This is a genomic window from Candidatus Electronema sp. JC, assembly GCF_048287365.2.
In the GTDB taxonomy this organism is placed as follows: Bacteria; Desulfobacterota; Desulfobulbia; order Desulfobulbales; family Desulfobulbaceae; genus Electronema.
In genome coordinates, this window is record NZ_JBLWEM020000061.1 from 1 (window position 1) to 54,241 (window position 54,241).

At 58.1% G+C, this 54,241-nt stretch carries 60 protein-coding genes and 1 tRNA gene; 31 read left to right on the plus strand and 30 right to left on the minus strand.

Going from position 1 to position 54,241, the window contains the following annotated elements; genetic code table 11:
• Positions 1–121: 121 nt before the first annotated feature.
• On the minus strand, positions 122–250 hold the full coding sequence (locus ACNKH3_RS09775) for a hypothetical protein (protein ID WP_420209094.1): 129 nt from the start codon (positions 248–250) through the stop codon (positions 122–124).
• A gap of 260 nt (positions 251–510) precedes the next feature.
• Here ACNKH3_RS09775 and ACNKH3_RS09780 point away from each other — a divergent pair, with 260 nt between their 5' ends.
• Positions 511–636 carry a PHP domain-containing protein gene (locus ACNKH3_RS09780; RefSeq protein ID WP_420209095.1) on the plus strand — a complete coding sequence of 42 codons (126 nt, stop codon included), beginning with the start codon at positions 511–513 and terminating at the stop codon, positions 634–636.
• 36 nt (positions 637–672) lie between these two features.
• Here ACNKH3_RS09780 and ACNKH3_RS09785 read toward each other — a convergent pair whose 3' ends face one another.
• Together ACNKH3_RS09785 and ACNKH3_RS09790 are read right to left on the minus strand one after the other, a co-directional pair.
• Positions 673–948, minus strand: a complete 276-nt coding sequence (locus ACNKH3_RS09785) for a helix-turn-helix domain-containing protein (RefSeq protein WP_420209096.1) — start codon at positions 946–948, stop codon at positions 673–675.
• Positions 945–1,253: a type II toxin-antitoxin system RelE/ParE family toxin gene (locus ACNKH3_RS09790; RefSeq protein ID WP_420209097.1), complete on the minus strand. Its 309-nt coding sequence runs from the start codon at positions 1,251–1,253 to the stop codon at positions 945–947. The genes ACNKH3_RS09785 and ACNKH3_RS09790 overlap by 4 nt, the downstream gene beginning before the upstream one ends.
• 192 nt (positions 1,254–1,445) lie before the next feature.
• On the opposite strand from ACNKH3_RS09790, the gene ACNKH3_RS09795 reads away from it, so the two are divergent.
• The 6 genes from ACNKH3_RS09795 (at position 1,446) to aroA (ending at position 11,424) form a co-directional block, all read left to right on the plus strand.
• Positions 1,446–3,539 carry a DUF262 domain-containing protein gene (locus ACNKH3_RS09795; protein WP_420209098.1) on the plus strand — a complete coding sequence of 698 codons (2,094 nt, stop codon included), beginning with the start codon at positions 1,446–1,448 and terminating at the stop codon, positions 3,537–3,539.
• A gap of 566 nt (positions 3,540–4,105) precedes the next feature.
• Positions 4,106–4,501: a hypothetical protein gene (locus ACNKH3_RS09800; RefSeq protein ID WP_420209099.1), complete on the plus strand. Its 396-nt coding sequence runs from the start codon at positions 4,106–4,108 to the stop codon at positions 4,499–4,501.
• Positions 4,502–4,514: 13 nt separating this feature from the next.
• Positions 4,515–4,793: a hypothetical protein gene (locus ACNKH3_RS09805; RefSeq protein ID WP_420209100.1), complete on the plus strand. Its 279-nt coding sequence runs from the start codon at positions 4,515–4,517 to the stop codon at positions 4,791–4,793.
• A complete protein-coding gene (locus ACNKH3_RS09810) occupies positions 4,790–5,203 on the plus strand; it encodes a type II toxin-antitoxin system VapC family toxin (protein ID WP_420209101.1) in 414 nt (137 codons plus the stop codon). Before ACNKH3_RS09805 ends, ACNKH3_RS09810 begins: the two co-directional genes overlap by 4 nt.
• Positions 5,204–5,245: 42 nt before the next feature.
• On the plus strand, positions 5,246–10,084 hold the full coding sequence (gene dnaE, locus ACNKH3_RS09815; RefSeq protein ID WP_420209102.1) for a DNA polymerase III subunit alpha: 4,839 nt from the start codon (positions 5,246–5,248) through the stop codon (positions 10,082–10,084).
• A gap of 62 nt (positions 10,085–10,146) precedes the next feature.
• A complete protein-coding gene (aroA, locus tag ACNKH3_RS09820) occupies positions 10,147–11,424 on the plus strand; it encodes a 3-phosphoshikimate 1-carboxyvinyltransferase (RefSeq protein WP_420209103.1) in 1,278 nt (425 codons plus the stop codon).
• Between the two features lie 5 nt (positions 11,425–11,429).
• On the opposite strand, the gene ACNKH3_RS09825 is transcribed toward aroA, so the two are convergent.
• The 3 genes from ACNKH3_RS09825 to ACNKH3_RS09835 are packed head-to-tail and all read right to left on the minus strand — an operon-like array spanning position 11,430 to position 14,799.
• Complete coding sequence (locus tag ACNKH3_RS09825; protein WP_420209104.1) at positions 11,430–12,416, minus strand: Gfo/Idh/MocA family oxidoreductase; 987 nt, start codon at positions 12,414–12,416, stop codon at positions 11,430–11,432.
• Positions 12,417–12,434: 18 nt separating this feature from the next.
• Positions 12,435–13,142 (minus strand): ABC transporter ATP-binding protein, encoded by a 708-nt coding sequence (locus ACNKH3_RS09830; protein ID WP_420209105.1) that lies wholly within the window; start codon positions 13,140–13,142, stop codon positions 12,435–12,437.
• A 10-nt stretch (positions 13,143–13,152) separates the two neighbouring features.
• The gene (locus ACNKH3_RS09835; RefSeq protein ID WP_420209106.1) at positions 13,153–14,799 is read right to left on the minus strand and encodes an AAA family ATPase; all 1,647 of its coding nucleotides are present in this window, start codon (positions 14,797–14,799) and stop codon (positions 13,153–13,155) included.
• A 270-nt stretch (positions 14,800–15,069) separates the two neighbouring features.
• Here ACNKH3_RS09835 and ACNKH3_RS09840 point away from each other — a divergent pair, with 270 nt between their 5' ends.
• Entirely contained in the window at positions 15,070–16,497 is a 1,428-nt protein-coding gene (locus tag ACNKH3_RS09840; RefSeq protein ID WP_420209107.1) for a DUF4139 domain-containing protein, read from the plus strand.
• A gap of 14 nt (positions 16,498–16,511) precedes the next feature.
• Here the strand turns inward: ACNKH3_RS09840 and ACNKH3_RS09845 are convergent, their stop codons facing one another.
• Complete coding sequence (locus ACNKH3_RS09845) at positions 16,512–17,405, minus strand: sulfite exporter TauE/SafE family protein (protein WP_420209108.1); 894 nt, start codon at positions 17,403–17,405, stop codon at positions 16,512–16,514.
• Between the two features lie 9 nt (positions 17,406–17,414).
• Entirely contained in the window at positions 17,415–17,591 is a 177-nt protein-coding gene (locus ACNKH3_RS09850; protein ID WP_420209109.1) for a Trm112 family protein, read from the minus strand.
• Between the two features lie 99 nt (positions 17,592–17,690).
• Between ACNKH3_RS09850 and ACNKH3_RS09855 the strand changes: the two genes are divergently transcribed.
• Positions 17,691–18,716, plus strand: a complete 1,026-nt coding sequence (locus tag ACNKH3_RS09855; protein WP_420209110.1) for a molybdopterin-binding protein — start codon at positions 17,691–17,693, stop codon at positions 18,714–18,716.
• A gap of 8 nt (positions 18,717–18,724) precedes the next feature.
• On the opposite strand, the gene ACNKH3_RS09860 is transcribed toward ACNKH3_RS09855, so the two are convergent.
• Positions 18,725–18,856, minus strand: a complete 132-nt coding sequence (locus ACNKH3_RS09860; RefSeq protein WP_420209111.1) for a hypothetical protein — start codon at positions 18,854–18,856, stop codon at positions 18,725–18,727.
• A gap of 138 nt (positions 18,857–18,994) precedes the next feature.
• Here ACNKH3_RS09860 and metW point away from each other — a divergent pair, with 138 nt between their 5' ends.
• Positions 18,995–19,654, plus strand: a complete 660-nt coding sequence (metW, locus tag ACNKH3_RS09865) for a methionine biosynthesis protein MetW (protein ID WP_420209112.1) — start codon at positions 18,995–18,997, stop codon at positions 19,652–19,654.
• Here the strand turns inward: metW and ACNKH3_RS09870 are convergent.
• Both ACNKH3_RS09870 and ACNKH3_RS09875 read right to left on the minus strand, forming a co-directional pair.
• Positions 19,651–21,135 carry a methylenetetrahydrofolate reductase C-terminal domain-containing protein gene (locus tag ACNKH3_RS09870; RefSeq protein ID WP_420209113.1) on the minus strand — a complete coding sequence of 495 codons (1,485 nt, stop codon included), beginning with the start codon at positions 21,133–21,135 and terminating at the stop codon, positions 19,651–19,653. The genes metW and ACNKH3_RS09870 overlap by 4 nt on opposite strands.
• 101 nt (positions 21,136–21,236) lie before the next feature.
• A tRNA-Ala gene (locus ACNKH3_RS09875) sits at positions 21,237–21,312 on the minus strand.
• 201 nt (positions 21,313–21,513) lie between these two features.
• On the opposite strand from ACNKH3_RS09875, the gene rpmB reads away from it, so the two are divergent.
• From rpmB to ACNKH3_RS09915, 8 genes are all read left to right on the plus strand, one after another.
• A complete protein-coding gene (gene rpmB, locus ACNKH3_RS09880) occupies positions 21,514–21,708 on the plus strand; it encodes a 50S ribosomal protein L28 (RefSeq protein ID WP_420209114.1) in 195 nt (64 codons plus the stop codon).
• 103 nt (positions 21,709–21,811) lie between these two features.
• On the plus strand, positions 21,812–22,063 hold the full coding sequence (locus tag ACNKH3_RS09885) for a hypothetical protein (protein ID WP_420209115.1): 252 nt from the start codon (positions 21,812–21,814) through the stop codon (positions 22,061–22,063).
• Positions 22,064–22,220: 157 nt separating this feature from the next.
• Entirely contained in the window at positions 22,221–23,297 is a 1,077-nt protein-coding gene (locus tag ACNKH3_RS09890; protein ID WP_420209116.1) for a M23 family metallopeptidase, read from the plus strand.
• Between the two features lie 21 nt (positions 23,298–23,318).
• Entirely contained in the window at positions 23,319–23,801 is a 483-nt protein-coding gene (locus ACNKH3_RS09895) for a bactofilin family protein (protein WP_420209117.1), read from the plus strand.
• Positions 23,802–23,948: 147 nt separating this feature from the next.
• On the plus strand, positions 23,949–25,013 hold the full coding sequence (locus ACNKH3_RS09900; protein ID WP_417916952.1) for a type IV pilus twitching motility protein PilT: 1,065 nt from the start codon (positions 23,949–23,951) through the stop codon (positions 25,011–25,013).
• A gap of 21 nt (positions 25,014–25,034) precedes the next feature.
• Complete coding sequence (locus ACNKH3_RS09905) at positions 25,035–26,957, plus strand: VWA domain-containing protein (RefSeq protein WP_420209118.1); 1,923 nt, start codon at positions 25,035–25,037, stop codon at positions 26,955–26,957.
• Positions 26,954–28,711 carry a BatD family protein gene (locus tag ACNKH3_RS09910; protein ID WP_420209119.1) on the plus strand — a complete coding sequence of 586 codons (1,758 nt, stop codon included), beginning with the start codon at positions 26,954–26,956 and terminating at the stop codon, positions 28,709–28,711. The genes ACNKH3_RS09905 and ACNKH3_RS09910 overlap by 4 nt, the downstream gene beginning before the upstream one ends.
• Positions 28,708–29,412 (plus strand): hypothetical protein, encoded by a 705-nt coding sequence (locus ACNKH3_RS09915; protein ID WP_420209120.1) that lies wholly within the window; start codon positions 28,708–28,710, stop codon positions 29,410–29,412. Before ACNKH3_RS09910 ends, ACNKH3_RS09915 begins: the two co-directional genes overlap by 4 nt.
• On the opposite strand, the gene waaF is transcribed toward ACNKH3_RS09915, so the two are convergent.
• Together waaF and ACNKH3_RS09925 are read right to left on the minus strand one after the other, a co-directional pair.
• Positions 29,363–30,397, minus strand: a complete 1,035-nt coding sequence (gene waaF / locus ACNKH3_RS09920; RefSeq protein WP_417916186.1) for a lipopolysaccharide heptosyltransferase II — start codon at positions 30,395–30,397, stop codon at positions 29,363–29,365. The two genes, ACNKH3_RS09915 and waaF, sit on opposite strands and share 50 nt — an antisense overlap.
• Positions 30,398–30,575: 178 nt before the next feature.
• On the minus strand, positions 30,576–31,181 hold the full coding sequence (locus ACNKH3_RS09925) for a fibronectin type III domain-containing protein (protein ID WP_417916185.1): 606 nt from the start codon (positions 31,179–31,181) through the stop codon (positions 30,576–30,578).
• A 638-nt stretch (positions 31,182–31,819) separates the two neighbouring features.
• Here ACNKH3_RS09925 and ACNKH3_RS09930 point away from each other — a divergent pair.
• The 3 genes from ACNKH3_RS09930 to ACNKH3_RS09940 are packed head-to-tail and all read left to right on the plus strand — an operon-like array spanning position 31,820 to position 34,237.
• Positions 31,820–32,746 (plus strand): hypothetical protein, encoded by a 927-nt coding sequence (locus ACNKH3_RS09930; protein WP_417916184.1) that lies wholly within the window; start codon positions 31,820–31,822, stop codon positions 32,744–32,746.
• Positions 32,747–32,761: 15 nt separating this feature from the next.
• The gene (locus ACNKH3_RS09935) at positions 32,762–33,532 is read left to right on the plus strand and encodes a hypothetical protein (protein ID WP_417916183.1); all 771 of its coding nucleotides are present in this window, start codon (positions 32,762–32,764) and stop codon (positions 33,530–33,532) included.
• Positions 33,533–33,553: 21 nt separating this feature from the next.
• A complete protein-coding gene (locus ACNKH3_RS09940) occupies positions 33,554–34,237 on the plus strand; it encodes a hypothetical protein (RefSeq protein WP_417916182.1) in 684 nt (227 codons plus the stop codon).
• A 95-nt stretch (positions 34,238–34,332) separates the two neighbouring features.
• Here ACNKH3_RS09940 and ACNKH3_RS09945 read toward each other — a convergent pair whose 3' ends face one another.
• Positions 34,333–34,488: a hypothetical protein gene (locus ACNKH3_RS09945; protein ID WP_420209121.1), complete on the minus strand. Its 156-nt coding sequence runs from the start codon at positions 34,486–34,488 to the stop codon at positions 34,333–34,335.
• Positions 34,489–34,599: 111 nt separating this feature from the next.
• Between ACNKH3_RS09945 and ACNKH3_RS09950 the strand changes: the two genes are divergently transcribed.
• Positions 34,600–34,815, plus strand: coding sequence for a hypothetical protein (locus ACNKH3_RS09950; RefSeq protein ID WP_417916181.1), 216 nt, complete (start codon positions 34,600–34,602; stop codon positions 34,813–34,815).
• A complete protein-coding gene (locus tag ACNKH3_RS09955; RefSeq protein ID WP_417916180.1) occupies positions 34,805–35,206 on the plus strand; it encodes a type II toxin-antitoxin system VapC family toxin in 402 nt (133 codons plus the stop codon). The genes ACNKH3_RS09950 and ACNKH3_RS09955 overlap by 11 nt, the downstream gene beginning before the upstream one ends.
• On the opposite strand, the gene vapC is transcribed toward ACNKH3_RS09955, so the two are convergent.
• Positions 35,200–35,607 (minus strand): type II toxin-antitoxin system tRNA(fMet)-specific endonuclease VapC, encoded by a 408-nt coding sequence (gene vapC / locus ACNKH3_RS09960; protein WP_417916179.1) that lies wholly within the window; start codon positions 35,605–35,607, stop codon positions 35,200–35,202. The genes ACNKH3_RS09955 and vapC overlap by 7 nt on opposite strands.
• A complete protein-coding gene (vapB, locus tag ACNKH3_RS09965) occupies positions 35,607–35,843 on the minus strand; it encodes a type II toxin-antitoxin system VapB family antitoxin (RefSeq protein ID WP_417916178.1) in 237 nt (78 codons plus the stop codon). Before vapB ends, vapC begins: the two co-directional genes overlap by 1 nt.
• 216 nt (positions 35,844–36,059) lie before the next feature.
• Between vapB and ACNKH3_RS09970 the strand changes: the two genes are divergently transcribed.
• Both ACNKH3_RS09970 and ACNKH3_RS09975 read left to right on the plus strand, forming a co-directional pair.
• Positions 36,060–36,302 carry a hypothetical protein gene (locus ACNKH3_RS09970; RefSeq protein WP_417916177.1) on the plus strand — a complete coding sequence of 81 codons (243 nt, stop codon included), beginning with the start codon at positions 36,060–36,062 and terminating at the stop codon, positions 36,300–36,302.
• Positions 36,283–36,654, plus strand: coding sequence for a helix-turn-helix transcriptional regulator (locus ACNKH3_RS09975; RefSeq protein ID WP_417916176.1), 372 nt, complete (start codon positions 36,283–36,285; stop codon positions 36,652–36,654). Before ACNKH3_RS09970 ends, ACNKH3_RS09975 begins: the two co-directional genes overlap by 20 nt.
• 294 nt (positions 36,655–36,948) lie before the next feature.
• On the opposite strand, the gene ACNKH3_RS09980 is transcribed toward ACNKH3_RS09975, so the two are convergent.
• From ACNKH3_RS09980 to ACNKH3_RS10005, 6 genes are all read right to left on the minus strand, one after another.
• Positions 36,949–37,209 (minus strand): UPF0175 family protein, encoded by a 261-nt coding sequence (locus ACNKH3_RS09980; RefSeq protein WP_417916175.1) that lies wholly within the window; start codon positions 37,207–37,209, stop codon positions 36,949–36,951.
• An 86-nt stretch (positions 37,210–37,295) separates the two neighbouring features.
• A complete protein-coding gene (locus ACNKH3_RS09985) occupies positions 37,296–38,420 on the minus strand; it encodes a S1C family serine protease (protein ID WP_420209122.1) in 1,125 nt (374 codons plus the stop codon).
• Between the two features lie 6 nt (positions 38,421–38,426).
• The gene (gene mgtE, locus ACNKH3_RS09990; RefSeq protein WP_420209123.1) at positions 38,427–39,809 is read right to left on the minus strand and encodes a magnesium transporter; all 1,383 of its coding nucleotides are present in this window, start codon (positions 39,807–39,809) and stop codon (positions 38,427–38,429) included.
• Positions 39,810–39,851: 42 nt separating this feature from the next.
• On the minus strand, positions 39,852–40,949 hold the full coding sequence (gene ychF / locus ACNKH3_RS09995) for a redox-regulated ATPase YchF (protein ID WP_417917232.1): 1,098 nt from the start codon (positions 40,947–40,949) through the stop codon (positions 39,852–39,854).
• Between the two features lie 372 nt (positions 40,950–41,321).
• Positions 41,322–43,931 (minus strand): pentapeptide repeat-containing protein, encoded by a 2,610-nt coding sequence (locus ACNKH3_RS10000; protein ID WP_420209124.1) that lies wholly within the window; start codon positions 43,929–43,931, stop codon positions 41,322–41,324.
• Positions 43,928–44,860 carry a D-alanine--D-alanine ligase family protein gene (locus tag ACNKH3_RS10005; RefSeq protein ID WP_417917231.1) on the minus strand — a complete coding sequence of 311 codons (933 nt, stop codon included), beginning with the start codon at positions 44,858–44,860 and terminating at the stop codon, positions 43,928–43,930. Before ACNKH3_RS10005 ends, ACNKH3_RS10000 begins: the two co-directional genes overlap by 4 nt.
• Before the next feature lie 196 nt (positions 44,861–45,056).
• On the opposite strand from ACNKH3_RS10005, the gene cimA reads away from it, so the two are divergent.
• The 3 genes from cimA to ACNKH3_RS10020 all read left to right on the plus strand — a co-directional run bounded on the left by cimA (position 45,057) and on the right by ACNKH3_RS10020 (position 47,510).
• The gene (cimA, locus tag ACNKH3_RS10010) at positions 45,057–46,646 is read left to right on the plus strand and encodes a citramalate synthase (protein WP_420209125.1); all 1,590 of its coding nucleotides are present in this window, start codon (positions 45,057–45,059) and stop codon (positions 46,644–46,646) included.
• Positions 46,647–46,671: 25 nt separating this feature from the next.
• Positions 46,672–46,842 (plus strand): hypothetical protein, encoded by a 171-nt coding sequence (locus ACNKH3_RS10015; RefSeq protein ID WP_420209126.1) that lies wholly within the window; start codon positions 46,672–46,674, stop codon positions 46,840–46,842.
• 89 nt (positions 46,843–46,931) lie between these two features.
• Positions 46,932–47,510, plus strand: coding sequence for a Uma2 family endonuclease (locus ACNKH3_RS10020; RefSeq protein WP_420209127.1), 579 nt, complete (start codon positions 46,932–46,934; stop codon positions 47,508–47,510).
• A gap of 66 nt (positions 47,511–47,576) precedes the next feature.
• On the opposite strand, the gene ACNKH3_RS10025 is transcribed toward ACNKH3_RS10020, so the two are convergent.
• The 8 genes from ACNKH3_RS10025 to ACNKH3_RS10060 all read right to left on the minus strand — a co-directional run bounded on the left by ACNKH3_RS10025 (position 47,577) and on the right by ACNKH3_RS10060 (position 50,337).
• Positions 47,577–47,789 (minus strand): DUF86 domain-containing protein, encoded by a 213-nt coding sequence (locus ACNKH3_RS10025; RefSeq protein WP_420209128.1) that lies wholly within the window; start codon positions 47,787–47,789, stop codon positions 47,577–47,579.
• Positions 47,761–47,934, minus strand: a complete 174-nt coding sequence (locus ACNKH3_RS10030) for a DUF86 domain-containing protein (RefSeq protein WP_420209129.1) — start codon at positions 47,932–47,934, stop codon at positions 47,761–47,763. The genes ACNKH3_RS10025 and ACNKH3_RS10030 overlap by 29 nt, the downstream gene beginning before the upstream one ends.
• Positions 47,927–48,229: a nucleotidyltransferase family protein gene (locus ACNKH3_RS10035; protein WP_420209130.1), complete on the minus strand. Its 303-nt coding sequence runs from the start codon at positions 48,227–48,229 to the stop codon at positions 47,927–47,929. Before ACNKH3_RS10035 ends, ACNKH3_RS10030 begins: the two co-directional genes overlap by 8 nt.
• Positions 48,230–48,250: 21 nt before the next feature.
• Positions 48,251–48,520, minus strand: coding sequence for a hypothetical protein (locus ACNKH3_RS10040; protein WP_420209131.1), 270 nt, complete (start codon positions 48,518–48,520; stop codon positions 48,251–48,253).
• Positions 48,517–48,735, minus strand: coding sequence for a hypothetical protein (locus ACNKH3_RS10045; RefSeq protein WP_420209132.1), 219 nt, complete (start codon positions 48,733–48,735; stop codon positions 48,517–48,519). Before ACNKH3_RS10045 ends, ACNKH3_RS10040 begins: the two co-directional genes overlap by 4 nt.
• A 237-nt stretch (positions 48,736–48,972) precedes the next feature.
• On the minus strand, positions 48,973–49,512 hold the full coding sequence (locus tag ACNKH3_RS10050; protein WP_420209133.1) for a hypothetical protein: 540 nt from the start codon (positions 49,510–49,512) through the stop codon (positions 48,973–48,975).
• 99 nt (positions 49,513–49,611) lie between these two features.
• Positions 49,612–49,992, minus strand: coding sequence for a hypothetical protein (locus ACNKH3_RS10055; protein ID WP_420209134.1), 381 nt, complete (start codon positions 49,990–49,992; stop codon positions 49,612–49,614).
• 69 nt (positions 49,993–50,061) lie between these two features.
• Positions 50,062–50,337: a hypothetical protein gene (locus ACNKH3_RS10060; protein WP_420209135.1), complete on the minus strand. Its 276-nt coding sequence runs from the start codon at positions 50,335–50,337 to the stop codon at positions 50,062–50,064.
• A 260-nt stretch (positions 50,338–50,597) separates the two neighbouring features.
• On the opposite strand from ACNKH3_RS10060, the gene argS reads away from it, so the two are divergent.
• The 3 genes from argS to ACNKH3_RS10075 are packed head-to-tail and all read left to right on the plus strand — an operon-like array spanning position 50,598 to position 54,237.
• Positions 50,598–52,253, plus strand: a complete 1,656-nt coding sequence (gene argS / locus ACNKH3_RS10065; protein ID WP_420209136.1) for an arginine--tRNA ligase — start codon at positions 50,598–50,600, stop codon at positions 52,251–52,253.
• Positions 52,253–52,456, plus strand: coding sequence for a hypothetical protein (locus ACNKH3_RS10070; protein WP_420209137.1), 204 nt, complete (start codon positions 52,253–52,255; stop codon positions 52,454–52,456). The genes argS and ACNKH3_RS10070 overlap by 1 nt, the downstream gene beginning before the upstream one ends.
• The gene (locus ACNKH3_RS10075) at positions 52,453–54,237 is read left to right on the plus strand and encodes an alpha-amylase family glycosyl hydrolase (protein ID WP_420209138.1); all 1,785 of its coding nucleotides are present in this window, start codon (positions 52,453–52,455) and stop codon (positions 54,235–54,237) included. The genes ACNKH3_RS10070 and ACNKH3_RS10075 overlap by 4 nt, the downstream gene beginning before the upstream one ends.
• Positions 54,238–54,241: the final 4 nt, after the last annotated feature.

Genomic DNA, 54,241 nt, shown 5'->3' on the forward strand with positions numbered 1-54,241 from the left:
GCGGACAATCCCTCCTTTGAAAGCCAAGCGGTGAAGGCGTACCCGAAAGTCCGCTTTTCGCTATTATATTGTTTTTAATGATAAATTCAATATATTTTTCAGGTGCGACCCGCCTTGTCACTCATAAATCACCATTACCCAAATTTTTTTTTTTTTTTGCAGACGTGCAAGAAAGCGCATCGAAACTGTCGGCTCGCAGCTGACAGGCCGCTCCAACGCCGATCACATCCGAGCGCACGATCTTTGGCATTTTCAACATCGGCTGATCCGTAAAATTTTGGCGCATACTGTCTGTGTTTTCGTTAAGTTATCTTGCAATCGACCTCCGCTTGATTTGGATGGGTTGGTTGCTGCATAAGAGTTGCACATTAGGTAGAGGGATTCCTCTATAATCAGCCCGTACTTTCCTTCACATGCCCCCCTTCACCCACTTGCACGTCCACACGCAGCATTTCATGCTCGACAGCCCATCCGCATCAGCGACCTGATTGAAAAAAAAGAAAATACAGCATGAACGCCATAGTTGTCACTGACCACGGGGCCATGTACGGCGCGCTGGAGTTCTACACCAAGGCGAAGAAGGCTGGGCTGCGAGCTGTACATCGTCGAGACCGACCCACCTTCTCTTGGCGATGAACGAGGACGGCTGCCGCAATCTGATGAAGCTGGCAGTCAAACCAGCACAACCTGAATACGCCGCCCAACGGCCTTGGCAAATTTTTCCAGCGTGGAAAGGCGGATGTCCTTTGCATGATTTTCCATTCTGGAAATGACGGACTTGGTTGTCTTGAGTTCGTTCGCAATTTGCTCTTGCGTCCGCCCAGCCTCTTTTCGCGCCTGTTTGAGGAGAATCCCTATCTGGAAGGTTTCCGCACGCTCTTCATAGTTTTCCCAGAATTCAGAATGATTCCGCATCCGTTTTGCTTTGTATTTTTGAAAATCGCTCATTGCAGTCCCTTTCGTGAAAAATAGTCCTTCTTGCGCTGCTCTGCTGTCTTGATTTCCTTTTGAGGAGTCTTCTGGCTCTTTTTGGTGAAGGCGTGATTGAGGACAATAAGCTGTTCGCCGTCAAAGAAACCTAAGAGACAGAAAATGTCATTGCCTTGCTGAATTCTGATCTCCCAGATGTCATCAGCGGCCTCCAGCTTTTTCAGAAATTTGCTGGGGACAAGCTCGAATTTCTTCACTATGTCGAGGACAAAGAAGACCTTTTCAGCCTGTTTGCCTGAAAGAGAGTCGAGGTATTCTTCCACAGGGCATTTGCCCGTTTCTGTTCGATAAAAAATTATTTCCCGCAGGGTGTCAGGTTAGCATGTTTGCGAATATTTGTCAACGGAGATCAGGCGGCTCTGGCGATGAACGAGGACGGCAGCCGCAACCTGTGAAGAGCTGGCCTGCCGCTTGGCCGCAGCGTAATCTTGACATGAGCTGACGGTGGTGGTTAAATGCACAAATGCGATTTTGTTGTTCGTCGCAATTCGATGATTTATATCAGCATTCCACAGAGGAGTATTTCAACAATGAAGGCAAGTGAAACAAAGTTCAGTAAAATCATTGAGGGCACTAATCAATATTTGATACCTCATTTTCAACGCCCATATACATGGAAGCAAAAAAATTGGGATACTCTTTGGAAAGATATTGAAATGCTGCTGAGCGAGGATGTTGTATCAACAGCATCCAGTGAGCATTTTATGGGAGCTATCGTAACGGCACCTGCGCATTCAGTGCCTGAGGGAGTCACAAAGTACCTATTAATTGATGGCCAGCAACGCGTAACAACATTACTGCTTCTCCTGACAGCTATTCGAGATCGTGCAAAGCAAATTGATGATTCTAAACTATCAAATCGTATTCACGAGCTGTATCTCACCAATCGCTACCAAGACGATCTTGATCAATACAAGTTGCTCCCAACTCAAGGTGATGAGTCAAAACACAATGATCGTGCCTCATTTATAAAAATTATTCTTGGCGAGGACAGCTCAACGGCAGGCGGTGCGTTGCATAACGCCTATCAATATTTCACACGCTTACTTCGGGATTTCTCAGCTGAAAAATTGAATACACTCGCCACCGCTATTTTAAGCCATATCTTTCTGGTTAGCATTACTCTTGAGCAAGATGATAATCATTACGCTATCTTTGAGAGCTTGAATGCGAAAGGAGAACCTCTTTCTCAGAGCGATCTTGTCAGAAACTTTTTCTTTATGAGAATAGATGATGCGTATCATGATTCCATTTATAAAGAAAAGTGGAGGCCTATGGAATGCTTGATTGAACGAGAGAATATGGAGATGTATCTCCGACATTTCCTTATTAAAGATGGTGCTATGGTTAAGGAAGCTGATGTCTATTATACGTTCAAGAAAAAAATTGAAGGCAACGGTCAAGCCGAATCGCTGCTTGATGAACTTGTCAAGTTTTCAAAATGTTATGTCAAATTTCTTGATGCCGAGCAGGAAAAATCTATTCAGGTGCGGGCGCGACTCGTGCGACTTCAGCGTTTGCGTGCTACAGTTTGTTATCCTTTCCTGCTTAATATCTTTGATGATCGTGCTACAAATCGCATTAGCGATCAAGAAGTAGTTGATATTTTAGATGTTATTGAGAATTTTATTGTGCGCAGATATGTGTGCGGAACAATTCGTGCGGAATTAAATGAAGTATTCACAGCACTATACAGGCAAGTCAGTCAGTTTTCAAAAATATTAGATGGCATCCGGGATGTCTTGGGCTCACGAAACTATCCGTCTGACCAAGAATTTTGCGAGAACCTCAAAACAAGGAAACTGTACTCTATAGGTGGCAGAGATACACGAGATCGTGCCAAACTCATTCTTGAGCAACTGGAAGCATATCTGGGAAATAAAGAGCCAGTCATAACGGACAAATTGACAATTGAGCATATTATGCCGCAGAAGCTCACCGCTTGGTGGAAGGAGCACTTGGGAAACGCTGCTGAAGAAACACACGAGATATATCTACATACCATTGGTAATCTTACACTGACTGGATACAACAGTGAACTTTCCAATGCAGAATTTTCCCGCAAGGTCATGTCGTTCAGGCAAAGCAACTTAGCACTCAACCGAGATATTGCAAATCTGGATTGCTGGACTCGCGATGAGATTGACGGGCGTGCAAAAACATTAGCCAATTATGCGCTCAAGGTCTGGCCAGACTTTGCCCCGAATATTTCCACTCGTCGGCAACCTTCATTTCGTGGTACCAGACCAAAGCAGCTGCTTGTGTTCGGAGAAACATTCGCTTGTAAGACTTGGCAAGACGTTCTTCGTATTACAATCACACAAATTTCAAAAAATGGTGATGAAACAACTCTTGAACAACTCATAAAAGAATTCCCACGTCATGTACGACGTTCTGCAACTGGTCTCAGGTCACCAAAGAGTATCAGTGATGATCTGTTTTATGAAAGTCATGGAACCGCAGATTCTATATATCGCCTCTGCTCACAAATTATTCAAGCTATTGGATATTCTTTTAATGAATGGCGCGTTGAAACAGAAGAAAGCTAATAACTCAATGGGCGAAACTAATTCATCATTTATTTTACATGCAGTATTCTATGTTTGACGGCGTAATCCGCATCGCGCGGCGTAAATACCGTTGATAGCGCAGGTGCTCCGCTTGGATCAAGCCTCTGCAAGCGAAAATACCGCTTGCTTTCTCCTTTCGCAGAGGTATACATTCGCTTGAATGCCTGTCTCGTGCAAAGCGAGAAAATATTCAGCCAAAACATGCAAAAAAGATGCTTCGCCGCCAGTCAACTTTCTGAAGATAACCTTTGTTCCTCGCGAGAGGAGGATTTTGTTAAACAAGAGTGCGTTCTATTCTGCCGAAAGTTTGCTTGAGTTTGAATCAAGCCTGCTCTATTCAAATTTAAGTTCTGTTTATTTAAACAGAATGTCTATTCATTTTAAATAGAACCTATTTCATTTAAACACAAGTAAGTTTTATTTTGAACAAAACCTGTTTCACTTAAACAAGAGGTCAGTCGCTTTTTAATCAAACGTCTTCTTTTCAACAAAGCGTCATGCCTTTCTTGAAAAGACATCAGATGCGCAACTAACAGGAGGCTGTGATGATCGGAGGAAACATAGCAAATCTGCTGCAAGAAGCAAGCAAGATCAAAGAGGCGATGGAGAAAATCGGCGAGGGGCTACCGGCAGGCATCTCAATTGCGGAGTTGGAGGCGAAGATCAATGCGCTGAAAACATCGACAAAAGCAGTGGACGCGATTAACGCCGAGCGGACGCAGATGGTCAATGTCAAGGCCGATGATGTCAAGACGCTGAATGAGTATCTCATAATCATCCGCTTGGCGATCAAGTCGCTGTGCGGGTTGAATTCATCGGAATACGAGATGGTTGGCGGCACAAGGGCCAGCGAACGGGGGGTGCCTTCTCCGTTTGCCTGTCAGCATTCGCCAGAGGTTGCAGCATGTTCAAGCAGCCCATTGTCGGTCATAAGCTTATGAAGGGGAGGTTGGAATGAATCCATCAATCGTCGCTAGGCGCAAGCTCATTGACGTGATCAACAATCTGCCGTCAGAAGTTCTGCCGGAACTGGCCAACTATTTATCCTATATTCAATTTAAAATTGCGCGGCCTGTGCAAAAGGAAAAATCGACATCTGGAAGCAGTTTTCTGCTTTCAATCGCCGGGCTTGGTGAGGCGGAAGAAAATTTGTCGCAATGCGATGAAGATATTCTGCAACAAGAGATTGACCCTGTTCGCGGCTGGGGACTTGACCGAAAAAGGAAACCGTGACTGCGCTGCTTGACACCAGTTTCCTGCTGGCAATGACAAACAGCAAAGACCACAATCACGCCCGTGTTCTTGATGTCGCCGCCAAGATCAGCGATAATCTGATTGTGCCGGTCACAGTGCTGCCTGAAGTCAGCTATCTGATCGGGTCGCGCTTGGGCCATAAAGCAATGCGGCAGTTTCTTGGCAATTTAGCCGCAAGCGATGTCGCTGTTGAGATGGTGACGAAAGACGATTTAAAACGGGTGACAGCAATATTGACCGAATATGCTGACAGCCGGTTAGATTTTGTTGATGCCACCATCGTTGCCCTTGCTGAACGGCTGAACATCACCCGCATTCTTACGCTTGACCGCCGTGATTTCACCATCATTCGGCCAAAACACCATCCGTATTTTGAGATTCTGCCGTAGATTCTATTCTGCGGCAGTGTCTTCCCTTCCTTGAGATAGAAAATGCCTTCCCCGTTCACCCACCTGCACGTCCACACGCAGTACTCCATGCTTGACGGTGCCATCCGCATCGGCGACCTGATTGAAAAGACGAAAGAATACGGCATGAACGCCGTGGCTGTCACCGACCACGGGGCCATGTACGGCGCGCTGGAGTTCTACACCAAAGCCAAGAAGGCCGGGCTGCGGCCCATCATCGGCTGCGAGCTGTACATCGCCGAGACCGACCACCTCATCCACGACAAGAGCGCGGGCCACAACTTCCACCTCGTCCTGCTGGCGATGAACGAGGACGGCTACCGCAACCTGATGAAGCTGGCTTCGGTGGCGCAGACCGCGGGCTTTTACTACAAGCCGCGTATTGACCGCAAGTTGCTGGCCGCGCACCACGAAGGATTGATCGCCCTTTCCGCCTGTCTGCATGGCGAGGTGCCTTGGCTGATCAGCCACAGCGGCATGGACGCGGCCCGGCAGAAGGCTCTGGAATTGCAGCAGCTCTTCGGCGACCGCCTCTACTTCGAGGTGCAGGAAAACGGCATCCCGGAGCAGACAAAGGTCAACACAGGCTTGCAGGAATTAGGCCATGATCTCGGCATCAAGCTGGTGGCCACCAACGACTGTCACTATCTCAACAAGGACGAAGCCTACGCCCACGAGGTGCTGCTCTGCATTCAGACCAGCAAGGTGATCAGCGATCCGGGCCGCTTCAAGTTCTCGACCGACGAGCTGTACTTCAAGCCACCGGAGGTGATGGCCCGCCAGTTTAGCTGGTGCCCGGAGGCCCTGAGCAATACGATGGAAGTGGCGGAACGCTGCGACCTCAAGCTGAAGTTCGGCGAGAACCACTTCCCCATTTTCCCGGTGCCTGCGGGCGAGTCGCTGGAAAGCCTCTTTGAGCACGCCTGCCGCGACGGGCTGGAGCAGCGGCTGGCTCTGCTGCGCGAGTTGCAGGAGGTCAGCCCGGAGCTGGAAGCGCAGTACCGCGAACGGCTGGAGATGGAGATCAAGGTCATCCAGAAGATGGGCTTCGCGGGCTATTTCCTTATTGTTGCGGATTTTATCAATTGGGCCAAGAGCAAGGGCATCCCTGTAGGCCCAGGTCGTGGTTCGGGGGCGGGCAGTCTCGCCGCCTACTGCATGGCGATCACCGACATTGACCCTATCCCCTACGGCCTGCTCTTCGAGCGCTTCCTCAACGTCGAGCGGGTCTCCATGCCCGACTTTGATGTGGACTTCTGCAAAGACCGGCGGGATGAGGTGATTGACTACGTCCGCCAACGTTATGGCGGCGATGCGCACGTGGCCCAGATAGTCGCCTACGGTTCGATGAAGGCGCGGGCCGTGCTGCGTGACGTGGGCCGGGTGCTGGAGATTCCTCTGCCGCAGGTTGACCGGATCGCCAAGCTGGTGCCGGAAGAGCTGAAGATCACCCTGAAGAAGGCGATTGACCAAGAGCCGCGCCTGCGCGACGCGATGCGGGAGGAGAGCATCCAGAAGCTGCTCAAGGTGGCGCAGACGCTGGAGGGGCTGGCCCGGCACAAGTCAACGCACGCCGCCGGGGTGGTGATCTCGCCCAAGCCGATGGTGGAGTATCTGCCCGTCTGCATTGGCCCGGACAAGGAGATCCTCACCCAATATGACATGAAATACACCGAGATGACCGGACTGATCAAGTTCGACTTCCTCGGATTGAAGACCCTGACCGTCATTGACCGCGCCCTGAAGCTGATCAAGCAGGACATCGGCCTTGAGGTGCAGCTCAGTAAAATCCCGACTGACGACCAGAAGACCTACGACCTGCTCTGCGCGGGCAGCAGCTTGGGCGTGTTCCAGCTCGAAAGCGACGGGATGCGCGAGCTGCTGATCAAGATGGCCCCGGAGCAGTTCACCGACCTCATCGCCCTTGTCGCGCTCTACCGGCCTGGCCCGCTCGACTCCGGCATGGTCGATCAGTTTGTCGAGACCAAGCATGGCCGCCGTCCTGCCGAGTACCCGCTGCCGCAGATCAAGGAGGTGCTGCGGGAGACCTACGGGGTCATCGTCTATCAAGAGCAGGTGATGAAAATCTCCAACATCCTCGCCTCCTACAGCCTCGGCGACGCGGACATCCTCCGCCGGGCTATGGGCAAGAAGATACCGGAGGAGATGGAGAAGGAGCGCGGCAAGTTCATGGCTGGAGCCAAGGTCAACGGCATCCCGGAGGAGCGGGCGGCGTATGTCTTTGACCTGATGGCGAAGTTTGCGGGGTATGGTTTTAACAAGTGCGTCGTGGGAGCCACCCGGCTGCTTGACGCAGAGACCGGCGAGTTGCTCACAGTTGAAGAGCTGCATCAGCAGCCGCGCCGCTTCATGGTGCACGCGCTTGGCGAGGACGGCAAGCTGCGTCCGCGCAAGGTGCTTGATGTCTTTGAGAATGGGATCAAGCCGGTCTTTGAGCTGCGGACAGCGCAGGGGCATCGCATTACGGCCACCGCCAATCATCCTTTCCGTACCCTTGACGGCTGGACACTGCTGGGCGATCTCAAGCCCGGCGACCGGATTGCCGCGCCACGCCGCTTGATTGTGCAGGGAGGTAAATGCTGGCCGCGTCATGAGCTGATTACGCTTGCTGGTCTGCTCGCCGAGGGGAACGTCTGCCACCCGTCCTCGCTCTACTTCTTCGGCAACGATGCAGTGCTGGTGCAGGACTTCGCCGCAGCCGCAGAGCAGTTCCCGGAGAGCAAGGCGCGGGTGTATCAGCGCAGCAACGGACGCTTCGAGGTCTGCGTGAACACGGGCCGCGACATGCGCTTCGGCAAGAAAGAGCGGAACGCAGAGGAGGAAGCTGCCCCGCCTGTCCGCTCCGGCGCATGGCACTGGGCTGAACAGCTTGGCATCTTAGGCAAGAAGGCCGTCGAGAAGGCTGTTCCGTCTGAGGTCTTCCTTCTGGCTGACGCGGACATCGAACTGTTCCTCGGCAGGCTCTGGGCAGGCGACGGCTTCATTGCTAATCACAACCAGTTCACGCCGTTCTATGCCACCTCGTCCTTCCAGCTCGCCTACGACGTGCAGACGCTGCTTCTGCGGCTGGGCATCCCAAGTGGTGTCCACGAGAAGCAGTTCCGTTACCGAGGGGAAATACGTCCGGGCTACACAGTGCATCTGGTTGGGGAAGGTTCGGCAGAGACCTTCCTCAGGCGTGTTGTCCCTCATGCGCTGGGGCGGGAACATCAGGCAGAGCAGCTCCGCCATCACCTTGAAGGAAAGCAGCCCGGCCTGACCTCGAAAGACACCGTTCCTGTAGAGGTGCGCACGTGGGTGGATGAGGTGCGCAGGGCCGCAGGTCTGACGTGGCGCGAGCTGGAGCAACGTTCCGGCGTGTGCATGAAGGAGTTCATGGGCAAAGGCTCTGCCGGGAAGCGCGGCTTCCGCCGCTCAACACTTGCCCGGCTGGCGAGCTTCTTCGCCTCAAGCCGCCTTGCTGAGATCGCCGAGTCCGACATCTTCTGGGACAGCGTGGTGTTCATTGAACCGCGCGGCGAGCAGCAGACTTACGATCTCACGGTAGAGGAAGACCACAACTTCGTGGCGGACGGCCTCATTGTCCACAACTCACACTCCGCCGCCTACGCCCTCGTTGCCTACCACACCGCCTACCTCAAGGCGCATTACCCGGCCCAGTTCCTTGCCGCGCTCCTCTCCTGCGACGTGGACAACACCGACAAGGTGGTGAGGTACATCAATGAATGCAGGCAGATGAGCATTGAGGTGCTGCCGCCGGACATCAACGAGTCCTACCATGACTTCACGGTTATCAAAGACCGCATCCGCTTTGGCTTGGCAGCGGTGAAGGGCGTGGGCGGCGCGGCCTTGGACTCGGTGATCGAGGAGCGGCGCAAGGCACCGTACACATCCTTGGCCGACTTCTGCGGGCGGGTGGATTCGAGCCGGGTCAACCGCAAGGTGCTGGAGAACCTGATCAAGGCCGGGGCCTTTGACTCCATGCGGGCCAAGCGGGCGCAGCTGATGGAGGTCTTGGATAAGACCATTGAGCAGGCCAAGACTGTGCAGCGCGACCGGATGAGCGGCCAGATGAGCCTTTTCGGCATGGGCGGGGGCGCGGCCAAGAGCGGGGCAGGCGCGGCGGCGGAGATCAAGCTGCCGGACGTGGAGGAGTGGGCACCGCTGGTTAAGCTCGGCTATGAGAAGGAGACGGTCGGCTTCTTCCTCACCGGCCACCCGCTCGACGGCGTGATAGACCATATCCGCTTGGTGGCCGACTCCGACCTTGCGGCGATGGAGAGCTGGAAAGACGGCCAGATCGTGCGGGTCGGCGGCCTGATCCAACGCTTCAAGGAGCACCGCTCAAAGAAGGGCGACCGCATGGCCTTCACGGTGCTGGAGGACATGACGGCCAGCGTCGAAGTGGTCGTCTTCCCGGAGACCTTTGCCAAGTGTTCGCACCTGCTTGGCAGCGAGCAGCCGCTGATCGTGCAGGGCAGCGTGCAGGTCAGCGAGCGCGGCGCGAACATCATCGCGGACAGCGTCCTGCCCCTGAATGAGGCGCTGGAACAGCTCATGGAGAAGGCGGTCATCCGGCTGCGGTCAGATCGGGTTGGGCGGCCTCAGCTCACCGCGCTGAAGGATTTGCTCTACCAGTTCCACGGCACCCTACCAATCAAGATCACCCTCCACTTCGACGGGCGCGGCGAGGCGGACATTGAGCCGCATCCTGACATGGCTGTCCGGCCTTGCGCGGACTTCTTCCAGCAGCTCAGGCAGCAGTTTGGCAAAGATTGTCTCATTGTGCAGACAAAGAAGGCCGAGGCGCGGAAGCGGAAGAGCGAAGGTCGAGAGCGGTGAGCGGTCGTCACCCTTGAACAAAACATTGACATCTAATGTGCAACTCTTTACACAGAAAAAAAATGATCAAAACCAGCCTCGTTCACTCCCTTGACGCAGTCGTCCGCGTTCCTGGCTCCAAGAGCCTCACTCAGCGCGCCCTGATCGCCGCCGCCTTGGCTGAGGGAGAATCTGTCCTGCTTGGCCCCTTGGCCAGCGAGGACACCCATTACACCATGACTGCCCTGCGCCAGATGGGCATCGCCATTGACGACAGCGATCCGGCGGCATGGCAGGTGCGCGGCTGCGGCGGCGCAATCCAAACTCCGGCGGAGGACATCTTCCTCGGCAACAACGGCACCGCCACCCGCTTTCTCACCTCGGTGGCCGCGTTGGGGCAAGGCCGCTTCCGCATCAGCGGCGGCGAGCGCATGGCGCAGCGGCCCATCGCCCCGCTCATGCAGGCCTTGCAGGGCTGGCAGGTGCGGATTGCCAGCGAGGCCGGCACCGGCTGCCCGCCGCTGCGCATTGACGCGGACGGACTTGCAGGCGGCCCAACCGTGCTGCCGGAGGGCAAGTCCAGCCAGTATCTCTCCTCGCTGCTGCTGGTCGCGCCCTATGCCAAGCAATCTGCCGAGCTGACCGTGCAGGGCGAGGTGCTGTCCAAGCCCTATGTGGAGATGACCTTGGCGGTGATGCGGGACTTCGGCATTCAGGTGGAAGCCGCGCCCTCACTGGCGCAGTTCCGCATTCCGCAGGGCTGCTATCAAGGAGCGCGCTATGCGGTGGAGGGCGACGCGTCCGGCGCGTCCTATTTCTGGGCCGCCGCAGCAGTGACAGGCGGAAGGGTGACAGTGGCCAACGTGCCCTCACCTTCTTTGCAGGGGGATGCGAACTTAGTGCGGCTGCTGGAGAAGATGGGCTGCGCAGTCAGCGCGGCGCAGGGCGGGATCACTGTGCAGGGGCCGCAGCTACTGCGCGGCATTGAGGCGGACATGGGTGACATGCCGGATGTCGCGCCGACGCTGGCGGTCGTGGCCGCCTTTGCTCAGGGAACCACGGTGATCAGCAACATCGCTCATTTGCGGATCAAGGAATGCGACCGCTTGGCGGTGATGGTGAGCGAGCTGCGCAAGCTGGGCGTGGAGGCCGAAGAAGAGCACGACCGGATGATCATCCACGGCAAGGGCGGCGCGGGCCTGCATGGCGCGGAGATCGCCACCTATGAGGACCACCGCATTGCCATGTGCTTTGCCGTGGCCGGGCTGCGTGTGCCGGGCGTGCGGATTCACGGCGAAGACTGCGTGGTCAAGTCCTTCCCTGACTTCTGGCAGCGGTGGCGGACGATGACGGCAGCCTGAGCGTGTCAGAGGCTGCTGCTGAAGCCGAAATTTCCTTCCGCGCTGAGAAGATGGGCGAAGCGGTCTTGGTTCTCGCGGATCTGCCGGATGACATCCAAGGCGATTGCCAAGGCCCGGCGGCCCTCGCGGCCTGAGACGGTGGGCTGCCGCCGCAGCCGGACGTTGCCGGCAAACTCGCGCAGTTCCAGCTCCAGCACGTCCTGCTCTTGAAAGGCGTGCTTGGCAATCTCTGGCAGAGGAAAGCCGCCGCCCTCCTGCTTGAGCCGCACCTCCATCACCTCTTTTTTGCCGAAATCCACGGCCAAGTAGCGGCCCGGCTGGAAGATCCGCATCTTGCGCACGCTGTCCAAGGAAATCCGGCTCACCGTGATGTTGGCGGTGCAGCCGTTCTCAAAGACAATGCGGGCGTTGGCGATGTCAGTGAGCTGCGTGACCACCGGCGCGCCCACCGTGTGAATGCTCTGAATCGGCGAATTGACCATCGACAGGATGATGTCAATGTCGTGAATCATCAGATCAAGAATCACGTCCACGTCCGTGCCCCGGTTTTTGAAAACCGAGAGCCGGTGCGCCTCAATGAAGAGCGGGTTTTTCAGCAAAGGCTGCACAGCTAAAACCGCCGGATTGAAGCGTTCCAGATGACCGACCTGCAAGATGAGCTGTTTCTCCTCGGCCAGCCGGATGAGCGCGTCCGCCTCGGCCAGCGTGACGGTCATCGGCTTTTCCAGCAGGATGTCAACGCCCCGCTCTAAGCAATCCAGAGCCACGCGGTGGTGATGCACGGTCGGTACGACGATGGAGACCGCGTCCGTCCGCTCCAGCAGCTCTTTATAATCGGTGAACGCTACTGTGCCGCATTCCTTGGCCACAGCCTCGGCCCGCGCCGGATCGACATCCGCCACTCCGATCAGCTCAACGCCATCCATCGCCGCGTATTTCTGCGCATGGAAGCGGCCCAGATAGCCGACTCCGATCACTCCGACCCGTATCATCTTGTCCTGTTTCATGCTTCAAATGCCGAGATAGGCTGTTTGCACTGCTTTGCTGCTGAGGAGGTTCGCCGCCGTGTCATGCAGGGTGATCCTGCCGTTTTCGAGCACATAGCCCCGGTCGGCGGTTTTCAGGGCTAAGCTGGCGTTCTGCTCGACCAAGAAAATGGCGGTGCCGTCTTCCTTGTTGATCTTGCGGATGATGTCAAAAATCTGTTTGGTGATCAGCGGCGCGAGGCCCATGGACGGCTCGTCCAAGAGGAGAAGCTGAGGCCGGGCCATCAGGGCGCGGCAGATGGCCAGCATCTGCTGCTCGCCGCCGGACAGGTTGCCGCCGGGCTGGCGGCGGCGTTGGGCGAGAATGGGAAAGAGGGCGTAACAATGCTCCATGTCCTGCCGGATCTGCGCCTTGTCGCGGCGGAGATAGGCCCCCAGCTCCAGATTCTCAGCCACGCTCAGGGCGGAAAATATCCGCCGTCCCTCCGGCACCTGGCTGATGCCAAGGGTGACGATCTTGTCCGGCGGCAGTCGCTGAACAGGCTGCCCCTTGAACAGAATCTCGCCGCTGCGGGGCGGCGTGATGCCGCAGACCGACATCAGCGTGGTGGATTTGCCCGCGCCGTTGGCCCCGATCAGGGTGATGATCTCGCCTGCGCCGATCCGCAGGCTGAGGTCATGCAGGACGTGGATCTTGCCGTGAAAGGTGTTGATGCCGCGCAGTTCGAGCATGGTCCGCCGCTCAGTTGCCCACTTTGCCCAAGGCTTCCGCCACAGGCAGGGCGGCGGGATGATGCTGCTTGCGCAAAAAGAGCGGCATCTGGCTCACGGCGGCCTGCGCCGCCTCCAAACTGTCGTAGCTGCCGTAGAAAATGAAGGTCGGCGAGGCTGGGCTGGGCCTGCGCAGCAGTTTGAGCTGGCGGCGGTGCTCAAGATATTCATCGCGGACTATCATTTCTTTGGCCGTTTCCCGCGAGGCCAAGGTGGCGAGCTGGATGGTGTAGCGGCCCGCGCTGCGGCTGTTGCGCAGCAGACCTCCTGCGGCCAGCAGCTCCTGATAGAGCTGATCCGCATTGACTGCGGCCCGTTCCGGCGCTGGCACTGGTGAGGACGGAACCGGCTCCGTCTTTTTCACTGCAGGCCGGGTTTTTCTCATGCCCGGACTGAGCCGCACAATTTCAGGCGGCAGCCGGGCAGAAGGAGGTGCTGCTGCGGATTCGGCCTCTGGACGGCTGGTTTCCGACGGTTCTTCTGGCGGCGGCGTGTTCAAGGACTCCTCTTCCGGCAGCGGCGCGGCGGCTTCCGCTGGTTCAGACGGCATGACAGCCTCCTCCTCCGTCATTGCAGCGGCAGGCTCTTCCGGCTCAGACGGCAGCTCAGGCTTTGAGTTCAGCTGAAGCTGCTCCGGGAGCAGCTCATCCGGTTTGACCGCCGGGGTTCCGGCGGCAACGAAGCGTTCCGCCGCCTCCTGTCCGCTGCGCCGCAGCTCGCCGCTGTAGCGGAAGAGCAAGGCGGCAAAGAGCAGCAGCACGGCGGCAGTCAGCAGCTTCCACGTTCTGCTGGAGAGAGCGGCCTTTTTTCTGTCCGTCCTGCTGGAAGCGCCGTTCTCCAAGGCGGTCACGTCCGCCGCCAGAACCGGGAAATAACGGTCGGCGGCGCAGACCCGCTGCAAGGCGGTGTCAGCCAGCAGATGCGTGGCGCGGAGATTGCCCTTCGTCAGCTCAGAAATCTTGCGCACGGCCTCGCCGCTGAAGGCCTTGCCGCTGTCGGCTGCGGACAGCCCGGCGGTTTTCAGGCGGAAGCTGAGGTAGGCGGCCAGCTCCTCCTCAGTCAGCGGTGCAAGCTGGTGGCTGGGCGGCATCTCGATGTCCGCGCAGTAGGCTTGCAGCTGGCTGATGCGCTCGTTGAGTGCCGGGCGGCCTGCAAGAACAACTTGGAGCGTCTGCTGCTCCGCCGCTGTGAAGACCGTGCGCAGCAGCCGCTCCAAGGCGGCGGGAAACATCAGCTCCGCCTGATCGATCAGGAGCAGGAACTTTTTCCCCTGCGCCTGGCATTGCTCCAGCAGGCGGCCCAGCCAAGCCGACATGTCCGCCTGCGGCGGCTGGCCCAGCTCTTGGCAGGCAGCCCGGAGCAGCTCGTCAAAAGAGCCTGCCGGGCTGGCGAGATAGACTGTTTGATATTCAGCAGGCAGGAGATGCGCCAGCAGCAGGCAGAACAGGCTTTTGCCGCTGCCCTCCGCGCCGGTCAGGCGGACGACCGGGCTGCCGTTCTGAAGCTCGGTGTAAATCCGCCGGAGCAGCGCGGTGCGGTCCGCTTCCGGGAAAAAAACATCCGTGTCCGGCTCCCCGGCAAAGGGCGGCTTGGCAAGGCCGAAATATTCAAGGTGCATGTTCGCTCAATGTTTTCCGATAGAAGCTGCGTCCTGCAAGGATGCGGCCGGGCTGCTGACAGACGTTGCTGTCTGATTGACACCTGCGGAAGGCTGACTCTGCCGGGGACATCTGCCTGTTATTATCAGACAGGAGCGCGGTTCTGTAAACATCTTTCTCTGGCTGGAGCAGTTTTTTCTGTTGCTTTCCAAGGGAACGCGGTATCATGCCGGAACGGATGCGATGTCCCGCTTTTCCTTTGTTTCTCAACCGATATTGAGAGGTGCGCCATGCTGAAACTTGCTTCCCTGCTTCCCCTGCTGATGGTTCCTGCCGCAGTGTCCGCCGCTGACGGCAAGACGGCTGAAACCGTCTCCGTCTTGGAAGATCAGACCGCTGTGGCTGTGACCATCTACAATCAGGACTTGGCCTTGGTGCGCGACAGCCGCAGCATCACGCTTGCGCCGGGCCAGCAGACGCTCGCCTTCCGCGAGGTCAGCGCCAAGATCAGGCCGGAGACAGCCCTGCTCGCCGCGCCCAGCATTCACGTCTTGGAGCAGAATTTTGAGTATGACCTGCTCACGCCGGAATCGCTGCTTGATAAATACGTGGGCCGAACGGTCAAGCTGATCAAAACGCACCCGACCAGCGGCGAAGAGGCGGCGGAAGATGCCACAGTTCTCAGCGCGGGCAGCGGCACAGTGCTCAAGGTTGGCGACCGCATTGAGGCTGGCGTGCCGGGCCGTTTGGTCTTCCCGGATGTGCCGGAGAACCTCCGCGACCGCCCGACGCTGACCATGCTGGTAGACAGCAAGGACGGCGGCAAGCAGGACGCTGTCCTCAGCTATCTGACCGGCGGGCTGTCGTGGAAGGCGGATTATGTGGCCGAGCTGGGAACGGACGATGCCAGCATCAACCTGAGCGGCTGGGTGACGCTGAACAACCAGAGCGGCGCAAGTTATCAGAATGCCAAGCTCCAGTTAGTGGCGGGTGACGTGAACCGTGCGCCGGAGCCGATGCAGCCAAGGATGATGCGGGCGTTGGCCGCGCCGATGGCGGAAATGTCGATGGACGCAGGCATGGCCGAAGAATCCATGTTCGAGTATCATCTCTACACTCTGGGCCGCCCGACCACCATCAAGGAGAAGCAGAGCAAGCAGGTCGCCCTGCTGCAAGCGGACGGCGTGAAGGTGAAGAAAGAGTTTGTCCTGCGCGGCGCGAACTATTATTATGGCAGTCAGGCAGGCGAGCTGGGCCGCAAGATGAAGGTCGGGGTCTTCTTGGAGCTGAAGAACGCCAAGGAGAACGGCGCGGGCCAGCCCTTGCCTGCGGGCGTGATGCGGGTGTACAAGAAGGACAGCTCCGGCAGCCTGCAGTTTGTCGGTGAAGACCGCATTGATCACACCCCGGAGAACGAGACTGTCCGCCTCAAGCTCGGTGAAGCCTTTGATGTGACTGCGAACAAGAAGCAGACCGACTTCAAAAAGGCGGCGTGGAGCAGCGGCACCGCTTATGAAAGCGCCTACGAGATTGAGCTGAAGAACGCCAAGGACGAGGCCGTGACCGTGAAGGTGACTGAGCCGGTGCCCGGCGACTGGCAGATGCTCGAAGAGTCCACGCCGCACAAGAAGGAAGCCGCAAACACGGCGGCCTGGGAGATCAAGGTGGAGCCGAAGGCCAGCTCTGTGCTGACGTGGCGGGTGCGGGTGAAATATTAGGCCGCCGCTGCTTGTCAGGCGGCCAGATAGCCGCAGGCTGTGAGCAGGACGGCGGCGGCGAGCAGCAGCTTGATCAGCTTGGCGGGCATGTATTTCTGGCAGCGCGCGCCGAGATACATGCCGCAGAAGCCGCCGATGCCGAAGAGCAGGCCGAGCTGCCAGTCCGGGGCCACCGACACGCCGGGGTAAAAGCGGGCGAGCAGCTGATAGACCAGCACGCCCGCTGCGGAGGTGATGAAGGTGCCCATCAGGGCCGCGCCAGCCACGGCATGAACCGGCAGCTGGAAGAAGGTGATCATAAAGGGGGCGATGATCGCGCCGCCGCCGATGCCGTAGATGCCGCCGATAATCCCGACCAGCAGGCAGAGCAGGAATATCTTCGGCACTGAGAAGCTGTGCTGCCGCCCGGCAAAGGAGAATTCCGCCCGCTGCAAGGAGAAGCTGGAGTCAGCCACGGCGAATTCCACTGCGCCTGCCGTCGGCGCCGCCTGCTTGCGGCGGCGGAAGTCGGCCAGCAGCCTGCTGCCGACAAAGAGCAGCACCAGTCCGGCGAATAATTTGAAGGTCTTCGGATCAGGCAGATATTCCAGCCGCAGCCAAGCGCCGATCACCACGCCCGGCAAGGTGCCTATGACCACCGCTGCCGTCAGCGGCCAGACCATCCGCCGCTCGCGGGCGTACCGCCACACCCCGCTGGGAATGGCGACGATGTTGAAGAGCTGGTTGGTGCCGCTGACCGAAGGCGAGGTGTAGCCCAGCACGCTCATCTGGAAGGGCAGGAGAAGAAAAGCCCCTGACAGTCCGCCCATCGAGGCGAAGAAGGAGACGGCAAAGGCGGTCAGCGGCGGCACGAAAACCGAAGTCGTCACCCCGGAAATCGGGAAAGTGACTGTCAAAAAATCGCTCATGACTGCGGATCAGGGTTCAGGCGGCAGCGGCTTGGCCTCGTCAATGAGCATTATCGGGATATTGTCGCGAATTGCATAGACAAGGCGGCAGGCGGCGCAGACAAGGCCATCTTTGGCTGCGGTGAGCTGCACTGGCCCTTTGCACTTGGGGCAGGCGATAATGTCGAGGAGTTCCTGGCTGATCATGGTCTGTTGCAGGTTGAGTTGAGGAAGACAAGGCCGCTCTCAGTGTACCAGAAAGCGGAGCCGCTGCCAGCAGCAAAACAAAAAAGGGAAAACGGACAAATGAAGCGGCAAATACCGGTTGCGCAGGCTGTGGGCATGGTCCTGCCCCATGACATCACTGAAATCGTGCCGGGCAAGTGCAAAGGCCGGGCTTTCAAGAAAGGGCACATCATTCGCCCGGAAGACGTGGAGCGGCTGCGCTCTTTGGGCAAGGAGCATGTCTATGTGCTGGAGCTGTCGGCGGAAGAAATCCACGAGAACGAGGCCGCCTTGCTGATGGCCGCTGCTGCCGCTGGGAGCGGCACGGAATATTCCGACGATGTGCATGAGGGCAAAGTGGGCATCAAGGCCGCGCACGACGGCCTGCTGAAGATTGACAAGGAAGCCCTGCTCCGCTTCAATCTCCTCGGCGAGGTGATGTGCGCGACCTTGCACGACAACACGCCGGTGAAGCAAGGCGAGCAGGTGGCGGCCCTGCGCCTGATTCCTTTGGTCGGCGAGCGGTTACTGGTGGAGCAGGCAGCGGCAATTGCCGCCGAAGGCGCGAAGCTGGTGCGCGTGCTGCCGCTGGCGCAGGTCAAAGTCGGGCTGGTGATCACCGGCAGCGAGGTCTTTTATGGCCGGATTGAGGACAAATTTGAGGCCGTGCTGCGCGGCAAGCTGGCCGCGCTCGGTTCGGAAGTGGTTCGGGTCGGCTTTGCCCCGGACGACGCAGCCCTGATCGCGGCGGAAATCCGCCTCTGCCTGGAAGCGGGCGCGGAATTGGTCATTACTTCTGGCGGCATGTCGGTTGATCCCGACGATGTGACCCGCGCTGGCATCCGCGAGGCCGGGGCCGAGGATATCATCTATGGCACGCCGGTGCTGCCCGGCGCGATGTTCCTTTGCGGCAGAATCGGCCAGGCAGCGGTGCTCGGCCTGCCCGCCTGCGGCATGTTCCACCAGATCACGGTCTTTGATCTGGTGCTGCCGCGCATTCTCGCCGGAGAACGCCTCAGCCGCGAGGACTTCGCGGCCATGGGCCACGGCGGCCTCTGCCGCAACTGCGCCATCTGCCATTACCCGGTCTGTAATTTCGGCAAATAGCCGCTTCTTCAGGCGGCAAACAGCTCGTCCGGCACTGCGGCGGTGAAGACCTTGCTCATCCACTGCCGCAGCTGCTCCGCAGAGGCCGCCCGCACCCGCGCGCAGGTCTCCTCCGGCAGCGGCCCAAATTTTTCCTGCAAAATGAAAAATGGGCGCAAGCAAAGGCCCTCAGAAGAAAACTCAGCTGTTCAACAGATGAGATTTTTCAGCAACCATGCTTGCAGTTAATTTATTGTGCTACTGCTATAGATACCAGAACAATTTGAAGGAGCATTGCCATGCGTGAGGCGAGTGAAATGCGCTTTGACCTGCAAGTCATTTCCTCTTGGATTGAACCGGGCAGCCGCGTGCTCGATCTTGGCTGCGGGCGCGGCGACCTGCTCCTGCATTTGCAGCATGGGAAGCAGGTGCGCGGCGTGGGCATCGAGCTGGATGAGGACAAGGCGGCCTTCTGCATCAGCCAGGGTTTGTCTGTGCTGCACGGCGACTTTATCGAGGAGGTTTCCGACTACCCGGAAAACCACTTCGACTACATTGTCCTCAGTCAGACCCTACAGCAGGTTTACGATCCTGAAAAACTGCTGCAAGTGCTGCTGACAGTGGGCAGCAAAGTGATCGTCAGCTTCCCCAACTTCAGCCATTGGCGCGTGCGTCTTCAGCTGCTCCTCACAGGGGCCGCGCCGCGCAACGAGCAGTTTCCCTACGAGTGGCACAACACGCCGAACATCCGCATCATCACCCTCAAGGACTTCCGCATCTTTGTCCGCAGGATCCACGGAGTCATCCTCAGGAAAGTGGCGATCAGCAGCCACCACCACGAGACCAAGGGGGCGGTTGTCAGCCGCTTGCCCAACTGGCGCAGCACCTACGGCATCTTCATGATCGCGGGGGGAAACAGGACTGCTGGACAGGAGGGGCGCACGGAGGAGGAGGATTAATTTCCTTGGCGCAGCCTGCCGGTGAACCAGTTGACCCAGAAGGAAGTTTTCTCCAAAGCCCAGTCTTTGGGCGGCAGCGGCGGCAGGGCGGCCAGACTGCTGACTGTGGTCTGCGGATCAAGCCGCTCATAGACCCGCACCCAGAAGCAGCGGCGGTCGGGATGCACCTCGCAGAAGCCGAAGCGGCTGCCGCCGCAAGGGCCGTTCACCAGCCGTTTGGGGCAGCCTGCCTGCGGGCAGAGAAAAGCTGACCGCGCCAGCGTGCAGTCACCGCACATCCGGCAGCTGAAGAGCAGCCGTTTCACCGCCCGCTCCAGCAGAGTCAGGGCCGCTGTCCGCCGCCGCCCCTGCGCGCAGAAGCGGCAAAAATGGGCGAAGAGCCTGCCGGTCAGCAGCTGCTGGTCAAACATCAGGCGGTGGCTGAGGGCGCGGATGCGGACTGCGCCGGGCTTCCGACCTGGCTGGATCGGCCTTTCCTCCAGCCGTCCCGCTTCCCTTCGGCAGAACGTCCATGCCCCTTGGAGCGGAAAATCCACCGCCAAGTCCGGCAGCTCCGCTGCCGCATCAAAGACTTCCACCTGATCCAGCACAGTGCGGAGATCGCTGCAGCTGAGGCCGTTGCCGCCGAGATGCACGCCCTGAAAGCCCATGCGCCTGAGCCGGACGATCATGGCCGCCGCCCGCTCCAGCCGCACTTGACTGCGGCCCTGCGCCGCCTCCTGCTCCATGCGGGCCAGCAGCTCCGGCGGCAGCAGCACGCCCGGCACCTTGCCTGCGGCCATCGCCCGCGCCACCGGCAGCGAGGGGATGAAGACATTGGCCAGCACCGGCTGGCTGAGGCCGCGCCGCCGGACAAAGGTGATCAGCTCCTCGAAGCGGCCCAGCTCAAAGCCGAGCTGGCTGATGATGAAATCCGCGCCTGCCGCCGCTTTCCGCAGCAGCTGCGCGTACTGCCAGACCTGCTCGGCCTCGGTGGCCTTGAAGGGCGAAACCACGCAGCCTTTGAAGAGGCGGCGCTGCGGCTGCTCAAGACTGAGGGCGCAGCCGGGATGACGGCCTGTCTCCATGTCGCGCATCAGCTGTAGGGTCTGGATGCTGTCGAGATCGAAAACAGGCCGCGCCTGGCCGTAATAGCCCGGCTTGGGAAAATCGCCGCCCATCACCAAGAGCGAGCGCAGCCCCAGCCGCTGGTAGAGGTAGAGATGGCTGACGATCTGGCTGCGGTTTTTATCTTTGAGGGAGAAGTGAATCAGCGGCTCAATGCCGAGCTGGAGCAGCTCCGCGCCGATGGCCGCCGGAGCCAAGGCCGCGCTGCCGCCTGGATTGTCGGTGATGGACAGAGCGCTGATTCTGCCATCGGCCTTGACTTCACGGGCCAAATCCAGCAGCCGCTCCACTTTTTTGCCGCAGCAGCCTTGGCCCGGCACCAGCTCATAGGTGATGACGAATTCATGCGGACTGCCAAGGGCTGATCTGAGCATGGCTGCGCGGAGATGACGGAAAGAAGAAAATGAAGTGCTGCGGAAGAATTGCTGATGCGGGAAGACTGCGGAAAAGGCGCGGAATGAACGATGCAGGATTTTGGTGGAGCTAAGCGGGATCGAACCGCTGACCTCTTGAATGCCATTCAAGCGCTCTCCCAGCTGAGCTATAGCCCCTCCAAACGGGGGATATATTAACGCGGGCGGGACAGGCTGTCAAGAGGGAATTTGCATCCGCGATGCCGCAGCGTCGGCGGCGGTGAAAAACTGCCTGCCTCTGACCGCCCTTGGCGGAAAAGAGCTTGCATTTTCTGCCGGGGAGTTGTATCAATAACAGCTTCAACATTTCACGCCAACCCCCTGCAAGGAGAATATATCATGTCTTATCAATGTCAAATCTGCGGCAAAGGCCCAGTCACCGGCAACATCGTCAGCCATGCGCACAACAAGAGCAGACGGCGCTGGCTGCCCAACCTGCAATCTGTCCGCTCGGTCAGCTCCAGCGGCCGCACAGAGCGCATCCGGGTCTGCACCCGCTGCCTCCGCTCCGGAGCGGTGGTGAAACCGGCCTGAGCCGCGCTGGCGCAGTCTGGCTGAAGGGGGCGCGGAGAGCAGGCTTTCCGGCCCTTTTTTATTTTTGATGATCTGATTGCGGCGCAAGCCTGAGGAGGCGGCAGTGAGCGAGGAAATTCGTTTTTTGCCTTTTGACGAGGCATCCCGGCTGGTCGGGGCGATTCAGGAGGAAGAGGATGTCGAGGACCCGGACCGCCGTGTTTTCATGGTTTATTCCAAAGACGACCGCGAGCTGTGCTGGTTCGACTTTGAGGAGGTGGTCAGCGAGGTCAAGCCGGTCAAGGGCGACAAAGGCCGGGAGCAGGTGACTGAGCACATCCTGCACCGCATTCCTGACTGGGTGCTGGAGCTGTGATCTTGAGGCCGCAGCAGCGGCCTTCGGCTCTTTCCGCTGCCCCGCCGCCGACTGCGGCGGACGCTATTTTCTGTTCCCTCCCCCTGTTTTCTGCTATACTGCCAAAAACAGCCCGGCAGCCGCGCCGCCGCAGGCAGAACGCAGCCCGCACGTCTTTATGATTTTCAAAGCCTATTCCTCCATTCCCGAACGGCTTCATATCGTCATCACCGGCGAACGCGGCAGGCCCTTCTCCCTTGTCATCGAGCGTGACCGCGCCGCCGCAGTGTTCGGCGGCCTGCTCGCTCTGCTTGTCCTGCTGACCGCAGGCACCTGGCTGGGCGCGCAGTTCTTTCAGGAGCGGAACGCCTTGGAAGACACCGCAGCCAGCCAGGCCGAGGAGCTGGACCTGCTCCACGCCAATTTCGACGGCAAACTGAAGAACGAGCTGGGCATCCGGGAAAAGAAGTGGCGGCAGCTCATGGCCACGTATGAGGCGATGGTCACGCAGCTCAAGGCGGAGAAAAATGAGGCGGTCAGTCAAGCCGAAGCGCAGCTCGCCGCCCTTGTCAAATCCAGCTCGGCCAAAACCGCCGCCTTGCAGGCCGAGCTGGAGCGCGAGAAGCTGGCCAAGCGCAAGCTGCTGGAGCAGACCGCAGGCCGTCTCGACGAGCGCAGCCGGATGATCGAGACCATGATGAGCCGGATCGGCGTGGAACTCAAAGTCGGCAAAAAAAGCGGTTCCAGCGGCGGCCCCTTCCTTGCCGCCTCGTTTGACGAGAAGGCCAGCCGGAAGCTGCTGGAGCGCAGCGACCGCTACATTGAGGCCATTCAGAGGATGCCGCTGGGACGGCCTGCGCGGGGACGGATCACCAGCGGTTTCGGCAGCCGCACTGACCCCTTCAACGGTCAGCCCGCTTTCCATGCCGGAATTGACTTCCGGGGCCGCGTCGGCGATCCGATCACCGCCACCGCCGTCGGCGTGGTCAAGGAGGTCGGCTGGGACGCGGGCGGCTACGGCAACTACGTCATCATCCGGCACGGCAGCGGCTATCAGACCTTATTCGCCCACCTGAGCAAAACCTTGGTCAAAAAAGGCGGCGCGGTCAGTCAGGGCGACAAAATCGGGCTGCTCGGCAGCAGCGGCCGGTCCACCGGACCGCATCTGCATTACGAGGTTCACTACAAAGGCAAGGCGGTTGATCCGGAAAAATATCTTTCCGTCGCCGATCTTACATTCACAATGCCTATGTGACAGGCGGCGAGGAGAAAAAATATGGGCTTGTTCGGCAGCAAGGAAGAAAAAATCAGCAGCAAACCAGAACCCGCCGCCGCGCCGCTGGCGCCGCCGCCGGAGAAAAAAAACATGAGAAACGATAAAGATCCGATTGAAAGCGTGCTGGCCAAGGAAATGGTCATCAAAGGCGAGGTGGCCTTCAAGGGCAAAGCCCGCTTTGACGGCACAATCGAGGGCAACATCAGCGGCGAGTACCTGATTCTCAGCGAAACCGCCAAGGTGGTCGGCAACATCGAGGCGGCCACGCTGATCTGTCACGGCAGGGTCGAGGGCAACATCACTGCCGACATCGTCACCGTCCACGCCACCTCAGCGATTCACGGCATCCTCAAATCCGAGAGCCTGACTGTCGAGTCCGGGGCCGCGCTCGACGGCGAAGTGCACGCCAGCACGCGCAAGCAGTCCAACCCGGAACGCTCCAAAGTGCTGCTCAATCCGCCGCCGGACATGACCAAGAAGTAGCCGGAGCTGCCTGACAAAGGCTGCGCGAGGCGGAAGCGGCCCGGCAGGCCGCGCTCCGCCTTTTCTTTTGCCGCCGTCCCTGGCGGGTTCCCTTCCGCCGCAGCCTGTGGTACAGTATGCGCATGACTTCCACTTTGGAGCGTTCTCATGGCGATATTAGACAAGGTGTTCAAGGCGGCGGTTGATCTCAAGGCCTCCGACATCCACGTGCTGCCGGGCGAGCCGTTCATGGTCCGGCGTTTGGGCAAGATGATCCGGCTGAAAAGCCAGCCGCTCACCGACGCGAGCTGCCGCAAGGTGATCATGGAGATACTCACGCCGGAGCAGCAGCGCGTGCTCCGCGAGGAGATGCAGCTCGACTTCGCCCACTCGATTGAGGGGCTGGGCCGCTTCCGGGGCAGCGCGATGCTGCACAACAACGGCATGAGCTGCATCTTCCGGGTCATACCGGGCAAGATTCCCACCTTCAAGGAATTGGGCATCCCGGAAGAGGTGATGGGCCGCATTCTGGAGAACCACCAGGGCATCATCCTTGTCACCGGCGCGACCGGCCACGGCAAGACCACCACGCTGGCGGCGATGGTCGACCACATCAACAGCCACCATTCCCACCACATTCTCACGGTTGAAGACCCGATTGAGTTCATCCACCCGCTGAAAAAAGGGGCGGTGAATCAGCGCCAGCTCGGCCGCGACACCCTTGCCTACGCCAACGCCCTCAAAGGCGCCCTGCGCCAAGACCCGGACGTGATCGTCATCGGCGAGCTGCGCGATCTGGACACAATTTCGCTGGCCATTTCCGCCTCCGAGACCGGCCATTTGGTCATCGGCACGCTCTCCACCTCCAGCGCGCCGAAGACCATCGACCGGATCATCGACTCCTACCCGGCAGGCGAGCAGAACCAAGTCCGGGCGATGTTGAGCGAGTCGCTGAAGGCGGTCTTCACCCAGCGGCTCCTGCCCGGCGCGGACGGCGCGACCATGCATCTCGCGGTCGAAATCATGATCGGCAATCTGTCCATCGCCAATCTGATCAAGGACAACAAGACCTTCCAGATCCGCTCGACCATGCAGATGGGCAAGACCTCCGGCATGAAGCTGATGGACGACTCGATCATCGAACTGCTTCAGGCGGGCAAGATCACCTACCAGACCGCTTGGGCGAATGTTGACAAAAAAGAGCTGCTCAAGCCCTTCGCGCCTAAAGCTTGATCCGCTTGGTTTTCTGCCGTAATGCCCTCCTTCGCTCAACCTTTCTGGCTTCTTGTCGGCCTGCCGGTCTGCGGCGCGGCAGTTCTTTTTTTCGCACTGCGGACACGCCGCCGGAAACAGGAGCTGGCCAAGTTCGCCGCCCCGCATCTGCTGCCGCTGCTCACCGCCAACGTCTCGCAGGCCCGGCGGCGGCTGAAGCAGGCCCTTTTCGTGCTGGGGCTGGCCTGCCTCTGCGCCGCCCTTGCCCGGCCTCAGTGGGGCAGCCGCTGGGTCGAGCTGCGGCGCAAAGGCGTTGACCTGCTCATCGCTGTTGACGTGTCCAAATCCATGCTCGCTCCGGACATGAAGCCCAGCCGCCTTGAGCGGGCCAAACTGGCTGTGCGCGATTTCACCGCCAGACTGGAAGGCGGCGACCGGATCGGCCTGATGCCCTTCGCGGGCACCGCCTTCCTCCGTTTTCCGCTGACCACGGATTACGATGCCTTCAACACCGCCCTTGACTCCCTGAGCACAGAAACAGTTCCTAATGGCGGCACCAGTATCGGCCAAGTCATTGAGGACGCAGTCCGGTTTCTGGCAGGCGAGAGCAATCACAAAATTCTCATCCTGCTCACCGACGGCGAGGATTTGGACAAGAACGCGTTGCCAGCGGCGGCTCTTGCGGCGCGGGAAAAAATGCTTATTTACACGGTGGGAGTCGGCACGCCGCAGGGCGAGCTGATTCCGCTGCCGACCGGCGGTTTTGTTCAAGATGCGAGCGGGGCTTTTGTCACCTCACGGCTGGACGAGCAGACCCTGACCGCCGTGGCCGAAGCGACCGGCGGCAGCTACACGCCGCTGGGCAGCATGGGCGAGGGTTTGGACAGCGTTTATGAGCGCAAGCTGGCCTTGCTGCCCAAGAACGAGCAGGCTCCGCGCAAAAAGAGACTGCCGGTGGAACGTTTTCAATGGCCGCTGGCAGCGGCGGTGCTGCTCTTCAGCGCGGATTTTCTGCTTATAGGCCGCCGCCGCAGGCTGCGCCTGCCCCTGATTTTCACTGCCGGACGGCGGAAGAAAAAACAGCAGGAGGCAGCGGCTGCGCTGCTGCTCTGCCTTTTCGCCGCCTTGCCTGCGCGGGCTGATCAAGGCGGCGACCTTTACCGGTCAGGCAGGCACGCTGAGGCGGCGGCATGGTATCAGCAGGAGCTGGCCAAGGACAGCGGCAATCCTGTGCTGCATTTCAACTTGGGTGCCAGCCTCCATCAGCAGGGACGGCATGACGAGGCGGCGGCGGCCTTCACCAAGGCGTTGCGCAGCGACGATGTGGAGCTGCAAGGCAAGAGCTATTTCAATCGCGGCCTCAGTCTGCATCATGCGGGCGCGAAAGAGGAGCAGGCAGGCGCGCTGCCGCAGGCGGTCGAGCGGCTGAAGCAGTCCGAGCAGTCGTTCGCCGCTGCCGCCAGATTGCTGCCGGATGCCGCGAAAAAGGAGAAAGCGGCCCGCAGCCAGCGCATCGTCAAGGCCAAACGGGAGCAATTGGAGAAGCGGCTTCAGGAGCAGAAGCAGCAGAAACCGGACAGCGGCGGCGAAGAGCGGCAGCAAAAAGAACAAAATCAAGACGGCAGCGGAGACAAAAAGCCGCCGTCCTCTGGCGATGGAAAAGAGCAGCAGAACAAGCCGGACAACAAACAGCAGGAAGGCCAGCCGCCAGACGCGCCGCAGCCAGACGCAGGTGACAAAAAGACCGATGGCCAAGCTGGCAAGAAGCAGCCGCAGGTGCCGTCAGAACAAGGCGGGACTGCGCCGCCGCCTGCCGGGGAGCAGAACAGCAAGGAGGAGAGAATCATGGGCGGAATGACTCAGGAGGAGGCGCGCATTTTGCTCGACAGCCTCAAGGGCGAGCAGGGCGAACTGAATTTCATCCCGCAGGAGGCTGCCGATCCGACCGGCGGAAGGGATTGGTGAGGGCCTCGGCCAGCGCAGCGGCGCGGCTTTGCCTGCTCTGCTGCCTGTTCTGCTGGACAGCGGCGGTTTGGGCGGCGGAGATTGAGGTCACGGCGGAACTCCTCCCGGCAGCATTTGCCGTGGATCAGGAGGCGGAGCTGCGGATCACTGTCACCGGCAGCAGTTCCGCCGAGCCGGAGCTGCCCGCCGCTGCGGGGCTGCGTTTCCATTTTTTAGGCCAAAGCAGTCAGACCACTTGGATCAACAGTGTCAGATCGACCTCCGTGACCTTCAGCTTTGCCGTGCAGGCGGACCAGCCGGGCGAGCACACCATCGGCCCGGTCAAGGTCACGGCGGACGGCGTGACCAGAAGCACTCAGCCGCTGCGCTGCACAGTCGGCCCGGCGCAGGGCGGCGGTGCGGCGCAACAGGCGGACGAGGACATCGGCTTCCTGCGGATTCTGCCGGAGCAGGAACGCTTCTACGCCGGACAGTTAGTGCCGTTCACAGTCAAAGCCTATTTCCGGCCCGGCAGACGGCTGCATCTCAAAACAGATCCCCAGCTGACCGGAGAGAATTTTCTGCTGCACAGTTTGGACAAGGAGCCGACGCAGCAGCAGGAGGCGCATGAGGGCGAACTGTTCATCGTCCTCACCTGGCAGGGCGCGCTGTCAGCGGTCAAAGACGGGCCTGCCGCGCTGTCGGCGCAGGTCGAGGCCGATCTGCTGGTGCCGGAGCCTCGTTCCGGCGGCAGCCTGTTTGACGATCCTTTTTTCGGCAATTTTTTTGACCGCCACACCCGCCGGGAGATGAAATTCACCAGCCCGGAGCAGGCTGTGACCGTGCTGCCCCTGCCGTTGAAGAACCGGCCCGCCGATTTCAAAGGCGCGGTCGGCCTCTTCAGTCTGGCGGTGGCGGCCTCGCCCGCCGAGGTGCGGCTGGGCGATCCGGTCACGCTGAAAATGAAGATCGCGGGCAAGGGCAACTTTGACCGGGTGCAGACTCCGGATCTGAGCGACAGCGCGGGTTGGAAAGTCTATCCGGCCTCGGCCCGCCTGCGCGAGCTGCCCGGCGGCAAGGGCGAGAAGAGCTTTGAGCAGGCGGTTGTGCCGGTCAGCCCCGGACTGACCGCTGTGCCGCCGCTGCGTTTCTCCTTTTTCGATCCGGCTGCCGGGGATTACGTCACCCTGACCAGCGAGCCGGTGCCTTTGCGCCTTCAGCAGGCTGACAAGCCGAACGAGCTGCCGCCGCCCGTCCAGCCCCCGCCGCTGAAGCGGAAATCCCCTGCCGCGCCAAAGCTGAACAAGCACGTGGTGCTGGCCGACGAGCTGGTTTGGCAGATTGAGCCGCTCTACAGCCGGAGCTGGTTTCGGCTGCTGCTGGCCGGAGCAGGCGGCTGTCTGGCTGCCGGGCTGCTGCTCGACCTGCGCCGTCGGCATGAGGAGAGCTGTCCCGGCCTTGTCCTTCGCAGGCAGGCGGAACGGCGGCTGGCCCGGCTTTTCCGGGAGATGCGGCAAGCCGCCGCCGCGTCGGAGCAGGAGCGGTTCCGCCGGAGCTGCCAAGAGGCGGTGCGGGTCTGGGCGGGCGCGGCTTGGGGACGTGCGCCGGAAGCGATAACCGCCGCTGATTTACAGGAGCGGCTGCCTGCGGACTCGCCCCTGCTGGCGCTTTTCGCCCGGCTGGAGCGAAGCGGCTACGCTGGCGAGCCGCTGGATCGGGCCGAGATAGAAGCCATGCTGCGCACCGCCCGGCAGGAGCTGGCCAAGCTGGCATGAGATATTTTCAGCGCATTCTTGCGGGAGCGGCTTTGGCCCTGCTGCTGGCCGGGCCTGCCGCTGCTCATCTGAGTCAGGCTGCTCCGGCGCAGGAGAGTTCCGCCGAGCAGCTGGCCAATCTCGCGGAACACCACGCCGCTGCCGGAGAGACCGGGCTGGCCGTGCTGCATTATGAGCGCGCCCTGCTGCTGGCTCCCGGACGAGCGGAGCTGCGGGCCGGTCTGCGTCAGCTCCGCCACGACAAGGGCCTGCTGCGCAACCAGCCGCTGCCGGAGCGGCTGGCCGGGCTGCTGGGTGCGGATCAGTGGCTGCTGCTCTCCGGCGCGGCCTTCGCCCTCCTCAGCCTGACCACGCTGGCTGCCGGACTGCTGGGCCGGAAACGCCTGCCGTGGGCCTGCCGCTGCAACGCCGCCCTGCTTGCCGCCGCGCTGCTGCCGCTGCCTGCGGCTTGGCTGCGCTATCAGCACTGGCAGGACGGGGTCGTGCTGGCTGAGGCCAGTCTGCTGCTCTCCCCATTTGCCGGGGCAGAGCCGGTCGGCAATGTCAAAGAGGGCGAGCTGGTCCGCCCGGCCAAGGAGCATGGCGGCTATGTGCTGGTGCAGGCCGAGAGCGGCGGACGCGGCTGGCTGAAGCAGGACGGTTTCCAGCAGATCACCGGGCCAGTAGCTGCAAAGCCGCCTGCGCCGTCTCCTCCACGCTGACCAATTCCATGCAGCGGAGATGCCCCTGCGGGCAATGGGTTTTCAGGCAGGGGCTGCACGGCAGCGGGTGGCGGATGACCGCCGCCCGCTGGGAGAACGGGCCGGTGGCGATGTGGTCGGTGGAGCCGAAGACCGCTGCCAAGGGCGTGTTCAGGGCGGCGGCCACGTGCATCAGGCCGGAGTCGTTGGTGACAAAGACATCGCAGCGGGCGATGCAGGCCGCCGCTTCGGCCAGCGAGGTTCTGCCTGTCAGATCCAGTGCCTGCCCCTGCACGGCGGCAGATATCTCCGCCGCCGCCGCCTGATCGGCCTTGGTGCCGAAGACCACGATCAGCCCGCCTGTCGCCGCCGCCAGCCGGGCGGCCAGCTCGGCGTATTTCGCGCTGGGCCAGCGTTTGGCCGGGCCGTAGGCCGCGCCCGGATTGAGGCCGATGACCGGTCTCGGCCTGCCGCCGCCCTGTCCCAGCAGCTTCGCCGCTGTCCCCGCCGCCGCCGGACTGAGAAACAGCTCCAGCTTGTCCGGGCCGCGCCGCAGCCCCAATCCTGCCAGCATTTCCTGATAATATGCAACCTGATGCCTGCTGCCGATGTCCGGGGCTTTCCGCACGCCGTGCGTCAGCAGCAGGCCCCGTCCGTCAGTGGTGTAGCCCGCCCGCGCCGGAATGCGCGCCAGCCAGGTGATCAGCGCGGCTTCAAAGGCGTTTTGCAGGAGAATGGCAAGATCAAAATGCTCCGCCCCCAGCTCGGCGGCAAGACGGAGCCTGCCCCGCAGCCCGCGATGCCGCCCTTGTTTGTCATAGAGAACGATGCGGTCAAGATGCGGGCAGGCGGCGAAGACATCCGCCACCCACGGCAGGGCCAGCAGGGTGATGCGGGCTTCAGGAAAGTTTCTGCGGATGGTGCGCAGCGCGGGCGTGGTCATCACCGCGTCGCCGATCCAGTTGGTGGAGCGGACGAGGACATTGCGAGGGGCGCAGGGAAACATGAGTTCTTCCGTGTATTAAAAAAATGGCGCAGGAGCCTGCATGTACCAGCCCGGCATGTGACACCATGCTGTCACATGCCGGGCCGTCGCTGGCTTGCGTCAGATCGCCTCCAGCGTCACGGTCACTTCCACCTGCCGTTCATCGCGGAGCAGGGTCAGGGAAACAGCCGTCCGCCGCTCAGAGCACCGCCGCCACCGTGTTGCTCGGCCCGCTTTCGCCCGCCTTGTTGACCGCAATCACGCGGTACTCCCACTCTTTGCCGCGCTCCTGACTGTTGAGGGTGATTTCAGCTTCCAAGGCTGTGCCGACCATCGCCCATTCGCCGCCCGCAGCTTTGCGCCGCTCGACCCGGTAAAAGGCCGCCTTGCCGCCGTCCGGGGATTTCTTCCAGTCCAAAGTCAGCCAGCCCGGCCCTTCTTTGGCTGCCTCAAAGGAGCGCGGCTGGCCCGGAGCTTGCAGCGGGGTCGGCTCCGCCCTGCCGCTCCAGCCCAAAGCGGCCAGTTTGGCATCATTGCCGCTCACCGCGTCTTCCGCATAGCTGAGAACGCTTTTTGCCGCCGAAACCATCTCATCAATCCCGCCCTGCTTGGCCTCGGTGGCCTGTTGAGCTGCGGCTTGAGTTGCAACTTGGCTGTCTTCCAGAGCGGTCACGTTGTCCAAGAAGGCTTGCAGCTGCGCCGGGGTGAACGGCGGATTGGGAAAGTCGGGGTTGCCAGTCAAACCGGCGATAATATTCTGCACCAACGTCCTGATGTCCGCTTCTCGCTTGGGAAAACGTGCCATGATTGCCTCCTGCGCTGTTTTTGCTGGATGTATTTCAAGCTGCAACGCCGTGTTTGCAGCCGCAAATGCCTTTGGGAATGCTTGCAGTGCCGTGCTTCACACTTGCTCCGGCTCGCGGAACACTTGAAATGTCACGTTGAATGCGTTCCGAAAGGCTCGGCAAGCGTGACATGCCGCGCCGCATGTTTGCTTTGCCTCACGGAAAGCGTGACACGTCACGTTGCAAGCGTGAAATGCCGCATGTGACGTGTGCCCTGCGCCGGGGAAAGCGTTCCGCGCCATAAGTGAAGCGTGACGTGCCGCATGGAATGCTTTCTCCACCGCGCAGGAAGCAGCACAGGGCGCATTATCAACATGCCATGCCGCATGACAGGCTGCGCCTGCGCTGCGGCAAGTTTGCAGCGAGGGGTTTGCGCCCGTCTTTATAACTGCGCAGCATGAGCGTGAAACTGCCTGAACACGCATGGTAAAAAGCGTGGCGTTTTTTGTCAACAGGAAAGATGGGCGGAACAGGAGGCGACCTTGGATTATTTTCCAACCGGGCGAAGTATTTTCTTGACAAGTACCACGGGGGGGGGTAACATCTCACCTTAATCTAACGAATTTTACGCTCATAAAAGTTCAACGAGGAGCAAGCCATGAAGCTGACGAAAAGAGTGATGATAGTCCCGGTTGCCAGCTTATTGCTGCTGAGTGGGTGTGCCAAACCTTCTGCCTATAAAGACCCAATCAGCAAGTTTCAGACGGCAACGGCTGTTGTCACTGAAGGCACCAGAAATGAATATTATGCTGTCAACAAGAGGGAGCGCGATGCCCTTATTGACAGACACATTGCGGAAGGAAAAAAGATTGACCTTCTGCTCCTGAATGAGACCCGCCTCATAGAGGATAATGATTTTTCCGCCCGCATGGATGCGCTGTATGCTTTGAAAAAACACGGTGAGCTGCTCTTTAAACTGGCAAACAGTGCTGCGCCCGATGAAGCTAAACAAGCTGTGAACTCACTTGATGATGCGCTGCTGAAGCTGTCATCTTCTCTTAAACAAGCACCTTCCAGCGATTTTAAAACAAAAGCCGGAGCCTTTGCAACTATTGCCGGTGAAGTGACCAATCTTGTGCTGAATGCCAAGGTTGAAGAAGCACTGAAAAAAGCAATCCTTCTGTCCGAGAAGGATGTGTCGTCATTAATAGCATTACTCAAAGATGATATGGCTGCAATCCGCGCACGCCAGAAGTCCACGCTGTCTCAGGCCCGTGTGCTGGCAACGGATGAATACAATCAAGAGCTGAAGAAGACTGATAAGGAGGGGAAGCCTGCTTATGATCCAAATAAGCTGAAAGCGGCTGCGGAAAAAATAAAAGAAGCTGAAGACGTTTGGGAGAACTTAGCGTTTTTGCCAGGGCCTGGTTTCAAGGAGATGAACGACGCGCACCAGAAATTAGTCAGCTATGCCAAAAAAGATCGCAAATCTCCTGAAGATTTAGCTGAACTTGTGGCGGCAATGGAGGCATTCTCGGAACAAGCGAAGATAATCGCTGATGCAATCAAAGATATTCAGCAGTAAAAGGAGGTTCAAATCATGTCTGATGTAATCACCCAGCAAGACGCTATTCGGATCACGGGCACGATAATCGCCAAATTGGATGAGCTTCGTTCCAGTGTTGATAGTGGCACCGCTGAAAGGAAGCAGTTGGATGTCACTCGTGATGCTCTTGATGCCTGTCAACGCAAAATAGTTGAGGGCATAATAGATGCCAATACTGAAAAGTTCAAAAGTCATGCAGCATCGCTGCAAGAAATCAACGATGAACTGCTCACGACGATTGGCGATGTGACCAAGATTGCTGAGACATTGCAGAATCTGGTCAAATTTGTTGAGGTGGTTGGCGAGATTGCCAGCCTCGTTTCCAGCGTGGCGGCTCCTTCCCCTGCTCCTCTTTTTGCTGCCGCCATGAAGGCAAAATCGGCTGCATCTTCAGCGAAATTTGCGTATATTAAAGCAGGAACAGATGAAATGCCGACAGAATTTTTCACCGAGGATAAAACATCCCTTCTCCCTGTTGAGGAGGTTCTGCACGGAGTTGAACTGACACCAGAGAAGCTGATTATTACTGTTGCAACCGGAGGCTGCACAGGGGAAGACAGCTTCTATGTTGATGTCAACAAAGGGTTCACAGGCCAGCCGCCATACTTGGTGACTGTCTATCGAATTAAGTCTGACAACTGCAAAGGTGCCTTTGAACCAATGCAGGTTGCTTTTTCACGAGAGAAACTGGGATTGGACGGCCTTGTTGAGTTCGTTCTCCGCAACAAGATAGGCAACACATCCCAGCATCGGCTGGATATATAACTATCACCACAAGAGGGCTGCATGAAAACAAACACTGCTTGCTTGAATCTGATTGACGCTGACCTTGACAACGCAGGCGGCAACACCACGCTGCATGTCCTCGCCTGCGCCCCCACATTGGGCTGGCGGGATGTTTCGCTGTCCAGCATGGTGTACGCCCTGCCGCCGGTGGACGGCATCCAAGTGTCCGTCATGCCGCCGGTCGATGGCATCCAAGATTTCATTCTGCATGGCCAAGCCCCTTCGCCTTCCTGCTCTGTCGCCACCGCCATTGAAACCTTCCAGCTTTCTGCTCCGGTTCCTCAAGCAGAGTGGCTGCAAGGCATTCGGATCAGCACCAGATGCGGCGAATCCTTGCAATCCTTGCTGACCATCAGAACGCCGACACTGAAACAGAAACCCATTGGCGATGATTTTATCACTATTGAGTCTGCTGGCCTGAAAGGCGACAAGCTGATCATTGACGTGCGCTACGGCGGGGGCTGCGCACCTCATACATTCCAACTGGACTGGGATGGCATGTTCCTTAAATCAAAGCCAATGCAGGTTGTGCTACGTCTGTCCCACAATGCCAACGACGATCCCTGCAAGGCCATACTCAGTGAGCGGCTCCAGTTTGACCTGTCAGCGATCATTAAAAATCCAAGCCAATACGTTCTGCGCGTCACCAGCGGACTGACTGAAGTTGTCGCGCATCGCCCCTGATCCTTTCTTTGCCCAGCAAGAGCAAAGCTGATTTAAGGGCGGGGGCAATACCCCTGCCCTTTGCTGTCTAAAGTAGCCTACTGCGAACCGCTTGACTATTTCCTTACCGTCTTGCTCATCGCTTGGTTCAGCGGCATCCAGTGGGTGCTTATGTGCTGGGTGATGGCAAAGGCGGGGAAGTGAAAGTGAAAGGCAGCCTTCTCCAAGAAGAAGATGCAGGACGAAAAACCTTTGCCTCTGCGACCAGCCATGCTACAATGGAGGCATGACCGCCGCAGGTTGGGATCCGCAAGGCAAAGCCAACCTGCCTTGTGTCAGGGTTCGTTCCTCACTCCGATCTGCGTTCTGTGCCGACAGCCACTATGGAAATCCTTGAACTCACAACCACCGTCAACGCTTCAGGCCGCATCTGCCTCGACATTCCCACCCGGCTTGCTCCGGGAGAGGTGCAGGTTGTGCTGGTGCTGAATCCTACGGCTATCCCTCGCCAGCAGTATGATTTCTCTGATCTGGCCGGGCGGCTGACATGGAAAGGCGATGCGGCGGCAATGCAGAGGAGCCTGCGGGATGAGTGGTGAACGCTGTCTGTTAGACACCAACGCCATAGTTGCCCTGCTGCAAGGCGATGTCCGGCTTATCCAACTCCTCCGGCAGGCTGAATGGATTGGCATTTCAGTGATCAGCCGGATTGAGTTCCTTGCCTTCTCCGGCCTGACCGAAGCAGACCACCAGCTTTTTCAGCACTTCCTTCAGCGCGTGGAGGTGCTTGGCCTTGCTGCCGAGGATGCGGCCTTGATTGAGAAGATCATCGCAGTGCGTCAACAGCATCGCTTGAAACTGCCAGATGCGGTCATTGCGGCAATGGCGATGCAGAAGGGTGCGGCTTTAGTCACGGCTGACCGTGAATTTGCAAAGATAACTGCTTTAACCGTTATCAACTGGAATGACAGGGATTCAGTTGTTCACTGAGATGCTGCCCAGTTTTCAAGGCGAAGCCCTTGCACTCGGATGAACTCTTTGAGATTGTTCGTCACCAGAATCAGGCCCAGCGATCTGGCATGACCGGCGATCATCATGTCATACGGGCCAATGGGCTGACCAGCGCGGCGCAGCTCTGCCCGCACCTGACCGAAATGACTGGCGGCCCTGTTATCGAACGGCAGCACCTCAAGCCGCGCGGCCATCGCTTCCATATCCGCAAGATTGCGCTCCGGCTGCTGCGAGCATTCCGCGCCGTAGATCAGCTCGCCAAGCGTTACCGAGGAAATGCACATCTGCCCCTGATGCTGCTTGAAATGCTGCCTGACCTGCTCTGGGCGATTCTTCATGGTGTAAATCACCATGTTGGTGTCAAGCATGTATTTCAGCATCACAGCATCTCCCGCTCCTGATCCTCCGGCTGCTCGCGCTGCTCCATAAAATCGCTGGAGCAGCCCTGCGCGTCAAACCAATCATCCCACGACTGATCAGCCGGAGCGATAATCAGTCTGCCGCCGACAGCGATGATTTCCACTTCTTTGATGGAATCAGGAAAAGCAACAGCTTTCGGCAGACGGACAGCCTGACTTCTGTTGCTGGTGAAGATTTTGGTGCGGGCGCAAATCATTAGACTTCCTCCTTGTGAGCATTGCGGGTTCAGCTTCACTTTGCAGTATAGCGCATGATAGGGATATGTCAACTGGATATGCCTCCGCACCCCATCCAGTGGGTGCTCGTATGCTGGGTTATGGCCAAGGCGGGGAAGTGACTGTCCCTTTCGCATTCGCACCCCATTCCTCACGTTCGGCTTGCCTTGTAATCAAAAATTGCATACAGTGAATGTATGCCCTGCAAAGTCCTCGTCAAAAAGAGCGTCCTGAAGAACATCGCCAAGCTGGCAGTGCTGATTGACGACCTGAAAGACGGCGGCCCTGTGGCGCACCGCTGGCCGAACTACAGCAAGCTCTCCGAAGACAGATACCACTGCCACCTTGCCCGCAAATGGGTGGCCTGCTGGCGCATGGAAGAAGGAACCATAGAGATTGAGGTGTATTATGCAGGCTCTCGTGAAAACGCCCCGTACTGACATCCGCATCCAAGGAGAGATTCCGCCCCGCCTGCTTGACGTGCTGCGGAGCGAATACGGCAGCAGGCTGAAACTCTCGGAAGATGATGATGAATGCGTCGAGGTGACGGAAACCAAATGGTACAAGGAAACGAAAGCCGCCGCCTCTCCCGGCGATGTCATGCGCATCTACCGGGAGAATCAGCAAATGACGCAGGCCCAGCTTGGCGAACGGCTGGGCGGTGTTCCAAGGCAGCTTGTCTCCAATATGGAGCGCGGCAGGCGGGCGATAAGTCTGGCGACGGCCAAGAAACTCGCTGTCATCTTCGATGTTCCGGTTGCCCGCTTTCTTGATCTGAGGACAGACAACTGAGCGGCAAACGGTTTTTCCTCAGTCATAGCCGGTTCAGCGGCATCCAGCAGGTGCTTATATTTTCCGTAATCCATCAATGGAGTCAGGGCGTTCATTCCTGTGACAGAACGCACCCTTTTCTTGAAGAAGCTGCGCATCCTTCCGTAGAAACTGACCGTTCTGTCCAGCGTGATCTCCTCCCAGACCGCATTTGGAATAGCTGCATCATCAAACAGCACATGCAGCAGCTCAAGCTGATCAAGCACAGCCAGCGAAAAGATTGCTCCAGAGTCGGCAATGACCAGTCCATTCTTCTTACTGGAGCTTGCCGATGTCATCCATCACCTCATCCGCTGTCAAGTTCGACACTGGAACATTGTCTTCCGCCAGCGCAGTCTCAAAATGCAACCGTGAGAGTCCGGCAATCTGCGCTGCCTTGCCAACAGTGAGCTTCTGCGCTTTGTAGAGCTGAACCGCCAAGGCGAGCTTGATGCGCTGGACAAGCTGATTCTCGGTCTCATTCAAGGCAAGCAGAATGTCGGCAGGAAAGTCCAAAGATATTCGTTGCGTGTTCATGATGGTGTCATAGAGAAGAGATCAGATCGAACTGCCTAGTGCAGCGGTCGGCCAGACCGTCGGCCCCCGGAAATTTGTTCATACTGTCACATCGCCTCCAGCGTCACAGTCACTTCCACCTGCCGTTCATCGCGGAGCAGGGTCAGCGTGACGGCCTCTCCGGCCTGATGTTTCTCCAGCTCGTCGCGGAGCTGGTTCCAGTCAGTCACTGGCCTGCCGTTGACCGCGACGATGAGGTCGCCGAGGATCAGGCCGCCGCGCACCTGGCTGGTGCCGCGCAGGCCCGCTTTCTCCGCCGAGGAGCCTGGCTCGGCCTTGAGCACCAGCACCCCCTCCAAGCCCAGCTCCTCGACCACCCGCTGATTGACAACGCTGATGCCGAGGCCGGGCCGCACCAGCCTGCCGTGACGGATGATCTGCGGCACCACGCGGTTGACCTCGTGGACAGGCACGGCGAAACCCACCCCGGAGCTGCCGCCGGACGGGCTGTAAATGGCCGTGTTCACGCCGATCAGCCGGGCCGCGCTGTCCAAGAGCGGGCCGCCGGAATTGCCGGGATTGATGGCCGCGTCGGTCTGAATGACGTTGTGGATGGTGCGGTTGGTCACGGATTTGATCTCCCGGCCTAAGGCGCTGACCACGCCGGTGGTCAGGGTCTGATCAAGGCCGAAGGGATTGCCGATGGCGAAGACCTTCTGGCCGACCTGCAAGTTCTCGGACTCGCCGACCATGATCGGACGCAGCTTCTCCGCAGGCGCGGCGATTTGCAGCACGGCCAGATCGCGGTCAGGGGCCGCGCCGATCAAGGCCGCCTTCCACGTCGAATGATCAGCCAGCGTGACCTCAATTCGGCTGGCATCGGAGATCACGTGGTAGTTGGTGACAATCCGGCCCTGCTGGTCCCAGATGAAGCCGGACCCGGTGCCCTGCGGGATCTCGTAGATGTTGAGGCTGAACAGACCGCGCCGCACCTCAATGGAGGTGATGAAGACCACCGAAGGCGAGGCGGTCTTGAAAACCTCGATGGTGTTTTGTTCGTCCGCGCCAAGATCGCTCCTCGGCGTGACCGGGCGGGATTCGGCGGTGCGATCAAGCCGCCCGACCTCGGCGGGACGGAAGGTGTGCCAAGCCAGATACAGGACGGCCAAGGCCAGCAGCAGGCCGACCGGGCCTCGGCCAGCTCGGCCATCAGTGCCGCGTAAAAAGCGCATGATCGATCAGAGATGAAGCAGGTATTTGGCCACCGAGAAATACAGAGTGATGCCGAGCACGTCGATGGAGGTGGTGATGAACGGGCCAGTGGCGATGGCCGCATCCACCTGAAAGCGTTTGAGCAGGATGGGCACGGCAGTGCCGAGGCTGGCGGCCATGATCATGACTGCGCAGACCGAGATGCCGACCACTGCGCCGAGATAGGCCGGGCTGCTGTACTGAAAGGAGGCGGCGAGGCCGAGCAGCGTGCCGAAGAGCAGGCCGAGCACCACGCCGACCACGCCCTCGCGGCCCACGATCTGGGCGAACTGGGCCATGCTCACCCGGCCTGTGGCCATGCCCCGGACAATGATCGTGCTGGACTGAGTGGCGATGTTGCCGCCCATGCCCGCGATGATCGGCATGAAGGAGGCCAGCGCCAGCACCTGCTGCAATTCTTTGCCAAAGCTGTTGATGATGAACATCGCCGCCACGCCGCCGATCCACGAAGCGAAGAGCCACGGGGCGCGGAGCATGATCTTCTGGTGCAGGGGCTTGAGCAGGATTTCATTGTCCTTGCCCGCGCCTGCCATTTGCAGGAAGTCCTCGGTGGCCTCCTCGCGGATGACATCAATCACGTCGTCCACGGTGACAATACCCACCAGCTTGTACGAGGCATCTACAACCGGAACAGCGAGCAGGTTGTATTGCGAGACCATGTGCGCCACCTCGCTCTGGCTGGTGTCGGTGGTCACGGAGATCACGCTGGCGTTCATGATGTTCTTGAGCTGGCGGTGGGCGGGATGCAGAAGCAGCTCGCGCAGGGAAAGCACGCCAGCCAGCTGGCCGTCGCCGTAGGTGATGTAGAGGTAGAAGACCATCTCCTTGTCCTCGCTCCGCTTCTGCACCCGCCGGATTGCCTCCTCCACGGTCAGCTCCTCGTCCAGATACATGAAGTCCGGCGACATGATCCCGCCTGCGGTGGAGGGGTCGTACTTGAGCAGCTCCTCCACCTCGTCGCGGTCGTCGCCCTTCATGCAGGTCTGGACAGCGGCGGCCAGCTCGTCCGGGATCGCCTCCAGCAGGTCTGCCGCGTCGTCCGGGGCCATTTTCCCGACCACCTCGGCCAGATAGACCGGGGTGAGATCCGCCACCAGCTCCAACAGGATGGAGTCGTCCAGCTCGCTGAAGAACTCGGCCACCAGCTCGGTGCCCGCGATGATCTCGAAGATGAACTTGCGCTCCGCCGGAGTCAGCGAGCGGAAGACCCAGGCCAGATCCGCCGGGTGGGTCTTCAGCACCAGCCGGAGGATGTTTTCTGTCGCGCTCCGGCGGTGCAGGCGGCGCAGGGTGTCCAAGAGCACCTTGCCCTCAAAGCCGATCATTTCGCGTTTCGCTGTTTTTTCCATATCCCTCGCCCTTTTTCCGGCGCGCCGCGCCCCGGCCTTTACTCAGACATTGAAACGGAACAAGATGCAGTCGCCGTCTTTGACCACATAATCTTTGCCCTCCGAGCGCAGCAGGCCCTTGTCGCGGGCCGCCGCTTCGGAGCCGCAGGCCACGTAGTCGTCATAAGCGATCACTTCCGCCCGGATGAAGCCGCGCTCGAAATCAGTATGAATTTTGCCCGCCGCGCCGGGAGCGGCAGTGCCTTTGGTGATCGTCCACGCCCGTGTCTCCTTCTCGCCCACCGTGAAGTAGGTGATCAGGCCAAGCAGCTCATAACCGGCGCGGATCAGGCGGTGCAGGCCCGGCTCCTCCAAGCCCATGTCGGCAAGGAATTCCTTCTGTTCTGCCGCATCTAACTGGCTCAGTTCCTGTTCAATCGCCCCGGCGATCATAATCACCGAAGCCCCTTCCTGCGCCGCCAAAGCCTTCAGCTTCTCCACGTGCGCATTGCCTGCGGCGATGTCCGCCTCGCTGACATTGGCCACGTAGAGCACCGGCTTGGCGGTGAGCAGGCAGAGTTCCCGCAGCAACTCCTGCTGCGGCTCGCTTCCCGCTGCGACAGTGCGGGCAGGCAGGCCCTTGTCCAACGCGGCCTGGAGCTGCTCAAGGAACGCTGCTTCCTCGATAAACTTCCTGTCGCCGGACTTGGCCTGGCTCTGCGTCTTCTTCAGCCGCTTGCTCACGCTGTCCAGATCGGCCAGCACTAATTCCATCGAGATCACTTCCACGTCACGGATCGGATCCACCGAGCCGTCCACATGGACGATGTTCTCGTCCTCAAAGCAGCGGACGACATGCAGCACTGCGTCCACCTGCCGGATATGGCCGAGAAACTGATTGCCCAGCCCTTCGCCCTGCGAGGCTCCCTTGACCAGCCCGGCGATATCGACGAACTCCATCTGCGCGGGCACGGTCTTGCGCGTCTTGGCCAAGGCGGAGAGGATGTCCAACCGCTTGTCCGGCACCGGCACCACGCCGACGTTCGGCTCGATGGTGCAGAAAGGATAATTTTCCGCCGCGATGGCCGCTGCGGTCAAGGCATTGAAGATAGTCGATTTTCCCACGTTGGGCAGGCCGACAATGCCGCACTGAAAACCCATGATCGCCTCATTCTGAATGATTCTTGCTGCAACCTTTGCTGTCAGGAAGAATAAAACATGTCCGGCGGTTTTACGGAAGCACTTTCTGCGGAAAAGGGGCGGACGGGACTGCCCGGCGCAGCTTGGCAGGCCGATGGAGCGGCGGCGGCGGATTTCAGGATTAAAAGGCATGGTTGCATAGCACGGTGCAGGGACACGGCAATGCACTTATGCAAGGTTCGTCTATGCACTTATGCGAGGTTCATCTATGTGCTTATGCGAGACCCATCTATGTACATAGTTCTGATTCCCCCATGTGCATAGATGAAAAAGTTTCATGCACGGTTGCCGGGTTTCCTGCCGTGGCATGTAGGGGCGAAAAATTTTTCGCCCCTACCGTTCCTTGTTTTCCAAAATGGTGCCGGTGAGAATAGCACCATCTAAGTCCGCTCCCTCAAAATTGGCCCCTTCAAGATTTGCGTCTTGCAAATTAGCCAAACGAAGGTTTGCATACTTGAGATTCGCTTTTTTAAGGCTTGCACGTTGCAAATTGGCTCTCCAGATATCCGCATTTTCAAGATTTACTCCGTTCAAATTTGCATGTATAAGAATCGAATAAGCTAACTGTGTATCTTTAAAAGATGACATAAAAAAATTTTCCCCATAAAAATTCTGCATCCTAAGATTATAGACAGATAAATCTAAAAATCCTAACCAAGATACACTACCATACATTCCTTTCAACCGCGAAATCCAATCTCCGAAGGCTTCATTTGATTCCAGCTCTAACCTTGAAACCTGCTTGGTCAGCTCGGCAATATGAAAATGCACGGCCAGTAAAGCCTCTTCCGTATTACGAGCCAAACGTAAATGCTCCTTAAAGCCTTTGCCCTTAAACTCGTCAGGGAAAGGCAAACCTTGGTTGATGGTGTAACTGAGCAGCTCGCGCACCATAGCCTGCAAGGCCAGCAGCTCCTCCTGCTTCATCGCCCGGAACTCATTGCTGATAAAGCGCAGCAGGTCTTCATCCATCCACGTGACGGCGCAAAAGGCAGTCCACTGCTGCAAAGCCGTCTTTTCCGACCAGCCGTCATCCGGGTCTTCCTGCCGCCGTCTGCGTTGCTTCTCCATCTGCCGCAACAGGCGGACAATGCGCAGGGCAGTCAGGTATTCGCCGAAGCTCTTATGGGTGAATTCAAAGGTCGGATCGCCGTCCTGGCGGATGTCGCTTTGCCGGAAGTAGAAGGCGGTGAGCAGACGAGTCACGCCCGCTTTTGCCCCTTCTTGGAACTGCTCTAAATAGCGTTCAATGCCGCCTGCCTTGAGCTTTTCCCGAATCCCGGCAACCGTGGCTGTGCGCCCGTCCCCATGCCAGACCGCCAGAGCGATTTCCTCCAAGACCCGGATAAAGTCTTTCTCATCCAGCCCGCCCGCGCAAGTGCTTACCCGGCCTCCCTCTTCGTACTGGCGGCAATAGACTTTATTGATTAGATGAGCATAAATTTCATTCAGCGTGGTCTCATCGGTAAACGTGAATTTCTCACTGTCATAGCTGAGAGCGACCAGATAGTTGAGGAGCGGCTGGGCAGTGATCTCATCCAGATGCTTCCGCGCCAAATCCGCAGGCAGGCCCGCATAGCCTTTGCCCGCAGCCGCGCCGTACTGCCGCCACCATCGCTGCCGCTGATCTTCAATCAGCAGGCCGTCCGGGTCGTGGTATTGCTGCCGCTCCTTTTCTGCGACAAAATACGGCAGCACATGAGTTATCTGCTTGTGCTTCCGCAGTTTAGTTTCCACCGACTGCACCGCAATAGTCCGCCCGGCGATAATGACCTGCCGATGCTTGCCATAGCTGTTGCCTTCATGAATGCAACGCAGCACTTCATCGACAAAATTATTTGCTGTCTCCGAGGCCGCCTTTCCTTGCAGAGCCAGTTCGTCCAAGCCGTCAAAGATGAGCAGCAGACGGTCTTTGCCAGTCTTGGCATCAAGCGGATTTTCATTCAGGAATGGATTATTCCTGATATGGTTCTCCATAGCCGTGATCAGATCGTCTGTGGCATTAAAGCGGTGCAGGGGAATGTACAAGCAGGGAATGTCGGTTTCTTTGGCGATCTTGGCGGCGAATATCTTGGCAAAGGTGGACTTGCCCGAACCCGGCCCGCCGCTGATAAAGCGCACTGCCGGGCCGTCCGCGAAGTTGTGCAGCCAGCTGCGGAACTCGTCTTCCAGATCCACCACAATCTGTTTCACTTTGTCCCGCTGCGGCGCAAGCTCCGGGCTGCGTTCTTCGTCCCGCTCCTTTTCCTCGTAATACGCCCGCAGCGGCACATAAACCTTTTCCACACCAAAGGCTTCTTCAAACATCCGCTCGCTGATTTGCCGTTGCAGCCATTGGTTGTAGAGCCGCCAGCTCCGCATTTCTTCCGTAGCCTTGGTGAACGGCGTGGCGAAATGCTGGGTTAAGGCGGCGTAGTCCGACGGAGCTTTGCGCCATGTTTCTTCCAGAGCAAAGACAAAGAAAGTCGGCAGATGGCAGGCAATCTGTTCCGCATCCGTTTGCTTGGCACCCACGCCATGCAGCCAAGCGGCCAGCGGGCCTTGCAAACTCTTCAGCAAAGGCAGCTCGCCAGGCCGGTTGAAGAACTTCGGGCTGATAGTCACCTCCGCCCGGCCCATTTCCGCTTCAAAGCGGGCGGAAAGCGTTTCCAGCTCCGCTTCTTCCGGGCGATTGCGGAAGAGGTCGGAGTAGTTTTTCACCAGCTCAGAAAGAGCGGCGGTCAAAGCGCGGTAAATCAGCAGCCAAGCCAGCTCTTCAGGCTTTTCCCGCAAACCGGCGGCATCAACAGTGTCCAAGGCGACTTCAGCAACACCGCCAAAGTCAAGCGATGCGCCTTTCAGTGCCGCCTTGCCAATGCCGAACAGGAACTTCTTCGGCTCAAGGCTGATGCTCTTGTTCCAAACAGAGACAGGTTTGCTGACAGTCAGTTCGTTGCGGCTCATCGTTCCATTGCCAGCTCAATCAGCCGGTCAAGCAGGGCGGGAAAATCCAGCCCGATCTGCGCCGCCGCCTGCGGCAGGAGGCTGGTCGGGGTCATGCCGGGAATGGTGTTGGTTTCCAGCAGAAAGATTTCGCCGTCCTCACGGATGATCATGTCTGTGCGGCTGCATCCGCGCAGCTGCAAGGCTTTGTGCGCCCGGAGACCAAAATCCTGCGCCTTCCGCCGGACATCCCCGCTGACTTCCGCCGGGCAGACTTCCCGCGTCGCGCCGGGCGTGTATTTGGCCTCGTAATCGAAGAAATCAAAGCGGCTGTCCGGGATGATCTCCACCAGCGGCAGGGCGGTCAGCTCCTCGTTGCCCAGCACGCCGACCGTAATTTCCCGGCCTGCAATGAACTCCTCGACCATTACCTCGCTATCGTGCTGAAAAGCCTTGGCCAAAGCGGCAGCTAACTGCTCCGCCTGCCGGACGATGGACATGCCCAGCGAGGAACCCTGCCGCACCGGCTTGACCACTAACGGCAGGCGCAGCTTGGCCAGCAGCGGGGCCGGATCAACGCAATGCGCTTTCTCGGCCATCTCCCAGGCCGCCACTGGCAGGCCATGCAGTTTGTACATGGTTTTGGCAAGATTCTTGTCCATCGCCAACGCGCTGCCTAAAACCCCGGAGCCTTGGTAGGGAATGCCGAGCAATTCCAGCATTCCCTGCACTGTGCCGTCCTCGCCGCCGATGCCGTGCAGGAGGATGAAGGCCGCATCCAGCTCAGACGCGTCTGCGGCCAGCCGGGCAAGGTCGGTCGCCGGATCGTAGCGCGTGACCTCGTATTTGTCCTTGTTCAGGGCCTGCTCCACCCCTGCCGCCCCGCGCAGGGAAACATCGCGCTCGCCGGAGGTGCCGCCCGCGATCAATGCCAGTCGTATTTTGCTCATGATGATGCTCTGTGGTTGATAGTTGTTCCGCCTGCTCATCATAACGCATCTGCGGCCCGGTTTCATCTGCCGCGCCGTTTTTTTCACCAAAGCGCGAGCGCAGCGGCAGACAAACTCGTTGCGTCCGCCGGGATGTTCATTTATGATCAAACCTGCGGCATTTTCCCCCCTTTCCTTATATCGCCGGAAGAAGACTATGACTATCGAATTTTACGACACCACCCTGCGGGACGGCACCCAGGCCGAGAACTTCAATCTCTCTGTTGACGACAAGATCCGCATCACCAAGCAGTTGGACAAGCTCGGCATTGACTTCATCGAAGGCGGCTGGCCCGGCTCCAACCCGCTGGCAGTGGAGTATTTCGAGAAGATGAAGGGCATTGAGCTGCGCCATGCCAAGCTGGCCGCGTTCGGCTCGACCCGGCATTTCCAGAATCCGCCGGACAAGGACCCGAACCTGCAAGCCCTGCTGGCGGCCAAGACTCCGGCAATAACCATCTTCGGCAAGAGCTGGGATATCCATGTCCACGATGCCTTGCGCATCCAGTTAGAGGACAACCTCCAGATCATCGAGGATTCACTGGCTTTTCTGCGTCCGCATGTCCGGCATCTGATCTACGATGCCGAGCATTTCTTTGACGGCTTCAAGAACAACCGGGAGTATTGCTTGGCGACCTTGGCGCAGGCGGTCAAGGGCGGAGCCGAGACTTTAGCCCTCTGCGACACCAACGGCGGCACGCTGCCGCACGAGATACCGCCAATCATCGAGCGGGTGAAGGAATTCCTGCGCGAGCTGGGCAGCACGGTCAAGATCGGCATTCATCCGCACAACGACTCCGAAACCGGCGTGGCCAACGCGCTGATGGGCGTTTCACTTGGTGTGCGGCAGGTGCAGGGCACGATCAACGGCTATGGCGAACGCTGCGGCAACGCCAACCTGACCTCAATCATCCCGGCAGTGATCTGCAAGATGGGACTGGAAGCCGAGGTGGGCAAGAACATTGACCAGCTCTATTTCACCTCCCGCTTTGTCAACGAATTAGCCAACCTGCCGCACAACCGCTACCAGCCTTATGTGGGCGAGTCCGCCTTTGCCCACAAGGGCGGCATCCATGTCAGCGCGGTGCAGCGCAACCCGATCACCTACGAGCACATCAGCCCGGAAAAGGTGGGCAATGTCCGACGCATCCTCATTTCTGATCAGGCGGGTAAGTCGAACGTGCTGCACAAGGCGGTCAAGTACGGCCTGAACTTGCAGCCGGACGACCCGGCCATGAGCACGATCATCCGCGAGCTGAAGGAGCTGGAGAATCAGGGCTTTCAGTACGAAGGCGCCGAGGCGAGCTTTGAGCTGCTCATGCGGCGGGCGATGGGCCTTGAGCAGCAGTTCTTCAAGCTGGAGAGCTTCCGGGTGATGAACAGCAAGCGGCTCATCGACACCTCCTCGCTGACCGAAGCCACCATCCGCCTGACCGTGGACGGGCAGGAGGAGCACACCGCCTCGCTCGGCGACGGCCCGGTCAACGCCTTGGACAAGGCCATGCGCAAGGCGCTGCGCCGCTTCTATCCCCGCTTGGATGAGATGGAGCTGATTGACTACAAAGTGCGCGTCCTCTCCGGCGAGCACGGCACCGGAGCCAAAGTGCGGGTGCTGGTGGAAAGCCGCGATGCGGCCAGCCAGTGGGGCACCGTGGGCGTGTCCTTCAACATTATTGAGGCGAGCTGGCAGGCTCTGGAGGATGCGGTCAACTACAAGCTGATGAAGGATGCGCGGGAGATGGCGTAGGGCGCGGCCCCCTGTGGCCGCGCTGATGCAGAAACCCTGCGGCGGCAATGCAACAAAGCGACACAGCGGGCAACATTATCTGGAAACGCCCAAGCACGACGGCTTGGGCGATTTCGCCACCAACTTCGCCATGATCGTCAAGAACACCGGCGCGGCTCAGGGGCAACACCTTGCGTTTCCACCAATCAGCATGTAAATATTCGGCATGATTCGCTGCGGGATGCTGACGAACATCAGTCTGTTTTCATTCATAGTTTCATTGATGAGAGTGTGGGAAGGTCAATTATGCAAGCTGCTGAACAGTATCTTCTTTCCGAAGAGGAATATTTGGCTGCTGAACGTCAGCAGACAGAAAAGCATGAATGGTATCAGGGGGAATGCTTTGCTATGGCGGGCGGCACCCGCTGGCATAATTTGCTCGCCAGCCGGATATTGGCGGAGCTGGTGCGGCATCTTGACGGCAAAAAATGCACGCCGTGCATGGCTGATCTCCGTCTGCTCATTGAAGCGCACGGGCATTATGTCTATCCTGACGTGATGGTGATCTGCAATGAAGCGGCATACCTTGCCGATGATATGGCGAAGGATGCCGAAATCATTGTTGAGGTGCTTTCAGCAGGAACGGAATCATACGACCGGGGGCAGAAATTTCTGCATTATCAGTCTGTGCCGTCGTTGCAGGAATATGTGCTGGTCAGTCAGAATGTGATGCAGGTTGAGATATATCGGCGGCGGCAGGATGGGAAATGGGAGTACGAGCGGCTGATGCGCCCGGAAGATGCGCTGCTGTTTGAGACGGTTGGCTGCGCTGTTACGTTGGAGATGTTGTATCGTGAGATTCCGCTAAGAACACAACTAAAATGAGCTGATGGCCTAGCTCGTGATCCACCGCAACTGTTTTTTCATTAACTATGCTATCTTGAACTTGATTCAATTTCCTTCATCCTGCAACAGTGCTTCAATGCGTTTTATATGCAGAAGCAGTTGCGGCAATTCTTCTCTTGCGACATCCCAGACGATATCAAGATTCACGCCAAAATATTGATGAATAAGCCTGTCTCTCATTCCGGCAAGATTTTTCCATGGGACTTCAGGATGATTTCTCCTGATTTCATCAGGACAGATTCTTTGTTGCCTCTCCAATGATCTCAAGATTGCGGACAACCGCATCTTGCGTCTTTATATCCACAAAAAAATCAGAGGAGCGCATTGCTCCAGTGTACGCAGCTATCCGTTTCACGGCCTCCTTGATGTGACTCAGGAAATCGCTGTCCGATCTTTCAGACATAGATGATGCTTTGCTCAATATTCCGTGCTATTTTTTGCACTGTTATCCGTCTCACGCCTTCAGGGGTCAGAATATTCGCTTTCTTACCAAGGATATTTTCGATATATTCTGCGAACTCAATAAAATTGAGACCGATAGGACGTTCAAATTCCGCCACAAGATCAACATCACTGTCTTCGGTCTGCTCACCTCTGGCATAAGAACCAAACAGGCCCAGCCTTTTCACGCCATACCTTGCAATGAGGTACGGATATTTTTCCCTTAGAATTTCAACGATCTTTTCTTTTGTCAGCATGATGTCGTTTTTATTTTTTGGCTATAACTTTTGCAATATTTTCTCATATTCTCTATGAGAGCCAATCCAAAACCAAACAATTGCAGCGTCATCAACAATTCCTACGGCTCTATAGTCAATGTTTATCCGTACTGAATAAACAGGTTTGCTGGAATGAACCCGTTTGAATTGCAAACTTGGGTGATAGGGATTGTTTTTGAATTGGAAATACGCAGTTTTTGTCTGCTTTTTGATATCTGCTGGCAAAGCGGAATACAACTTCCAAAACTTCTCTGTCGTCTCCGAAATCACAGCGAATCCAAATCTAAAGGCTTGGTCTTGCCTGCGCGGTGTTCTTTCAGAGCTTCATCGGCAAGGGCTGCTAAAAAATCTTCAGATTCAGCAAACAAAAAATCCCATTTTTTTTCTGCCAACAACTCATCCAGCAGCAGTCGTGCAATCATATTTTGCTGCATATCAGGGAGCTTGGATGCCTCTTGAAATGCGTGTTCAAGCAGTTTTGTCATATTGTTTCTCCTGCAAATGCACTTGCAAAATTTTTCCTGACAATAAATTCGCCCATTCAATCAGAGCTTCCACAAGAGAATGGTACCTGATGCGGGCAGGCGGGGCAAGGTGAATGGTGGCGGCGGAAAAGAAAACGCCCTGAATTCGACGGAGGATTCAGGGCATCTGGATGCTCTATATACTGACAAGATGAAGCTTTTTGGTTGGGATTCGTTTCCTTATCCCAACCTGCCGCGCTACACAACTCGAAATACAAAAACACCGCGATCGAGATACGTCCCAATATCGTGCCAATTAAGACTCATCAGGCAACTGTTGCCAAGGTAGTTCGTTCGCTCAATCGTGGCTGGGATTACCAAAGAGAAATTAAGCGTCGTCGAGGCACCAGCCGCCAAGGCCAGGCCCGAAGATGATGGCTCCGTTAAACGGGGAAAGCGAGTGTCGATGTTCTGTAGAAACGTGCCGACAGTTGGATCAATATTTCCAGAACCGACCCAAACATGAGCAAATAGCCAGATGGCCTGTGTTGGATCCGGGTTATAGATACCGAGACTGTAGTTGACTGTGCCGCCCGGAGCAGCAGAACCCCATCCTTGCGATACAATCATTGGAGAGTTGACACGTTTGAGCTTCCTCTCGATTTCATCCGGTGTAACGCATGTAAAGTGTTCTTCCCTGTTCTCGGAACTATGCTTCTCAGTTACCTTCTCGATGCGCTGAATGTGCTCTTTAACTTGGGATTCTGTAAACTTTGTTTGAGTGCTTTGCGTTGCCATGGTCGTTGCATCTCCTTTCGTTTTGGATTAACTACGATTTACAGTTACTTTTCACTACATTTTTTCTGTTGCCCTCAGATGAAACCACCCGACAAAACCTCACTGCCCGTCTTCCCCTCCATCCCCCGTTTTCTTCCCGTTCGCACGCGGATGCCGATTGATTTCACTCAACCGCTTGCCGCCCGCCATCTCGTATTGATTGCTGTCCCTGCCGTACTTCACCTTCACCCCGGAAAGCATCTGCGAGGAAAAATCACGAAGCTCCTTCTCCAACGCCTGAAAGTCATTGCCTGCCGCATCAGCCTGAGCAAGATGACCATTGTAGGCATCCAAGGCAGCCTGAGTCTCGGCAATCTTGGCATCATAGGCCGCAACCGTGAGATTGTTGCCCAAGTCCAAGTTCGGATCAATTGCCCGCAGGTTGCCGCTGCGCTCCTGCGCCTCGGCGATGATTTCTGAAGATTTGCGACGGTAGGCCATGAGAACGCCTCTTTGGGAAGGATGAAGGAAAACTTCACGAAAAATAGTAAACCGTTTGCCAAGGTTTTGTCAAACAAAAAAAGCAGGCAGCGCAAAAAAAAAACTGCTTGACCGGACAGCTTGCGCACCAAGCAGCGGAGCTTTACTGTTTGATAGCATTCCTTGCCTGATAAACAACGCTTCTTTGCGGATAGAAAATATTCCTTTTCTGTTTAACAAAACTCTTTCTCGGATAAACAGCACTGCTTTCTTGTTTATCCAGACTCCTTGCCTGATAAACCGAACTTCTTTCTTGTTCGATAGTATTCCTTTCCTGTTAAACAGCATTCCTTCCCGAATAAACACAGCTCCTCTGCTGTTTATCCGCCCTCTTGTCTTGCCGAGCCGAAAAGCCTATCTGATCGACAAAACAGCTTGATATTTCATCAAAAAACAAACTCGTGCAGAAAACGCATCGCCCCGGAATCCCGCCTGATCAAACAGATGCCCTGTCAAGAAGAACTCGGCGGACCGCAGCGGCAGAAAAAGACTTGCGCTTTCCCAAAGCGGCAGGTAGATAGATGCCATCCATCAAAACACTGCCACGACAACACGAGCATTCTCCTATGATCCGATCACGACTGAAAAACCTTCTTGACCACTGCTTCCAGCAGGGCGTGGAGCAAAAGCTCTGGTCTGCTGCCGCTGCTGGCCTGTACAATCTGGAAACGCCCAAGCACGAGGGCCAGGGCGATTTCGCCACCAACTTCGCCATGATCGTCGCAGGCAAGGAGCGGCGCAAGCCCCGCGAGGTCGCCGAGCAGCTGGCCGCTCTGCTTCGGCAGGATGCCGCCCTTGTAGACAAGGTGGAAATCGCCGGGCCGGGCTTTGTCAACCTCTTCCTCAACCCGGCGGTCTGGAGTTCCGTACTCGCGCCGATTGCCGAGCAGGGAGAGAAATTTGGCCTCTGCAATATTGGCAAAAGCATCAAGGCGATGGTCGAGTTTGTCAGTGCCAATCCGACTGGCCCGCTGACTGTCGGGCATGGCCGCAACGCGGTGCTCGGCGATTCGGTTGCCAGCCTGCTCGTAGCGGTCGGCTATGACGTAACCCGCGAGTATTACTTCAACGACGCGGGGCGGCAGATGCGCGTGCTCGGCGCGTCGCTCAAGGCGCGCTACTTGGAAAAGCTCGGCCTGCCGAACGAATTCCCGGAAGACGGCTATCAGGGCGGCTACATGTACGACATCGCCCAAGGCATGATTGACGAGGCGGGCGAGGGCTTCAAGAACGCGGATTTGGATGTCTTCCGCAAGCGGGCGCAGGAGGCCATTTTTGCCGACATTGACGCGACCCTGAAGCGCATCGGAATCAGCTTCGATTCCTACTACAACGAGCACAGCCTCTACGAGAACGGCCTGATCGAGGACGTGGTGGCCGAGCTGCGGGCGAAAGGGCTGGTCTACGAGCAGGAAGGCGCGACTTGGTTCAAGACCACCGAGTTCGGCCAGGCGCAGGACCGGGTGATCATCAAGAACACCGGCGAGCCGACCTACCGCCTGCCCGACATCGCCTATCACCGCGAGAAGTTCCGGCGCGGCTTTGAGCGGATGATCAACGTCTTTGGCTCAGATCACATCGCCACAGTGCCGGACGTACTGGCCGGAGTCGAGGCCCTTGGCTACGACAAATCCAAGGTGCAGGTAATCATGCACCAGTTTGTCACCTTAATGCGCGGCGGCAAGCAGGTGAAGATGTCTACCCGCAAGGCTTCCTTTATCACTGTGGATGAGCTGGTAGACGAGGTCGGCACGGACGCGCTCCGCTTCTTCTTCCTGATGCGCAAAGCTGACTCGCAGTTAGAATTTGATCTGGAGCTGGCCAAGGCGCAGAGTCAAGAGAACCCGGTTTATTATGTGCAATACGGCCACGCCCGGCTCTGCTCCATCGAGCGGCTGGCTGAAGAGCGCGGCATCGCCCTGCCGGAGCCTGCTGGCGCGGATTTGAGCCAGCTCAAGGAGGCGGAGGAGTATCAGCTCCTCAAAACGCTGGCCGCCTATCCCGGTTTGATCGCCGACGCGGCGGAAGACTTGGCCCCGCACCGGCTGATCTTCTTCCTCATGGATTTGGCCGGACAGTTCCACGCCTTCTATAACAAGCACAAGGTGATGACTGAGGATCCGCAGCTGACAGCGGCGCGGCTCTGCCTGTGCAGGGGCGTGAAAACGGTCTTGGCCAACGGGCTGGGGCTGATCGGCGTGAGCGCGCCGGAGCGGATGTGATGGAAAAGGGGGCAGCGGAAACTGCCCCCTTTGTTTTTTCTGAGGTGAAAGTTCCCTTTTTTGACGCAAAAGAGCCTGTTGCAAATAAGCAGAAAGGAGTATTCTGTTGGACGTTTGAAAAAACGCAGTTTGCGGGCCTGCTTGATTGCAGGCAGGCGGCGCAAACAATAAAAAGCATGGCCTGCAAAGGAGATTGGCTATGAAGATCGCACGGATGGCAGAGGTTGATTTTACCAGCTTGACTTCAGGGAGAACGTACACGCCTTCTCCGGCGGCGTGGGAGGATCAGGTCTTCTATTTCCTGATGGTTGACCGTTTTTCCGACGGCAAGGAAAGCAATTACCGCGACAACAGCGGCGCATTGGTCACAGACGGCAGCACGCCGCTCTTCACCTTGAGCCAAGCCAGCAACATTTCCCGCGAACAATGGGTCCGTAACGGGCAGGGCTGGAAGGGCGGCAACCTGAAGGGGATGATCGGCAAGCTGGGCTATCTCCAGCGCATGGGCATCACCGCCCTCTGGGTCAGTCCGATTTTCAAGCAGGTCAATTTCCTTGAGACCTATCATGGCTACGGCATTCAGAATTTCTTGGAGCTTGATCCGCATTTCGGCACCAAAGAGGAGCTGGTCACGCTGGTTGAAAAGGCGCATGAGCTGGGGATTTACGTGATTTTGGACATCATCCTCAATCACACCGGCAATGTTTTTTCCTACAACCCAGACCGCTATCCCGTGGCGGGCACGAATTATTACGATCCGCGCTGGGACGGCAGGCTCTACGATGTGGCCGGATTCAACGACGCTGAGGGCAGGCCGACGGTGCCCTTCCGGGCCGAGGCGACAACTAATCCTGACGCGGCAGTTTTTCCGCTGGAGCTGCAAGAACCGGCCACGTTCACCCGTAAAGGACGAATCAACAGCTGGGATTATCATCCCGAATTTTTGGAAGGCGATTTCTGCGACCTGAAGGATGTGCGTCATGGCAGCGGCCCGGATGATCACTACGTGCCGTCACGGGCCTTGGAGGTGCTGGCCGCCGCCTACAAGTACTGGATCGCCTTGGCGGATGTGGACGGCTTCCGGGTGGACACCGTCAAGCACATGGAGATCGGCGCAACCCGCTATTTCGCCTCGGTCATCCATGAATTCACCCAGAGCATAGGCAAAGAGCGATTCTTCCTCATCGGTGAAATCACCGGCGGCAGGAGCCGGGCTTTCAACACGCTGGAGCAGACCGGTCTTGATGCGGCTCTCGGCGTTGACGACATCCCGGACAAGCTGGAGTACATGGTCAAAGGCTACAGGAATCCTGAAGATTACTTCAATCTTTTCCGCAACTCAACCTTGGTCGGCAAGGAGTCGCACACTTGGTTCCGCAACAAGGTGGTGACTCTGTTCGACGATCACGACCAAGTGCGGAAAGGCAACAGAAAGGGCCGTTTCTGCGCTGACAACGAAGGCTGGAAAGTGCTGCTGAACGTGCTGGCGGTGAATGTCCTAACTTTGGGCGTGCCCTGCATCTACTACGGCTCGGAGCAGTATTTCAACGGCCATGCCACCGAAGACCGGGACGGCAACGATGTTTTCCTGCGCGAGTGCATGTTCGGCGGGAACTACGGCGCATTGCAGACGAAGGGCTGCCACTTCTTCAACGAGGAATCGGCCGCTTACGTCGAATTCGCCAAAATTATCGAAGTCCGCAGGCGGGAAATCGCCCTGCGCCGAGGCCGCCAGTATCTGCGGGAGATTTCCGGCGACGGGATGATTTTCGGCCTGCCGCGCATGATGGGCGGTCAAATCCGCTCTGTGGTGCCGTGGTCGCGCATCCTTGACCAGCAGGAGGTTGTGACCGCCATCAACACGGACTACAACAATGCCCGCACGGCGTGGGTGACAGTTGACAGCGGTCTGCACAATCTGAACCGGCCTTTCGTCTGTCTTTACTCCACGGACGGCAGCCAGATCGGTAAATGTGAACCATAAGTGA

Bases quoted from the DNA above. Each gene is read 5' to 3' on its own strand.
- ACNKH3_RS09890 (WP_420209116.1), top strand. From the start codon at position 22,221: ATGATTTTCAAAGCCTATTCCTCCATTCCCGAACGGCTTCATATCGTC.
- dnaE (WP_420209102.1), top strand. From the start codon at position 5,246: ATGCCTTCCCCGTTCACCCACCTGCACGTCCACACGCAGTACTCCATG.
- cimA (WP_420209125.1), top strand. From the start codon at position 45,057: ATGACTATCGAATTTTACGACACCACCCTGCGGGACGGCACCCAGGCC.
- ACNKH3_RS10045 (WP_420209132.1), bottom strand. From the start codon at position 48,735: ATGACAAAACTGCTTGAACACGCATTTCAAGAGGCATCCAAGCTCCCT.
- ACNKH3_RS09855 (WP_420209110.1), top strand. From the start codon at position 17,691: ATGAAGCGGCAAATACCGGTTGCGCAGGCTGTGGGCATGGTCCTGCCC.
- vapB (WP_417916178.1), bottom strand. From the start codon at position 35,843: ATGATTTGCGCCCGCACCAAAATCTTCACCAGCAACAGAAGTCAGGCT.
- ACNKH3_RS09930 (WP_417916184.1), top strand. From the start codon at position 31,820: ATGAAGCTGACGAAAAGAGTGATGATAGTCCCGGTTGCCAGCTTATTG.
- ACNKH3_RS09940 (WP_417916182.1), top strand. From the start codon at position 33,554: ATGAAAACAAACACTGCTTGCTTGAATCTGATTGACGCTGACCTTGAC.
- ACNKH3_RS09845 (WP_420209108.1), bottom strand. From the start codon at position 17,405: ATGAGCGATTTTTTGACAGTCACTTTCCCGATTTCCGGGGTGACGACT.
- ACNKH3_RS09830 (WP_420209105.1), bottom strand. From the start codon at position 13,142: ATGCTCGAACTGCGCGGCATCAACACCTTTCACGGCAAGATCCACGTC.
- ACNKH3_RS09945 (WP_420209121.1), bottom strand. From the start codon at position 34,488: ATGGCTGGTCGCAGAGGCAAAGGTTTTTCGTCCTGCATCTTCTTCTTG.
- ACNKH3_RS09835 (WP_420209106.1), bottom strand. From the start codon at position 14,799: ATGCACCTTGAATATTTCGGCCTTGCCAAGCCGCCCTTTGCCGGGGAG.
- aroA (WP_420209103.1), top strand. From the start codon at position 10,147: ATGATCAAAACCAGCCTCGTTCACTCCCTTGACGCAGTCGTCCGCGTT.
- ACNKH3_RS09795 (WP_420209098.1), top strand. From the start codon at position 1,446: ATGCACAAATGCGATTTTGTTGTTCGTCGCAATTCGATGATTTATATC.
- vapC (WP_417916179.1), bottom strand. From the start codon at position 35,607: ATGCTGAAATACATGCTTGACACCAACATGGTGATTTACACCATGAAG.
- ACNKH3_RS09970 (WP_417916177.1), top strand. From the start codon at position 36,060: ATGCCCTGCAAAGTCCTCGTCAAAAAGAGCGTCCTGAAGAACATCGCC.
- ACNKH3_RS10070 (WP_420209137.1), top strand. From the start codon at position 52,253: ATGGAAAAGGGGGCAGCGGAAACTGCCCCCTTTGTTTTTTCTGAGGTG.
- ACNKH3_RS09905 (WP_420209118.1), top strand. From the start codon at position 25,035: ATGCCCTCCTTCGCTCAACCTTTCTGGCTTCTTGTCGGCCTGCCGGTC.
- ACNKH3_RS09800 (WP_420209099.1), top strand. From the start codon at position 4,106: ATGATCGGAGGAAACATAGCAAATCTGCTGCAAGAAGCAAGCAAGATC.
- ACNKH3_RS10020 (WP_420209127.1), top strand. From the start codon at position 46,932: ATGCAAGCTGCTGAACAGTATCTTCTTTCCGAAGAGGAATATTTGGCT.
- ACNKH3_RS09825 (WP_420209104.1), bottom strand. From the start codon at position 12,416: ATGATACGGGTCGGAGTGATCGGAGTCGGCTATCTGGGCCGCTTCCAT.
- ACNKH3_RS09775 (WP_420209094.1), bottom strand. From the start codon at position 250: ATGCCAAAGATCGTGCGCTCGGATGTGATCGGCGTTGGAGCGGCCTGT.
- ACNKH3_RS09780 (WP_420209095.1), top strand. From the start codon at position 511: ATGAACGCCATAGTTGTCACTGACCACGGGGCCATGTACGGCGCGCTG.
- ACNKH3_RS09785 (WP_420209096.1), bottom strand. From the start codon at position 948: ATGAGCGATTTTCAAAAATACAAAGCAAAACGGATGCGGAATCATTCT.
- ACNKH3_RS09935 (WP_417916183.1), top strand. From the start codon at position 32,762: ATGTCTGATGTAATCACCCAGCAAGACGCTATTCGGATCACGGGCACG.
- argS (WP_420209136.1), top strand. From the start codon at position 50,598: ATGATCCGATCACGACTGAAAAACCTTCTTGACCACTGCTTCCAGCAG.
- ACNKH3_RS09900 (WP_417916952.1), top strand. From the start codon at position 23,949: ATGGCGATATTAGACAAGGTGTTCAAGGCGGCGGTTGATCTCAAGGCC.
- ACNKH3_RS09850 (WP_420209109.1), bottom strand. From the start codon at position 17,591: ATGATCAGCCAGGAACTCCTCGACATTATCGCCTGCCCCAAGTGCAAA.
- ACNKH3_RS10035 (WP_420209130.1), bottom strand. From the start codon at position 48,229: ATGCTGACAAAAGAAAAGATCGTTGAAATTCTAAGGGAAAAATATCCG.
- ACNKH3_RS09955 (WP_417916180.1), top strand. From the start codon at position 34,805: ATGAGTGGTGAACGCTGTCTGTTAGACACCAACGCCATAGTTGCCCTG.
- ACNKH3_RS10050 (WP_420209133.1), bottom strand. From the start codon at position 49,512: ATGGCAACGCAAAGCACTCAAACAAAGTTTACAGAATCCCAAGTTAAA.
- ACNKH3_RS10015 (WP_420209126.1), top strand. From the start codon at position 46,672: ATGCAGAAACCCTGCGGCGGCAATGCAACAAAGCGACACAGCGGGCAA.
- ACNKH3_RS10055 (WP_420209134.1), bottom strand. From the start codon at position 49,992: ATGGCCTACCGTCGCAAATCTTCAGAAATCATCGCCGAGGCGCAGGAG.
- ACNKH3_RS10000 (WP_420209124.1), bottom strand. From the start codon at position 43,931: ATGAGCCGCAACGAACTGACTGTCAGCAAACCTGTCTCTGTTTGGAAC.
- ACNKH3_RS10030 (WP_420209129.1), bottom strand. From the start codon at position 47,934: ATGTCTGAAAGATCGGACAGCGATTTCCTGAGTCACATCAAGGAGGCC.
- ACNKH3_RS10075 (WP_420209138.1), top strand. From the start codon at position 52,453: ATGAAGATCGCACGGATGGCAGAGGTTGATTTTACCAGCTTGACTTCA.
- ACNKH3_RS09950 (WP_417916181.1), top strand. From the start codon at position 34,600: ATGGAAATCCTTGAACTCACAACCACCGTCAACGCTTCAGGCCGCATC.
- ACNKH3_RS09840 (WP_420209107.1), top strand. From the start codon at position 15,070: ATGCTGAAACTTGCTTCCCTGCTTCCCCTGCTGATGGTTCCTGCCGCA.
- ACNKH3_RS09980 (WP_417916175.1), bottom strand. From the start codon at position 37,209: ATGAACACGCAACGAATATCTTTGGACTTTCCTGCCGACATTCTGCTT.
- metW (WP_420209112.1), top strand. From the start codon at position 18,995: ATGCGTGAGGCGAGTGAAATGCGCTTTGACCTGCAAGTCATTTCCTCT.
- ACNKH3_RS10005 (WP_417917231.1), bottom strand. From the start codon at position 44,860: ATGAGCAAAATACGACTGGCATTGATCGCGGGCGGCACCTCCGGCGAG.
- ACNKH3_RS09915 (WP_420209120.1), top strand. From the start codon at position 28,708: ATGAGATATTTTCAGCGCATTCTTGCGGGAGCGGCTTTGGCCCTGCTG.
- rpmB (WP_420209114.1), top strand. From the start codon at position 21,514: ATGTCTTATCAATGTCAAATCTGCGGCAAAGGCCCAGTCACCGGCAAC.
- mgtE (WP_420209123.1), bottom strand. From the start codon at position 39,809: ATGGAAAAAACAGCGAAACGCGAAATGATCGGCTTTGAGGGCAAGGTG.
- waaF (WP_417916186.1), bottom strand. From the start codon at position 30,397: ATGTTTCCCTGCGCCCCTCGCAATGTCCTCGTCCGCTCCACCAACTGG.
- ychF (WP_417917232.1), bottom strand. From the start codon at position 40,949: ATGGGTTTTCAGTGCGGCATTGTCGGCCTGCCCAACGTGGGAAAATCG.
- ACNKH3_RS09870 (WP_420209113.1), bottom strand. From the start codon at position 21,135: ATGCTCAGATCAGCCCTTGGCAGTCCGCATGAATTCGTCATCACCTAT.
- ACNKH3_RS09985 (WP_420209122.1), bottom strand. From the start codon at position 38,420: ATGCGCTTTTTACGCGGCACTGATGGCCGAGCTGGCCGAGGCCCGGTC.
- ACNKH3_RS09895 (WP_420209117.1), top strand. From the start codon at position 23,319: ATGGGCTTGTTCGGCAGCAAGGAAGAAAAAATCAGCAGCAAACCAGAA.
- ACNKH3_RS09805 (WP_420209100.1), top strand. From the start codon at position 4,515: ATGAATCCATCAATCGTCGCTAGGCGCAAGCTCATTGACGTGATCAAC.
- ACNKH3_RS09925 (WP_417916185.1), bottom strand. From the start codon at position 31,181: ATGGCACGTTTTCCCAAGCGAGAAGCGGACATCAGGACGTTGGTGCAG.